This is a genomic window from Burkholderia cepacia ATCC 25416, from assembly GCF_001411495.1.
Lineage (GTDB): Bacteria > Pseudomonadota > Gammaproteobacteria > Burkholderiales > Burkholderiaceae > Burkholderia > Burkholderia cepacia.
Genome location: NZ_CP012981.1, coordinates 1,690,832 through 1,746,714, shown reverse-complemented (window position 1 = coordinate 1,746,714; position 55,883 = coordinate 1,690,832). Strand labels below are relative to the sequence as shown.

Sequence of the window (55,883 nt, the reverse complement as noted above, 5' to 3'; positions counted from 1 at the left end):
CGAGCCCCTTCGCGCCTTCGCGCATCACGACGTCGTGATTCCATCGGAACAGCGGCCGACCCAGCGGCTCCAGCCGGTTCATCCAGCGCACGTGCGTGCGGATATGCCAGTCGTAGCGCACGATCGTGCGTGCGCCGTCGGCGGCGAACGACCAGCATCCGTCGCCCTCGATCGCGCCGCTCGCGCGGCCTTCGAGCGCATGACGCGGCTCGACGCGTCGCACGCGCATGTCGAAGGTCAGCCGGTACGGCAGCGCGCCCTTCCACGTGTACCGGTGCAGCGCGCCGACGCCGCGCACGTCGCCCGGCTCGATCTCGACGGTGCGTACGGCGCCCTTCCACCAGTCGGGCCAGCGGTCGACCTGGTAGATCGCATCCCACACCGCCGCGAGCGGCGCGTCCACGCGCCAGGTCGTCGAGAACCGGTATTCCGCCATGCAGCCTCCGGCATGCCCGTCAGGGGCATGAGTCAGCGCACCGCTCAGGGCGCGAAGAAGCGTTCGGGAAACGCGACGTCGATCTCGACGTCGTCGAGCGTCACGGTTTCGAGCGGCACGTCGCCATCGTCCGCGAAGCTGACGACCTTCAGCGGAAAGCCGTCCTCCGTATCCAGCCACAGCCGGTAGCGATGCACGCCGTCGACCGCATGCGCGGGCGCGCCCGTAACCGACACGCGCAGCGCGGTCCGGCCGCCGACGGCCTCCTCGCCTTCGGTCACCGTCGAGCCGCCCTCCTGCAGCGCATGAACGTTGCGCAACAGTTCGCCGACGTCGGACCGGTCGACCCGGTGGCCGCTGCGGTCGCGCACGAGCGGATTGGACGGCGACAGCGTCAGCGCGGGCGGCGCATGCGCGCCGAACGGGCGCAGCCGCACCTTGCCGTCGCCGGGATCGTACGCGAGCACCGCGCCGTGATGCGGCGACACGAAATCCATCCGGACGAAGCCCGGTTTCAGGTATGCGTAGCGGAATTCCGTATGTTCGCCGCTGCGCGCGGACGAGCGGATCGTCGCGCGGTACGAGCGGACGTGGTCGAAATGCGCCTGCGCGACGGTCACGGGGTCGGCGGTCATGCTCGCTCCTATCAGGCTCGCGGCCAGCAACGCGGCGATCACGGCGCCGCCTCGACATCGAGCACGCCTTCCATCCCGCGCTCGCGATGGCTGCTGAAAAACAGCAGCCGATGCGTGCAATAGTAGGCGAACCGGCCCGGCTGCGCCGGCGTGAAGCGAAACGTCTTCGGCGTCGTGCCGAGTGCCGTGTGCACCGCGATGCCGGCCTGCGGCGCATCGATTTCGAAGCTGTGCGGCACCAGGCCGGGCTCGGCCGACACGGTCAGCTCGACCGGCACGTGCGCCCGCACGATCACGTGGTTCGGTCGGAAGAAATAGCTGCCGCCGACGATCGCGACCCGCTGCACGCCGTCGGCGTCGACGGGCACGCGCACGGGTACGTCGCCCTCCGCCCGGGCAAGCGCGGTGCCCGCGGCGAGTGCCGCCAGCAACGGGATCAGCACGAGCCCCTTCGTCATCGTCATCTTCATCTCGTGCTCCGTACCGGCGCCGCGCGCATCACCCCTTCCACGCGTCGGTCTGGCCGCCGAGCGCACCGCACGCTTCGATCGCGAGTTCGCGCAGGCGCCGTTCATCGCCCTGGCCGGACAACGCGTAGCCCATCCCGCGATCCGACCAGAAATACGTGTAGCGGTCGCCGGCCGACATCGCCCGCGGCGCGACGCGCCGTGCGTCGTAGGCCGTCATGTACAGCGTCACGCGCTCGCCGTCCGCGCGCTGGTACATGAGTTGCGCGGCCGGCCCCGCGTCGCCCGGGAGCAGCCGGCCGCCGAGCAGCGCGTAGCCGTATTCGTCGAGCGACGGCGCGCGCACGGGCCGCCCGAGACGCGCGGACAGCCACCCGGCGAGGCGTTCCGGGTCGCCCGCTCCGACTTCGACCGGATGTTCGCGATCGGCCACGTACGTCGCGTACGCGACATCCGCGCGCGCGGCGAACGCCGGTTCGCTGTCGAGCGCGACCCAGCCCGCGTGCAGCGCGATGCCGATCAGCAGCCCGGCCGCGAGCCCCGCGAGCGCATGGGCGATCCCGCGCCGACGCGGCGCGCGGCGCTGCACGAACAGCGCGGGCGCGGCACCCGGCAGCGGAAACAGCGCCTGCAGTGCGTCGCGCTGCGCCCGATAATGCGCGAATCGTTCGGCCTCCTCCGGATCGGCCTGCACCCGCTCGAGCATCTCGTTTCGCTCGCGCCCGGACAGCTCGCCGTCCAGCAACGCGGACAGCAGTTGCGCCGACGCATCGTCGTCCCGCTCGTCGTTCGAAGGTTTGCGCGGTTCGTCCATCATGTCTTCCCGATCACCCGTAACGCGGGCGTGCCGTGCGCCGACGGCTCGTCCGACAGCATCGCGCGCATCTGCCCGCGCGCCCGTGCGAGGCGCGACATCACCGTTCCCACCGGGACCCCGAGCACCTGTGCGGCGTCGCGATAACTCAACTCTTCGAGCGCGACCAGCAGCAACACCTCGCGCTGCTCGACCGGCAGCCGGTACAGCGCGCGCTGCACGTCGCGCAGCACCAGCCCGCCGATCTCGCCGGCCGGCGCGGCCATCGTTTGCCACGGCGCCGTCGCATCGTCGACCGCGATCTCGTGCCGCGCGCGCAACTGGTCGATGAAGCGGTGCCGCAGCAGCGTCAGCAGCCACGCGCGCAGGTTGCCGCCATCGCGCGGCGGGCGGTTCAGCGCACGCTCGAGCGTGTCCTGCACGAGATCGTCCGCCCAGGCGCGGTCGCCCGTCAGCGCGCGCGCATAGCGCGTGAGATGCGGCAGCCATACCAGCAGATCCGATTCATAGCTCATCAGGATGCCTCGCGCACCGCCATGCGGTCACGGGCGCGCAACGTGCCACATGCCGCCGATCCCGTCGCCGCCCGCGTCGCCGGGCTTGCGATCCTGCTTCCAGCGATACAGCGGGCGCCCGCGATACGCCCATTGCTTGCGGCCGTCGTCGCGCGCGACGAGACTCAGTGCACCCACGGCCTTGTCGTACGCGTCGGCGAGCGCGGGCGGCCAGTTGGCCGCGCACGCGCTGTCGCACGCGCTCTTGCCGGGCGCGTCGCGATCGAACACGTACAGCGTCATGCGATCTTCGTCGACCAGTTTGCCGTCGCCGGCACGGGGCGGTTCCGCGGCGGCCGGCCGCACGATAGCCGCCGTCAGCGCGGCGGCAACGAGTATCCGTTTCATGTCCTTTCTCCTTGGCACGGCATCGCGACACGGCGGCACCGGCCGGGACGATCGGCTTCGTCGCGACCATTATCCCGCCGGCCGGTGCTGCCGGGATTCGGTATGTAAACGGACGAAGGAGGCCGATTATTCCGCGTCGGCCGACGAACGCCGGCCGCGGCCGTTCATACGACGAAAGAAAGCGCGCCCCAAAAAGGACAACGCGGCATGACATCCCTGTCATGCCGCGTTGCGCGACCCGTTGCGCACGGCGGCCGATCTCGCGCCGCCGTGCGTGTCCGGCCGTTTACCTCGGCAGTGCGCCCGTCAGCGACTGGAGCAGCGACGACACCGGTGCGAGCGGGTTGCCCGGCGCGCTGTTGCCCGAATGCGGCGTGACCGACAGGCCCGGCGCGGAGCCGAGCGCCGTGCCCACCGTCGTGCCGACCGCGTTGACGACCGTCGCCGTCGCGTTGCCGCCCGTCGTCAGCAGCGAGCCAACCGCCCCCGCCGTGCCGCCGGCCGCGTTCGCGCCCGAGCCAAGCAGGCTGCCGCCCGCCGCTGCCGTCGAACCGGCCGCGCCCGACAGCGCGCCGGCCGCCTGCCCGAGGGCCACCGGACCGTTCGCGAGTGCGCCCGTCACCGAACCGAGCGCACCGGTCAGTGCGCCGGCCGGGTTGCTGCCGCCCGTCAGGCCGCTCACGAGGTTCGTGATCGGTGCGATCGGGTTGTTGCCCGCCGCGCCGGACAACGTGCCGACGACCTGGTTCACGACGCCTTGCACCGGCGCCAGCGGGTTCGACCCGCCGAGGTTGCCGAGCGTGCCGACCACCTGGTTCACGACGCCCTGCACCGGCGCCAGCGGGTTCGTGCCGCCGAGGTTGCCGAGTGCGCCCACGACGGAGCCGACCGCGTTACCCAGTGCGTTCGTGGCCGTGCCGACCGCATTGCTGTTGCCCAGCGTGCCGACGACCCGGTTCACGACACCCTGCACCGGGGCCAGCGGATTCGAGCCACCGAGGTTGCCGAGACTGCCGAGTGCGCCCGTCACCGAGCCGAGTGCACCGGTCAGCGCACCAGCCGCGTTGCCGCCCGTCGGCAGCGCGTTCTGCAGGCCGTTGACGAGGTTCGTGATCGGCGCGATCGGGCTGCCGCCACCGGCGCCGGACAGCGTGCCGACGACCTGGTTCACGACGCCTTGCACCGGCGCCAGCGGATTCGAGTCGCCGAGCGTGCCCGCGAGCTGCGTGACGACACCTTGCACCGGCGCCAGCGGGCTGCCCGCGCCGCCGACGTTGCCGAGCGTGCCCGTGATCGTGTTGACCGCGTTGCTGAGCGTGCCGGCCGGGTTGCCGCTGCCGAGCGTACCGGTAACCTGGTCGACGACGTTCTGGATCGGGGCCAGCGGGTTCGAACCGCCGCCGATGCCGCCCAGTGCGCCCGTCACTGTGCCGAGTGCGCCGGTCAGCGCGCCTGCCGGGTTGCCGCTGCCGAGCGCGCCCGTGACCTGGTTCACGACACCTTGCACCGGGGCCAGCGGGTTCGAGCCGCCACCGATGCCGCCCAGTGCGCCCGTCACCGTACCGAGTGCGCCGGTCAGTGCGCCTGCCGGGTTGCCGCTGCCGAGCGCACCCGTTGCGGTACCGAGTGCGTTGCTTAGCGTCCCGGTCGCCGTGTTCAGTGCGCCGGTCAGCGCACCCGCGGGATTGCCGCCGCCGATAGCGCCCAATGCGCCGAGCGCCCCCGTCACGTTGCCGATTGCACCGGTTACCGTGCCGGCCGGATTGCCAGCACCGAGCTCACCCGCCACGGTACCGAGCGCACCCGTCAATGCGCTGGCTGGGTTGCCGTTATTGAGCGCAGTCGTGACTTGATTGACGACGCCTTGAACCGCCCCCAGCGGGTACGAGCCGCCGCCGATACTGCCCAGTGCGCCCGTCACCGTGCCGAGTGCGCCGGTCAGCGCACCAGCCGGGTTGCCACCGCCGAGTGCGCCCGTTACTTGATTGACGACGCCTTGAACCGGCGCCAGCGGATTGGACCCGCCGCCGACGTTGCCCAGCGCGCCCGTCACCGTGCCGAGTGCCCCCGTCAACGCACCAGCGGGATTGCCACCGCCGAGCGCGCCCGTTACTTGATTGACGACACCTTGAACCGGCGCCAGCGGATTCGACCCGCCGCCGACGTTGCCGAGCGCACCGGTCACCGTACCGAGTGCACCCGTCAATGCACCAGCCGGGTTGCCACCGCCAAGCGCGCCCGTTACTTGATTGACGACACCTTGAACCGGCGCCAGCGGATTCGCGCCGCCACCGACGTTGCCGAGCGCACCGGTCACCGTGCCGAGTGCCCCCGTCAACGCACCAGCCGGGTTGCCACCGCCGAGTGCACCCGTCACTTGATTGACGACACCTTGAACCGGCGCCAGCGGATTCGCGCCACCACCGACATTGCCCAGCGCCCCCGTCGCCGTATTCAGCGCACCGGTCAACGCGCCGGCCGGGTTGCCGCCGCTCAGCGCACCCGTCACCGCCCCCACGGCGCCCGACAGTGCCTGGCCGGGGTCGCCAAGGGACGTCTGGATCGCGCCTGCCCCGCCCGCCGCCACGGTGACCGAACCCAGCGGCGACGTCCCCGTCGCGACCAGCCCGACCGAGACGCTGTTCGTCGGCGGGTTGACGATCACTTGCGGGATCGGCAGCCCATCAAGGGGCCCCGCCACCGCGGAACCCGAAGCCAGCACCCCGAACACCGTCGCGACCGACAGCGCTGCACCCGTCAATTTCAGATTTTGTCCCATCTTTGTTTTTCCCCATCTCGGTTGGCACAACGTTGATAAAGCATGGGGACGGATTGCACGAAGTGTGCCAATTCGAAAAACCGGATTGATTCGTCTGTCTATTAGCGATCAATAACGCTTTTTTAATCGATTTCAGACGAAAAGCATGACCCCGGCATCGCAATCATCTGATGAAAAAGGGCGTCGGAGCACGGATGTAACGTAACGTTTGCGAGCCCCGTGGTAACGTGTTCCGGTACATTCCGCGTAACACCGGAGCGCGCCGCCAGGGTGGTGCATCAGACCGTCACGAGCAGCTGCCGATTACACATTTCAGCAAAATGAAAATGCATTGATAAATCGCCGATTTGCTGATTTTCTTTATTTGGCGATCATCTTTCTTGCCGATTACGCAGATCATTTCCGATTGCGCGATTTCCGGTAATCCGGATAGCAGAATGAAACATTGTAAAGGCCGCGTCGCAACCGGCGCGCGCGAGGCTGCGCGCGCCGCCGGATCAGCCGAAGCGTGCGGGCCGGTACGGATGGGGATCGATATAGGTCGGCGCGCCCGTCATCATTTCGGCGAGCAGGCGCCCGGTCGCGGGGCCGAGCGTGAGCCCGTGGTGACAATGGCCGAACGCGAACCACAGGTGGCGATGGCGCGGCGCGGGCCCGATCACCGGGCGCATGTCGGGCGTGCACGGCCGCATCCCGAGCCACGGCTCGGGATCGAGCCGCTCGCCGATGCCGAACGCGTCGCGCGCCAGCGGCTCCGCACGCGCGAGCTGCACGCCGGTTGGCGGTGCGCCGCGCAGCGCGATCTCGACGCCGGTCGTGAGCCGCAGGCGGCCGCCTTCCATCGGCGCGACGACGAAACCTTCCTCGGTATCACACACCGGCACGTTCAACGGCGCGCGCGTCGGCCGGTAGTGCATGTGGTAGCCGCGCTTCGCGCGCAGCGGAATCCGGTAGCCGAGCGGCGCGAACACGTGATCGGACCACGGCCCGAGCGCAACCACCGCCGAGCGCGCCGAGATCGGCCCGTGTTCGGTACCGACCTGCCAGCCGTCCTCCACCTGCGCGAGCGTCTTGGCATCGCCGAGCACGAACGTGCCGCCGTCGCGCTCGAACAACCGGGCGTAGGCCTTGGTCAGCCCGCCCGGGCTCGACACGGTCTTTGGGTCCTGCCAGTGGAATGCGCCGCAGAACGCGTCGCTGACGCCGGGCTCCGCCGCGCGCAACGCACGTGCGTCGAGCACCGTCATCCGCAGCCCGTGCGCGTCGGCCACGCGCTGCTGCACGCGCGTTTCCGCATCGAACAGCGCGGGCGAACGGAACGCCTCGATCCACCCGCCGTCGTGCACGAGCGGCTGCGCATCGGTACGCGCGAGCAGCGCGTCGTGCTCGACGACGCTCGCCGCGACGAGCGGCAGCAGGTCGCGCGCGGCGGCCGCGAGCCGCTGCGGCGACGATTCGCGCCAGAAGCGCGCAAGCCAGCCCGCATACGCGGGCAGCGCGCGGTAGTCCCAGTAGAGATCGACCGAGCGGTTGCGCGCATAGCGCAGCAAAGTACCGAGCCGGCGCGGAAACGCGTACGGCACGACCGACGAGCGTTCGATCAGCCCCGCATTGCCGTGGCTCGTTTCCTCGCCGGGCGCACGCCGGTCGACGAGCGCGACGCGCAACCCGCGATCCTGCAGATGCAGCGCCGACGACACGCCGACGATGCCGGCCCCCAGAACGATGACGTCGAAATCCATGGTTCCCCGTACTGCGTCGAGATTCGATGCGGCACGCACCGGCCCGGCGGCCGGCGCGCGGCGGTCATTACTTCGCGACGATGTCGCGCTTGAAGTACTTCTGCGACAGCGCGCCGAGCGTGCCGTCCTTCTTCAGCGCGTCGAGCGCGCCGACGATCTTCGCCTGCAGCGCCTTGTCGTTCTTGCGCATCCCGAAGCCCGTGCCTTCGCCGAGCGTCGCCGGATCCTTCAGCGGCTCGCCGACGATCTGGTAGTCGCGGCCGGCCGGCTTGTCGAGGAAACCGTCCTGCGCGGTCTGCGCTTCCTGCACGGCCGCGTCGAGACGACCCGCGACGAGATCGGCGTAGATCTGGTCCTGATCCTGGTACGACACGACGGCCACGCCCGCGTTGGCCCAGTGCGCCTTCAGGAAATCCTCCTGCGACGAGCCCTGCAGCACGCCGACGTGCTTGCCGCGCAGGCTCGCGACGTCGGGCCGCAGCGGCGAGCCGTGCTTCGCGACCATCACGATCGGCACCACGTAGATCGCCGGCGTGAAGTCGATGCTCTGCTTGCGCTTCGCGGTGATGTTCATCGCCGAATTGATCGCATCGAACTTGCGCGCCTGCAGCGCCGGAATCAGGCCGTCGAACGAATTCTCGACCCACACGCACTTCATGTTCAGCTTCGCGCACACCGCGTTGCCGATGTCGACGTCGAAACCCTGCAGCTGACCGGCCGGCGTCTTGCTCTCGAACGGCGGATAGGCGGCTTCGATCCCGAAGCGCAACGTGGTCTGTTCCGCGTGGGCCGTGACGGCCGCGCAGGCGAGCGCCGCAGCGGCGCAGAGGGAGAGCTTCCAGTTCATGACGGTCCTTCCGTTCTGGATTGAGGCGATGAAGATCGGTACACGACGGCCGCGGCCGGGCGCCGGATCGGCATTCGAAGCAGGCGGTCGCCACGCGGCGGCGGGTCGTGTCCTGCACGCGAAATATAGACTCAAAGTCTACGATAGACTATAGGGGATACGAAAATCGTGCCCCGATACGCGTCATCTGAAATTCGCCCGACATCGAAAACACCCTTGATTTATCGATGTTTTTCCCGAATCTCGCGATGACACACAGTCTCGAAAAGAAAAATTCTCCCGATTTCGTTTGTCTATATTAGACTTTTCGTCCATCACGAACACTGCCGGACACGTCGATCGAGACAGTCCAGTCCGGCCCCGACCGGAGATGTCCCCATGACGCAAACCGCCCCGACCCTGCCGCTGACCGTCGACGAAGCCGCGGTGCGCGCGGCCCTGCCGTCGCTCGACGTGCTCGGCACGCTGCGCAGCATGTTCGCGTCGCTCGCCGCGACGCGCGCGGTGCAGCCGCCGCAAACGCTCACACTGTTTCCCGAGCAGGCCGGCGACTTCATCACGTATCTGGGCGCGCTCGCCGATGCGCAGGTGTTCGGCGCGAAGCTGTCGCCGTATGTCGTGACGGGCGGCAAGCCCATCGTCACCGCGTGGACCGCGCTGATGTCGATGCGCACGGGCCAGCCGCTGATGTGGTGCGACGCGGGCCTGCTGACGGTCGAGCGCACGGCCGGCACGACCGCGCTCGCGGTCGATTGTCTCGCGCCGGGCAACGCGCGCCATCTCGCGATCGTCGGCGCGGGCGCGGTCGGCCTCGCGCACCTGCGGCACACCGCGGGATTGCGCGACTGGGAGACGATCCGCGTGTACTCGCCCGCGCTCGCCGGCGACGCGTCGCAGCAGGCGGCGCTTGCGCAGCTCGACCCGCGCGCACGCGCCGCGGCGAGCGTCGAAGCCTGCGTGCGCGACGCGGACGTCGTGATGCTGTGCACGTCGTCGGGCACGCCCGTGCTCGGCGACGGGATGCTCACGCGCCCCGCGCTCGTCACGTCGATCAGCACGAACGTCGCGCGCGCGCACGAGATCCCGCCCGCCTGGCTGCCCGACATGGACGTGTACTGCGACTACCGGCACACGACGCCCGCGAGCGCCGGCGAAATGCAGATCGCGACGGCCGAGCACGGCTGGGAAGCCGCGCGGATCGCCGGCGACCTGCCCGCGCTCGTCGCCGGCACCTGTCCGGCACCGTCGTACGCGCGTCACGCATTCTTCCGCTCGATCGGCCTCGGGCTCGAGGACATCGCGATCGCGCACGCGCTGTACGCGCACCTGACGCGCGCATGAGCGGCACGCGAGCGCGGGGCCGATACAATGGCGCAACCGCCGCGGCGGCCGCGCGCGGGCGCACGGGCATGCCGGCCACCGGCACGCCGCCTCGCCGGCCCGATGGGCCGCCCGGCCCCCGCCCACCCGAGATGGCGACACCGATGCGCAAGAAGAAATCCCCCGTCAAAGACCTGCTGCTCACCCGTTATGCGCCGATCGCCGACGGTATCGCCGCGCTGTTCTTCCCGTACGCGGAAGTCGTGATCCACGATCTGCACGACCAGACCGTGCTGTATCTCGCGAACAACCTGTCGAAGCGCGAGGTCGGCGACGATTCCGCGCTGGAGGAAATCGATCATTCCGCACGCGAGCGCGTGATCGGCCCGTACGAGAAGCTGAACTGGGACGGCCGGCGGATGCGCTGCGTGAGCAACGTGCTGTTCGACGACGAAGGCCACCCGGCCGGGATGATGTGCATCAACTTCAACATCGCGGTGTTCGACGAGGTGCGCGCGACGCTCGACCTGTTCATCAAGGGTGCGGGCGTGGTCGCGCAGCCGGACGAGCTGTTCCGCGACGACTGGCAGGAGCGCATCAACACGTTCCTGCACGGCTGGCTGCGCGAGCGGCAGGTCGGGCTGAACGGGCTCACGCGCGAGCACCGGCGCGAGCTCGTCGAAGCGCTGTACGCGGAGGGCGCGTTCCGCGGCAAGAGCGCGGCGAACTACGTCGCGAATGTGCTCGGGATGGGCCGCGCGACGGTCTACAAACACCTCAAGCACCTGAAGGAAACGCAGGGCGACGCGTAAGGGAAACGCGGCGGGCTGGTTCGCCGGAACGACGAAACGCCTGTTCGTCGGAACGCGCGGCGGCGGCCCGTATCGGCCATCGCTATCGGTGCGCCGCTTCCGTGTCTATGCTTCGTGATGCGGCGGGCGCCCGTTTCACGCGCCCGCCCGGCCTGGACGAAGCGTCGAAGCACAAAGTGATATAGTCCCGGTTACATTTTTTTGCTGCCCGGAATCGCCCATGACGACCGCTCCCGCCCCGATTGCCCGCCCGACCCTGACCGTCGAAATCTGGTCCGACCTGATCTGCCCGTGGTGCTGGATCGGCAAGCGCCGCTTCGACGAGGCGCTCGCCGCGTTCGCGCACGCCGAGCGCGTCGACGTCGCGCTGCGCGCATACCGGCTGATGCCGGGCCAGCCGGTCGAGCCGGTCGAGGCGATGCTCGCCGGCAAGTACCGGATGTCGCCCGCGCAGGTCGACCAGATGCTGCGCCAGGTGACCGAGGCGGCCGCGAGCGTCGGGCTGCGTTACGACCTGCCCGGCACGCTCGTCGGCGACACGCTCGACGGCCACCGGCTCGTGAAGCTCGCGGAAGCGACAGGCCGCGCGCACGCGCTGACCGAGCGGCTGTACCGCGCGTATTTCTGCGAGCACGGTTCGCTGTTCGATCACGCCGAGCTGACCGAATTCGCGGTCGAAGCGGGGCTCGAGCGCGCGGCCGTCGAAGACGTGCTGCGCAGCGACCTGTACCGCGACGAAGTCGAAGCCGACATCGCCCGCGCCGCGCAGATCGGCGGGCGCGGCGTGCCGCTGTTCGTGTTCGGCGGCCGTTACGCGGTGTCGGGCGCGCAGCCGGCCGACGCGTTCGCGCAGGCGCTCGACCAGGCATGGCGCGACGGCATCGTCGAACTCGACGGCAGCGACGCGGCCGCATGCGGCCCCGACGGCTGCGAACTGCCGGCGCGCGCGTAACGCCCGTCGCATCCGTCACGCGCGGCCCGCCCGGACGCGCGACTACGCATCGCTCCTGCCACAAACCGGCAGGAAGCCCGCGCCGAGGGGGCCTACAATGCATCCTTTCAAATAACTATCAGAAGGCTGCAAGCCCATGACCCACGGGATCCACGGCGAAAAGCGCTGGTACGCGCTGATCGTCCTCTGCCTCGGCGTGCTGATGATCGTGCTCGACAGCACGATCGTGAACGTTGCGCTGCCATCGATCAGCACCGACCTCCATTTCACTGAGACGGCCCTCGTGTGGGTCGTCAACGCGTACCTGCTGACGTTCGGCGGCTGCCTGCTGCTCGGCGGCCGGCTCGGCGACCTGTATGGCCAGCGGCGCATGTTCCTCGCCGGCCTCGTCGTCTTCACGCTCGCGTCGCTCGCATGCGGCCTCGCCCAGTCGCAGACGATGCTGATCGCCGCGCGCGCGGTGCAGGGGCTCGGCGGCGCGGTGGTGTCGGCCGTGTCGCTGTCGCTGATCATGAATCTCTTCACCGAGCCCGGCGAACGCGCCCGCGCGATGGGCGTGTACGGCTTCGTCTGCGCGGGCGGCGGCAGCATCGGCGTGCTGCTCGGCGGGCTGCTGACGAGCTCGCTGTCGTGGCACTGGATCTTCCTCGTCAACCTGCCGATCGGCATCGCCGTCTATGCGATGTGCGTCGCGCTGCTGCCGCGCCTGCGCGCGCCGGCCGGCACCGCACGGCTCGACGTCGCGGGCGCGGTCACCGTGACCGCGTCGCTGATGCTGGCGGTCTACGGGATCGTCGGCGGCAACGAAGCCGGCTGGCTGTCGACGCAGACCGTCGTGCTGATCGGCGCGGCCGTCGCGCTGCTCGCCCTGTTCATCGCGATCGAGGCGCGCGCCGCGCATCCGCTGATGCCGCTCACGCTGTTCGCCGCGCGCAACGTCGCGCTCGCGAACGTGATCGGCGTGCTGTGGGCGGCCGCGATGTTCGCGTGGTTCTTCCTGTCCGCGCTGTACATGCAGCGTGTGCTCGGCTACGGGCCGCTGCAGGTCGGTCTCGCGTTCCTGCCGGCGAACCTGATCATGGCCGCGTTCTCGCTCGGGCTGTCCGCGCGCATCGTGATGCGCTTCGGGATCCGCGGCCCGATCGCGGCCGGCCTGCTGATCGCGGCCTGCGGCCTCGCCCTGTTTTCGCGCGCGCCGGTGGACGGCGGCTTCGCCTGGCACGTGCTGCCCGGCATGACGCTGCTCGGCATCGGCGCGGGCGTCGCGTTCAACCCGATGCTGCTCGCCGCGATGAGCGACGTCGATCCGGCCGATTCCGGGCTCGCGTCGGGGATCGTCAACACCGCGTTCATGATGGGCGGCGCGCTCGGCCTCGCCGTGCTCGCGAGCCTCGCGGCCGCCCGCACCGACGTGCTCGCGGCCGCGAACGCCGCGCCGCTCGACGCACTGAACGGCGGCTACCATGCGGCTTTCGCGTTCGGCGCGGCATTCGCTGCCGCCGCCGCGCTGATCGGGCTCGCGCTGCGCATCCGGCGGCAGGACGCCGTCGAAGGCGCCGGCCCCGCGATGCACTGACGCCGACGAGCCGCAGGCGGCGGACGAATCCGGCCGTTTGCATCGAACCTGGGGCGCGCACCGTCGCGCCCTTTTTCTTCTTCCGGGTGCCGCGCACCGCCCGTCCTGTCGTGGCTGGCCGGCACCGGCCATCACGTTGGCCCTGCCCCGTTCAAACGCCCGTTTCACCGCCGCCTGCCGCCCGCGCCTTCCCGGCCGATTTTTAACGCAGTCGTACACCGACCCGCCACATTTGCGACAATGGCGGACTTTGACCCACGCGCCGCTACCGCCGAACGCCGCATAACCGCCTCCTTCCGATGTCGCTTCCCCATATCGATCTGCTGTACTCGTTGTCCGGCCTGTTCGTCGGCATCCTCGTCGGCCTGACCGGCGTCGGCGGTGGTTCGTTGATGACGCCGATCCTCGTGCTGCTGTTCGGCGTCCACCCCGCGACGGCGGTCGGCACCGACCTGCTCTATGCGGCGGCGACCAAGGCCACCGGCACGCTCGTCCACGGCCTGAAGGGTTCGATCGACTGGCGCATCACGGGCCGGCTCGCGACAGGCAGCGTGCCGGCCGCGGCCATCACGCTGTGGTGGCTGCACACGCACGGGATGAACACGCCGGGCACCGCGCGGATGATCCAGCTCGTGCTCGGCGTCGCGCTGCTGCTCACGTCGCTCGCACTGATCTTCCGGCCGCAGCTCACCGCGTTCGCCGCGCGCAACCCGCTCGCGCCGAACCCCGCGCGCACGCTGTGGTCGACCGTGCTGACGGGCGCCGTGCTCGGCGTGCTCGTGTCGATGACGTCGGTCGGTGCCGGCGCGATCGGCGTCACCGTGCTCCTGCTGCTGTATCCGATGCTCGCGACGACCCGCATCGTCGGGTCCGACATCGCGCACGCGGTGCCGCTCACGCTGGTCGCCGGCATGGGCCACTGGCTGCTCGGCTCGGTCGACTGGTCGATGCTGCTGTCGCTGCTGCTCGGCTCGTTGCCGGGCATCGTGCTCGGCAGCCTGCTGTCGGCGCGCGCACCCGAGCGGCTGCTGCGTAACCTGCTCGCCGCGACGCTCGTCGCGGTCGGCGTAAGGCTCGTGCTCGCGTAGGCGGGCGCCGATCCCGCCCTTCACCCGCGGCTGCGCCCTTTCCCGGCCAGCGCATCCGACGCGCGGCGCCCTCCGCTGCCGATAAAAACAGCCCGACCGGCCTGCGCCGATCGGGCTGTCGTCCGTCCGGGGCGGCTCGAGCCGCCCGCCGCGCTTACTGCCCCTGCTGCTGCAGTTTCTGCTGCTTGAGCTGCTGCGTGCGCGCCTGCAGCTTCAGCACCCGCTGCAGGGCGGTGCGGTTCGCGAGGATCCCGTCGTAGAAGTTGGCGAGATCGCCCTTCAGTGCGGTCCGCGACGCGTCGTTCAGGTAGATCATGTGGCCCGACGGGTAGTTCTTGATCGTCAGGTTCTGCGCCTTGAGCGTCGGGTCGAGCGGCATCTGCGCGAGCGTCAGCTCCGTCTGGTGGAACGGCGTGACGGCGTCGAAATAGCCGTTCGCCGACAGCACCTTCAGATCCGGGTTCACGCTCATCGTCGACGCCAGGTCGCCGGCCGTGTACAGCGTGTTGCCGCCGCCCTTGTTCGCGCCGGTCGGGTCGGTGTGGCTGAAGTCCCAGTTGTTGAAGACCTGGTCGTTCAGGTCCACGAACGACGACGTCGACGTGTACTTGAGGTCGGTGTTGATGTAGCTGTTCCACAGCACCGTGTACGCGCCGCCGACGTTCGTGATCGACGGATCGTTGCTGCCCGAGTTCGGCAGGATGTACGGCGCGATGCCCTTGCCCGTGAAGTTCGCGCGACCGTCGTACTGGCCGATCTGCGTGCCCGGCACGAGCGTCAGGAAGAACGTGTACGGCGGGTTGTCGTCCGACGACGGCACATTGCCGAGCGCGGCCGGGTTGCCGAACGTCTGGATCAGCGACGTCGGGTCCGTGCCGATGTACGCGCCCATCTGCTGCGCGGTCTGCAGGTTCAGGTTCAGCCGCACGTTCACGAAGCCGCCGTCCTGCGGGTTCGGCTTCTGCGCGAGCGGCGCGAGCGTGTTGTCCGCGTAGTTGCGGGCCTGGACCATGTACGCGTCGAGATCGGTCGGCGTCGGGTTGAGCGTCGTCTTCTTCCAGTAGAACGCGTCGGCCGCGAGTGTCGGGAACGTGCCCGGCGCGGACAACGCATTCGCGTAGTCGAGGATCGACGACTGCAGCGTGATCCCGTTCAGGTCGATGCCGTCCTCGTGCAGCACCCACGACACGACCGCGCTGCGCGCGGTGCCGTACGACTCGCCGTACAGAAATTTCGGCGAATTCCAGCGCGAATACTTGGTCAGGTAGCGCTGGATGAAGCGATCGATCGAGCGGGCGTCCTGGTCGGTGCCCCAGAAGTCCTTGTTCTTCGCCGGGGCGATCGCCGTCGAATAACCGGTGCCGACCGGGTTGATGAACACGAGGTCGGTACGGTCGAGCAGGCTGTCCGGGTTGTCGAGCAGCTTGTACGGCGCGGGCGGCGTGAAGTTCGGGAACGACGACTGCAGGCGCTTCGGCCCGTACGAGCCGAGCAGCAGGTAGACCGACGACGAGCCGGGGCCGCCGTTGTAGAAGAACGTGACCGGGCGCGGCTTCGACGGGTCCGGATTGTCCTGCGTGTACGCGACGTAGAACATCTTCGCGTTCGGCGCCGACGTGACCGGGTCGATCGTCGTCAGGTGGCCCGTGGTGGCCGTGTACTTGATGGTCTTGCCGCCGATCGTGACCGAACGGTGGACGACGGCCGCCCCTTCCGTGGAATCCGTGACCGCGTCGTTCGGCCCGGTGCCGTACACGTCGTTGTCGACGTACGGCTGGTCGGCCGCCGCGGCCGTTGCGTTGGTGTTGGCCGACGTGCTGGCGCCGGCCGACGTCGCGGCCGCGGCGGCGGCCGAAGCAGCCGGGCTCGGCCCGTCGTCGCCGCCGCACCCCGTGACGAGCAGCGCCGCGGCCGCGGCTGCGGCGAGCGGCACGCTCAGTGTCGTTCCGAATAGCGCGAAACCGTCTTTCAAGGACTTCCGTGTCGTCATTATTGCCTCTCGAACAGAACGATAAATACCGCCGGTCGCAAAGGATCATTTGCGCCGGCGCTCCGCACCAGGAATGCATTCGTTATGCGACGCACTCCGAGTTTTTTACCGGATCGGCGAATACCGATCGGCACGATTTACCCCACCCATGTTTTTTTGCAACCGCACAATGGAATCAATTCCATTGCAAACGGCAATTCAATAATCCGCAGCAATACGAATTCATTGCGCGAATTTGCATGCACACAAAATCGGCGGCAAAAACACACCCCGCAAGGCCCGCCCGACAAGGGCACCTCACTTGGAACAGACGAGCGATCCCCCTCGGCGAGATACCGATTAATCGCAGAATGGCGATCAACCGCGACTCGAGCCGATTTAACAAAATCGAAAGGATCGATTAACTAAACGGAAAGGAATATCTTCGTATCTGTAATTTATTAAATTAAGTGAAAATACCGGCGCATATTAGGGTTCTGATTTACCGCCGTAAAGTAAGAATTTGTTACAGCGCTCGCCATTCGGACAAAAGCCAATCCGGGACCGATTCCATTCGCACAAAGGAAAAAGCCGGACGGCTGTCCGGCTTCGTGCGGGCGGCGCGGCGGGCGCCGTCAGAGCGGCACGTCGATCGTGCCGGCGCCGGTCGTGATCGCGTTCGCCCCCGGCGCGGCCGAGATCGGCGGCAGGTTCGCGCTCGTCAGCGCGGGCGCGGCGCCCGGCGTGCCGCCGCGCGGCACCGTGCGGATCACCTGCGACGGCGGCAGCGGCGCACCATTCTTCAGGTGCCGCCACATCAGGTTCAGCGCCTGCAGGTTGTAGTAGTGAACCGGCACGAAGCGCGTGTCGAAGCCCGGCACCGGCAGGAACGCGTCGAAGTGCTGGCCGTTCGTCACCTCGTAGAACACGAGCCGGCTGCGCCCGCCTTCGCTGACGCCGTTCTGCGCGACGTATGCGCGCGATGCGTGGTTCACGGGCACCAGCGCATCGCTGCGGCCCTGGACGATGATCGCCGGCTTGCCCTGCAGGTTCGCGTTCACGCGCACCGCATCGACGTTCGCGGGCATCCCGAGCATCCCGTTCGTCCAGAGCCGGCGCAGGCACAGCGCGCCCGCGAAGCTCGCATCGGGTGTCGCGAGCCGGTGGTCGATACCCGCGCCCGTGTTGAACACGAGGTCGATGCCGGCCGTCGGCGGCACGCCGTTGCCGACGCCGAAGACGGCCGGCATCGGCGACGTGGCCGGCGCGGCGACGGCGCCCGTCGCCGGGTTCGTCGTCGCGAAGCTGAAATTGCACAGGTTGTCGGTGACGCGCGAGCGCGTGTACGCGTTCGCATACGTGACGGCGATCGCCGGAATCGCCTGCGAATCCCACATCGGCGCTTGCAGCAGGTCGGAATCGGCAAGGTAGCCGGCCGCGTGGAGCTGTGCGAGCGCGTCGGCGGCCTGGCTTTGCGTATCGGCCCCCGACACGAGCCCGGCCGCGGCGAGCGTCGCGCAGCGCTGCGTGCGGATCGACTGCGTGGTCGCCGCCGGCAGCGCGCTCAGGTACGGCGCACCGGCAAGCGACGCCGACGCGGCCGCGCACGGCTGAAGCAGGTTCGCGAGGGTCGCGTAGTCGGCCAGCGGCCGGCCGAACGACGGCACCGGCTGGCCGCCCGAGCGCACGACCGCGTTCGGCGCCATCCGCACGTTGATTTGCGGCTCGCCGACCACGACCGCGGTGATCCAGCCGCGATTGTCCTGCTCGGCCGCCGCGAGCGACGCGCCGCCGCCGTTGCTGACCGACGCGGCGATCGTCGTGATGTCGCCCGCGCGATAGCGCACGCCGTGATGCGAGCTGTCGATCAGCGGGCCGAACTGCTCGTTGAGCGCCCAGTACGCGAACTCGACCGACTGCAGCGTCACGCGCCCCCAGTCCTGCTCGGGATTCTGCTGCGAATGCGCGTGCTTGAACGCATAGCGGTTCGGGAAGCGGGAATTGAAGGTGGCGAGATCGCCGCTCGTCACGTTCGCGGTGAACAGGCTCGCGGTGCCGGCCAGCACCGCGTTGGCGAGCGTGCCGTCGATCAGCGTGACGGTGTCCGACATGAGTTCGTGCGCGCCGTTGCCGCCGCCCTTGTCGTTGTAGGCAACCGCGCAGCCGCGCTTGAGCGCCCATTCGCCGGCCGCGGAAATCGCGCCGTACACGCCGCGCGAGCCCGACGACGTCGCGGTGACGATGCACGGCTGCGCGGGATTGAAGCTGGCGGGCACCTGCACGAGCAGCGTCACGTTCTTGCTGCCGCTGCCGTCGTCGGAGTATGCGAGATATTCGGTGCCGGGGATCTTGCCTTCGCCGAGCGTGGCGTTGCCGTCTAGATCGACGTTCGGCCCCCAGAAGCGGCCGTAGCCGCCGTTCGCGCTCATGTCGACGAGCGCGCGGTAGTTCGACCAGATCGCGAGGCGGCGCAGCTCGGCGCCCGTCGGCCGGGCGGCGTTCGCGAAGCCCGGCGCGGTGGCCGAGCCGAGGCCCGTCTTGCCGAGGCCGGCCGTCAGCAGGTCGTCGCTTGCGCCGTCATAGGCTGTCGTGCGCACGCTGCCGGACACGAAACCGGGCAACCGGTTGCGCTCGGCCGATTCGTCGCCGTTACAGGCGCCGAGTAGCGCGATCGCGGCCAGCGCCGCGCCGAAAACCATCCGCCTGCCCCACCCGAGCCTCGTCATCGCCGCCCTCTCGATATCGTTATCGGTCCGCCGCCGCTTCATGCGGCTTGCGGCCTCTCAAGCGCAAACGGGCCCCGGCATGCCGGGGCCCGCCTGGAAACGGGCGCACGCGGCGCTCGCGCGCCGCCGCCCGGCATCACTGCTGCTGAACCGTCAGCTTGTTCGTGACCGACGTCACGCCCGCCACGCCCTTGGCTGCGGCTTCGGCCTTGTCGATCTGGTCCTGGGCCGGCATCGTGCCTTCCAGCGTGATCGCGCCGCCCTTCGAACGCACGACGAGGTTCGACACGTTGACGCCCGATTCCTTCGAAATCGCCTTGCGCACCGTATAGCCGAGCTTGCGGTTCGCCTTCTTCGCGGTTTTCGCGGCGGCCTTCGGCGCGCTGGTCGCTGCCGCGGGCGCTTCCGTTGCCGCCGCATCGCTCGACTGCGCATACACGCTGCCCGACAGACAGGCCGCCACGGCGGCGACACCCAACGCTCTCAACACGATCGACTTCATGCTATCTCCTTATCACTCCGGAACGGCCGTGCACAGTACGGCCGGATACCCCCAAAAACAGCCGGCCCGCGCGCGAACGGGCGGGACAGCCGGTGTTTTCCACGGCGATACGAGAGAGGCAAGACGGGCTGGCGGACGGCGCACGCGAGAGCGGGCCGGCCGGGCCGGACAGCCGCCGGCCGGACGCGCCCGGTCTCATTGCGTGCCGGGTCGCGCGCGAATCGGGCGCGGCTGCGTCGCACAATGTAATCCAGCGCCCGCGGAAGCGCAAAGCTTTTGACGCGGCGGCCCCCGCCGCTGTCGTCGCGCCGCCGCGCCGCACTCGCGCACGCACCGCGAAACCGGGTACCATCGCCGCGAGAATCCGCATCGTCCGCGCCGACCGTCACCGATACGTCACGCCAGCGTCATCCGCCGCCCCCCATGAAGCCAGCCCGCCCCCGCCCGCCTCGCCGCATCCTCGCCCGCTTCGTCGCGGTGTCGTGGCGCGACCTCGCGCTGTCGATCGGCCCCACCGTGCTGCTCGCCGCCACGGCCGTCTGGCTCGCGGTCAAGCTGATCCAGCCGGCCCCGCCGTCCACGCTCGTGATCTCGTCCGGGCCGCCCGGCAGCACGTACTGGAACGCCGCGCAGAAATACAAGACGATCCTCGCGAAGAACGGCGTCACGCTCGACGTCCAGTCATCCGAAGGGTCCGCCCAGAACCTCGCGCGGCTGTCGAACCCGAACGCGCCGGTCGACGTGGGCTTCGTGCAGAGCGGCATCGGCCCGAAGGAGCGCGACGAACACCTCGTGTCGCTCGGCAGCATCGGCTATGTGCCGCTCGCGATCATGTACCGCGGCCCGGTCGTCGCGCGCCTGTCCGACTTCAAGGGCAAGCGGCTCGCGCTCGGCGCGGAAGGCAGCGGCGCGCGCGAACTGAGCCTCGCGCTGCTGAAGATGAACGGCATCGTGCCGGGCGGGTCGACCGAGCTGCTGCCGACCGCCGGCGAGGATGCGGCCACCGCGCTGCTCGACGGCAAGATCGACGCGGCATTCCTGTCCGGCGACTCGACGCAGATCCCGGTGATGGCGAAGCTGTTCCGCGCACCGGGCGTGCACGTGTATTCGTTCACCCAGGCCGAGGCGTACGCGCGGCGCTTCCCGTACCTGACCGCGATCACGCTGCCGATGGGCGTCTACGATCTCGGCCGCAACCTGCCGCCCGCCGACATCCACACGGTCGCGCCGACCATCGAGCTGGTCGCACGCGACTCGCTGCACCCCGCGCTGTCCGACCTGCTGATCGAGGCCGCGCGCGAGGTGCACGGCCACGCGACGATCCTGCAGCACGCGGGCGAATTCCCGTCGTCCGTCACGCGCGGCTTCCCGCTGTCCGACGACGCCGCGCGCTACTACAAATCCGGCAAGACCTTCCTGTACCGGCGGCTGCCGTTCTGGGTCGCGAGCCTCGTCGACCGGCTGCTCGTCGTGGTCGTGCCGCTGATCGTCGTGCTGATCCCCGGGCTGCGGCTCGTGCCGTCGCTGTACGGCTGGCGCGTGCGCTCGCGCATCTACCGCTGGTACGGCGCGCTGATCGCGCTCGAGCGCCGCGCGCTCGGCGAGCACACGGCCGAGGAGCGCGTGCAGCTGCTCGACGAACTCGACGACATCGAGGAAGCCGTGAACCGGATGAAGATGCCGCTCTCCTATGCGGGCCAGTTCTACGTGCTGCGGGAGCACATCGGCTTCGTGCGCGAACGGCTCACCGCGCACGACCACGACACGCCGGCCGGCCCGCCGGGCGCCGGCGGCCCGCCGCAGGCACGTGCCGACGCCGCGCCGCCGGCCGGCACGCCCCCTCGGGCGACTCCCGGTTCCGCTTGACCGGACGATCCGCGATCATTGCCGCATGCGTGCACCGCCGCGTAACATGGAGGCCGCCGCCAGACGCCGCACGCCCCATCCACTGGAGATCGACATGACAACCGGCCTCGATATCGCCCAGCCCGCCTGGTTCTTCGACTTCGTGTCGCCGTTCTCCTACCTGCTCCTCGAACAGCACGACAAGTGGCCGGACGTGCCGTTCGAACCCGTCGCCGTGTCGCTGCCCGACCTGCAGCGGCACTGGGGGCAGCGCCCCAGCGCCGACGTGCCGGCCAAGCGCGTGTTCACGTACCGTCACGCGCTGTTCCGCGCCGAGCAGCTCGGTATCCGCTTCAAGATGCCGCCCGCGCACCCGTTCGAGTCCGACAAGGTGCTGCGCCTCGCGATCGCGCTGCGCGCCGACATCGCGACCGTGCTGGAGATGTTCCGCTTCATCTGGCGCGACGGCAACGATCCGTCGACGCCGGAAGGGTTCGCGGCATTGTGCGAGCGGGTCGGCGTCGGACACGGCGACGAGCTGATCGAATTCGAGGAGACCGCCGCGCAACTGGCACGCAACAACGCCGACGCGATCGCGCTCGGGGTGTTCGGCGTGCCGACGTTCTGGATGAACCAGCAGCTGTTCTGGGGCGAGGATGCGCTGCCGATGGTGCTGTACTGCGCGCGCACGCCGAACTGGCTCGAATCGCGCGAGGTCAAGCGGATCAGCGCGCTGCCGAAGGGCCGCGCGTGATGGCCGGTATCACGCACGGCAACGCGCGATTACGGTAACGTTACGCGTCACCCGAATCACCCCCACCGATGGAAGACGACGACCGTACCGCCTCGCTCGATATCTGGCTCGTGCGTGTGCTGCGCACGCTGCTGCTCGAGCGCAGCGTCACGCAGGCCGCGCTGCGGCTGAACCAGACCCAGCCCGCGATCAGCACCGCGCTGCGCAAGCTGCGCGAGACGCTGAACGACCCGATCCTCGTGCGCGGCAAATCCGGCATGGTGCCGACCGAATACGGCGCGTCGCTGCTCGAGGCCGCGCAGCGCGCGCTGCGCGAGGTCGATTTCATCGCGACGCCGCACGGCGACTTCGATCCGTCGTCCGCACGGCGCACGTTCCGCGTCGCCGCGCCCGATTACCTGAACGATTTCTTCATGCCGACGCTGATCGAGCGCTTTCGCGACGCGGCGCCGCATGCGCACCTGGAAATCGATTCGCTGAATCCCGCGCTCGATCACGCGGGCGCGCTCGAATCCGGCGCGCTCGATCTCGTGATCGGCAACTGGCCGAAGCCCGACCCGCAGTTCGCACGCCAGGACCTGTTCTCCGACACGATCGTGTGCCTGATGCGCGATGCGCACCCGCTCGCGCGCGGGCCGCTCACGCGCGAAGCGTACGCGTCGGCCGCGCACGTCGCGCCGACGCCGTACACCGGCGACAAGCGCAACGCGATCGAGATCGGCCTTGCCCGCGCGCACCTCACGCGGCGCATCGTGACGACGCTTCCGTACTTCGGGATCGTGCCGCAGGTGCTGCTGCAATCGGACCTGATCTTCACGACGACGCGCCGCTTCGCGACGCATTACGCGCAGTTGCTGCCGCTCGTCGTCGTCACGCCGCCGGTGCCGTTTCCGCGCATCAAGAGCTACCTGCTCACGCATCCGCAACCCGACCGGCCGACCGACATCGCGTGGCTGTGCGCGCTGATGCAGAGCGTGTCCGACGAGCTGACGGTCGCCCGCGGCCGCAAGCGCTGAGCCGCAAGCGTCGAGCCGAGCTGAGCCTCGGCGCGGCCAATCAGGCCGTTCAGGTCGTACAGAAGGTTTCCTGCAGATGGGCCCAGCGCACGACGCCCGCCGCGTCGCGTTCGAACACGGCGGTCGCGCGGCGCGCGGGCAGCTCGCCCGAGGCCGCGTGCTGCGCTTCGAGATAGGTGAGCGTCGCATGCGACGCGTCGGCGGCGAGCACGCGGGTGTCCGACAGCGTGATGCGCAGCCCCGGCTTCGCGCCGGCGAGCTTCGCGAACAGCGCGCGCGTGCCGTCGTGGTCGACCTCGCGGCCGTCGGTCAGGATCATCGTGAAATCGGCGGAGAACGAAGCGAGCAGCGCGTCGAGCGCCCCGGGCGCGGTATCGACGCCGGACAGCCAGCGCTCGATGGCGACGAGGCTCGCATCGAGCGTGTCGAGATAAACCTGGTGATCGGACATGGTGCGTGCACGGTAAGGCGCGGCCCGGTGCCGCGCGTCGTCGTGCAGTGTATGCAAAAACGCGCGGCCATGCGCTGGCCGCGCGGTGCTACCGCGCGCAGGACACGTCGTCGCGCGCACGCCCCGCCGCGGCGGCCTTCACGTCCGCCACCGGCATGCCCGAGCGCGCCTGCAGCAGCTCCGCGCAGACGGCCACCGCGATCGCGCCCGGCGTCTTGTCGACGATGCCCGCGACGCCGATCGGGCACACCATCTCGACGAGTCGCGCCGGATCGACGCCGCGCGCGGCAAGCCGGCGCTCGAACTTCACGCGCTTGGTGCGCGAGCCGATCATCCCGAAGTACGCATAGTCGCGCCGCCGCATGATCTGCGCGGCGAGCGAGAAGTCGAGCGCGTGGTTGTGCGTCATCACGAGGAAATATGCGCCGGGCGGCGCCGCGTCGACGACGGCCTCCGGCGTGTCGGTCGGCTCCGGCTGCACGTTCGGCGGACATTCGTCCGGAAACAGCTCGTCGCGCGTGTCGACCCACTGCACGACGCACGGCAGCGCGCCGAGCAGCGTGACGAGCGCGTGACCGACGTGCCCGGCGCCGAACAGCACGATGTGCATCGGCGCCGGCGTGCCGCTCGCGCGGTTGCGCTGGCCGGTGCCCTGCGCGAACGCCGGGGGCGGCGCGGTGCGAAGCGAGCGTGCGGGGCCGTTCATGTCAGCCTCCGCCGGGCCGCCCCTGGGAGGCTGACCGCCCCCATCGGAAGCGGCGAACGAAGCGAGCGTGGGAGCCGTTTCATCTCAGCCTGCCTGACCGGCGCGCGCCGCACGCACCGCGCTGACCGCGCGCAGGATCGACTCGCCGGTGGCCGGCGCGTCGAGCGGCGGGTTCACCTGGTAGTCGCCGACCGCGGCCACCGCGTCGCGCACCGCGAAGAACACCGAGAACGGCAGCAGCAGCGGCGGCTCGCCGACAGCCTTCGAGCGGTGGATGCTGTCCTCGACGTTGCGGTTCTTGAACAGCTGCACGTTGAACTCGGGCGGCGTGTCGTTCACCGTCGGGATCTTGTAGGTCGACGGCGCATGCGTCATCAGCTTGCCGCCCTTGTTCCACCACAGCTCCTCGGTCGTCAGCCAGCCCATCCCCTGGATGAACGCGCCTTCGACCTGGCCGATGTCGAGCGCCGGGTTCAGCGATGCGCCCACGTCGTGCAGCGCATCGACGCGCAGCGTGCGCATCTCGCCCGTCAGCGTGTCGATCACGACTTCCGACACGGCCGCGCCGTACGAGTAGTAGTAGAACGGCCGGCCCTGCAGCTTCGACTGATCCCAGTACAGCTTCGGCGTCGCGTAGAAACCGTCGGACCACAGCTGCACGCGCGCGAGGTACGCCTTCGCGACCACGTCGCCGAACGGCACGCCGTTGCCGCCGACCCACACGAAGTCGTTGCCGAACTTCACGTCGGCCGCATCGACCTTGCCGTCGCCGAACTGCTTCGCCGCGAACACCGCGAGCCGCTCGCGCAGCTGGCGCGCCGCATCCTGCGCGGCCTTGCCGTTCAGGTCCGAGCCCGTGGAAGCGGCCGTCGCGGACGTGTTCGCGACCTTGCTGGTGTCGGTCGCCGTCACGCGGACCCGGCCGAAGCGGATGCCGAGCTCGTGCGCGACGACCTGCGCGACCTTCGTGTTGAGCCCCTGCCCCATCTCCGTGCCGCCGTGGTTCACGAGCACCGAGCCGTCGGTGTAGATGTGCACCAGCGCGCCGGCCTGGTTGAAGTGCGTGACGTTGAACGCGATACCGAACTTCACCGGCGTGAGCGCGATGCCCTTCTTCAGCACCGTGTTGCGCGCGTTGAATTCGCGCACGCCCGCGCGCCGCGCGCGGTAGTCGCTCGTCGCCTCGAGTTCGCCGAGCAGTTCCTGCAGCACGTTGTCCTCGACCGTCTGCCCGTACGGCGTCACGTTGCGTTCGGTCTTGCCGTACAGGTTCGCGTAGCGCACGTCGAGCGGATCGCGGTCGAGCGAGCGCGCGATGTCGTCGAGGATGTACTCGATCGCGAACGCGCCCTGCGGGCCGCCGAAGCCGCGGAACGCGGTGTTCGACTGCGTGTTGGTCTTGCCGCAGTAGCCGGCGATGTTCACGTCGCCGAGCCAGTACGCGTTGTCGAAATGGCATACCGCGCGCGTCATCACCGGGCCCGACAGGTCGGCCGAGAAGCCGCAGCGCGACGTCATGTCGAGCGCGACGCCGTCGATGCGGCCGTCGTCGTCGTAACCGACGTCGAAGCGGTAATGGAAGTCGTGCCGCTTGCCGGTGATCATCATGTCGTCGTCGCGATCCGGACGCAGCTTCACCGGGCACAGCAGCTTCCATGCGGCAAGCGCCGCGCAGCACGCGAACAGGCCCGACTGCGATTCCTTGCCGCCGAACCCGCCGCCCATCCGGCGGCACTCGACGAGCACGTTGTGCGACGCGACGCCGAGCACGTGCGCGACGAGGTGCTGCATCTCGCTCGGGTGCTGCGTCGAGCAGTACACGTGCATCCCGTCGTCGTCCTTCGGCACCGCGTACGCGATCTGCCCTTCGAGGTAGAACTGCTCCTGGCCGCCGAGCAGCATTTCGCCCGACTCGCGGTGCGGCGCGACGGCGAGCCGTGCGGCCGCGTCGCCGCGCGCGAGCTTCAGCGGCGGGATCACGTAGGTTTCGGCCGCGCGCGCTTCCTGCGCGGTGAGAATCGCCGGCAACTCCTCGTAGTCGACCTGTGCGCGGCGCGCGGCGAGCCGCGCGGTTTCATGCGACGTCGCGACGACGATGAACATCGGCTGGCCGACGAACTGCACGATGCCCTTCGCGAGCACCGGGTCGTCGTGGATGATCGGGCCGCAATCGTTGACGCCCGGGATGTCGTCGGCCGTAAACACGGCGACCACGCCCGGCGTCGCGCGCACCGCGTCGAAGTTCATCGACACGATCTTCGCGTGCGGCTTCGCCGACAGGCCGAGCGCCGCGTGCAGCGTGCCCGCGACGATCGGGATGTCGTCGGTGTAGGTGGCACGTCCGCTGACGTGCAGGTGCGCGGATTCGTGCGCGCGCGAGACGTGGACCTGCGCGGCGTCGGCTTGCGGATCGAGGGTGTTCAGGAACGGTTCTGCTTGCTGGTTCATGTTCGGGGTTCTCCGTCTTCAGACGCGCGCCGCGTCGGTGCCGGTTTCGGCGGCCACTTCACGCACATTCAGGGCTTGCGGCGGCAGCGGGTCGTGCGGGCGCGTCTCCAGCCAGAATCGGTACATCAGGTTCTTCGCGGTATCGAGGCGATACGTGCTCGTCGCGCGCATGTCGGACAGCGGCTGGTAGTCGCGCTCGAGCGCCTGCATCGCGGCCTGCGCGGTGGCTTCGTGCCATTGCGCGCCGTCGAGCAGGCTTTCCGTGTGCGCCGCCCGCTTCGGCGTCGCGGCCATCCCGCCGAACGCGATGCGCGGCTCGCAGATCGTGTCGCCGTCCGCGATGAACGCGAACGCCGCGCACACGGCCGAGATGTCGGAGTCGAACCGCTTCGACAGCTTGTACGTGCGGAACTGCAGCTTCTCGCGCGCGCCGGTGCGGGTCGGCACCTTCAGGCCGACGACGAATTCGTGCGGCGCCATGTCCTTCTGCTGGTAGCCCGTGTACAGCGCCTCGAGCGGCAGCTCGCGCACCGTGTCGCCGCCGCGCAGCACCACGCGCGCGCCGAGCGCGATCAGGCCCGGCATCGAATCGCCGATCGGCGAGCCGTTCGCGACGTTGCCGCCGATCGTGCCGGCATTGCGGATCGGCAGCGACGCGAAGCGCTTCCACATTTCGGTCAGCTCCGGATACGTGCCGGCCAGCGCCGCATACCCGTTCTCGACCGTCACGCCCGCACCGATCTCGATCCAGTCGTCGCCGTGCACGACGCGCTGCAGTTCGGCGATCTGGCCGACGTAGATCAGGTCGTCGAGCCGGCGCATCTGCTTCGTGACCCACAAGCCGATGTCGGTGCTGCCCGCCAGAATGCGCGCGTCGGGCCGCTCGACCTTCAGCGCGGCCAGCGCATCGAGCGTGCGCGGCGCCGCGAAGCGCGCGCCGTCGAGCGTCGTGTAGTCGAACGTGTCGTCGCGCTTGAGCGACGCGAGCGTGCGGGCCAGCGCGGCCGTGTCGACCGGTGCCGACGGCGCCGGCCCATCGAACATCTGCACGGCCGCGTCGACGATCGGCCGGTAGCCGGTGCAGCGGCACAGGTTGCCGGTCAGCGCATCGGCGATCTCGGTGCGCGTCGGTACGTCCTTCGCCTTCGCGCACGCGCTGCCGCAACCTTCGTGGCCGTGCTTCTCGTACAGTGCCCACATCGACATCACGAAGCCGGGCGTGCAAAACCCGCATTGCGAACCGTGACAGTCGACCATCGCCTGCTGCACCGGATGCAGCGCGCCGTCCGGCTGACGCAGGTCCTCGACCGTGAGCAGCGCCTTGCCGTCGAGCGTCGGCAGGAACTGGATGCATGCGTTGACGGCCTTGAACTCGACCGCGCCGGTGTCGGTCAGCTCGCCGACGACGACCGTACATGCGCCGCAGTCGCCTTCCGCGCAGCCTTCCTTGGTGCCGGTGCAATGCGCGTCCTCGCGCAGGTATTGCAGCACGGTGCGGGTGACGTCCGCGCCGCTGACTTCGCGAATCGCGTGACGATGGTAGAAGCGGATCGGCTCACTCATGTCTCGAGGGTTCTTCAAATGGGGGGCAAGGCGGCCTGCGCAGTGCGCTCGACCGACGTTTTTCTGACAGTTTGCACGCTATCACCATCAAATTTCGCAACCCATAGCCCATCACGCATGGGGCCCATATAACTGCCGCGATATGAACGCCGGGGAACGCCGGGGCCGCTCGCCGCCCTTTCCGCACGGTGCCCTGTACCCATTCCCGATGTCTTCAACACCGTCCGTCATCGTCAAAAACGGGGCGCGATTAACTAAATGGTACCTGCGTGAAAACCGGTTCCATGGGAAAATCCCGATTCCCTTTTTCGCCGTCTTCCGTTCGTTTCGTTCATTCGTTCCGACCCCATGTCAACCGATTCCGCCACACCGCCGCGCAGCGGGTTCGCGGTCACGCTGCAAATCGTGTCCGTCGTCTGCTTCACGTTCATCTGCTACCTGACCATCGGCCTGCCGCTCGCGGTGCTGCCGGGCTTCGTCCATGACGACCTCGGTTTTTCCGCGATCGTCGCGGGCGGCGCGATCAGCGTCCAGTATTTCGCGACGCTCGCATCGCGGCCGCTCGCCGGGCGCTTCGCCGATACGCTCGGGCCGAAGCAGACGGTGCTGCGCGGGCTGGTCGGCTGCGGGGTGTCGGGCGTGCTGCTGCTCGTCGCGCTGCTGCTCGCGCACTGGCCGGTCGCGAGCCTCGTGCTGCTGGTCGCGAGCCGGCTCGTGCTCGGCGTCGGCGAGAGCCTGTGCGGCACCGGCGCGATCCTGTGGGGCATCGGCCGGGTCGGCGTCACGCACAACGCGAAGGTCATCTCGTGGAACGGGATCGCCACCTACGGCGCACTCGCGCTCGGCGCGCCGGTCGGCGTCGCGATCGCGCATACGCTGAATCCGGCGCTGATCGGCGTGATCGTGATCGCGCTCGCCGCGACCGGCTTCTATCTCGCGCGCCTGATCGATTCCGTGCCGCTCGTGCACGGCGAGCGGATGTCGTATGCGAGCGTGTTCACGCGCGTGCTGCCGCACGGCCTCGGCCTCGCGCTCGGCTCGGCCGGCTTCGGCTCGATCGCCACCTTCGTCACGCTGTACTACGCCGCGCGCCACTGGCCGAACGCCGCACTGTCGCTGACCGTGTTCGGCACGCTGTTCATCGGCGCGCGCCTGCTGTTCGCGAACACGATCAAGACGTACGGCGGCTTCCGCGTCGCGATCGTGTCGTTCGCGTTCGAATGCTCGGGCCTCGTGCTGCTGTGGCTCGCGCCCGTGCCGCACGTCGCGCTCGTCGGCGCCGCGCTGACGGGCTTCGGCTTCGCGCTGATCTTCCCTGCACTCGGCGTCGAGGCCGTCGCGCTCGTGCCGCCCGCGAGCCGCGGCGCGGCGCTGTCCGCGTACTCGGTGTTCCTCGACCTGTCGCTCGGCATCACAGGCCCGCTCGCCGGCTATGTCGCGGGCGCGTTCGGTTATCCGCAGGTGTTCCTGTTCGCGGCGGTGGCCGCCGCCGCGGGCGTCGCGCTGTCGATGGTGCTGTACCAGCGGCAGGCGCGGGTTGCGGGGAGCGGCGCGGCGGCATGAGCGCCCGGGCCGCGGGATATCACGCGAGCCCTCGTTCCGACGGAAGGCCGCGCGGGGCCATTCGTCGGCGTCCGGCGAGACACGGCTTGACGTGACTTAACGCGGCAGTATGTTGAAGTCCCGCAGCACGCGGGCAGCGTCGACGTGGCGCCGGAACGGCACGGCGCGCTCGAGCATGAGCTTCGGTTCGGCACGATCGAAAAGCACGAGCGCTTCCGACGTGTTGAGATGGCGTGACATATACAGAATACCGTCGACCCGGCGGCCATGCCCGTGCACGGCGAGCGACCATTGCTGCGGGATGTCGTACGGTACGACGGTCGACAGCGCGCCGTCGCCGCCAAGGTTTTTCAGCGGTAAGCCGTGCAGGACGGCCACCGTCAGCGGAGAGCCGGTAAACGACAGCACGAAGCGCTCAAGCTCCGTCGTCACGAGCGGAAAGCCGCCAACGGCGAGATCGGCGACTTCGTCGTGCAGCACCGTCTCGGCAAACGCACAGTGCAGGTCGAAACCGAAATAGCTGGTGCCATACCGGCGCCGCTTGCGCGGGTCGTCGAAACGGTTGCCGCCCGACTTGCCGAAGTACGGCTCGCCCGTCTCGTACCTGGAAACGCGCACCAGCGCCGCCGGCGGAATCGTTCGCGTAACCAGCGTCGCATTCGCGAAGTGTTCGCTCGGCGGCCTCAACGTCAACCGCGCCTCCTAGCGTTCCGCGAACGCCGCCGCGGCACGCTCGACCTCGGCAAGCTTCCCCTGCGACAGCGCCTTCAGCGGCGTGACGTTGCCGAGGGACGCCTTGGGCGTCGTGAAGAATTGCCATTTGCTCCACCCCGGCAAACCACCCAGGCATTGCGTCACCTTTCCGAGCGTCTTGCGATCGATATCGCCCGTCAGATAAAAGGCCGGGTAGTACTGCGCCGCCCCCACGTCGACCGCGAAGATGCGCCCCGACACGACCGCCTTGCTGAGCGCCTGCCGTGTCATGCCGAGCCCCGCCCAGATCTCCGCGGCCGGCAGCAGCGCGCCCTTCGCGACGAGCGCCCGCCGTTCGGCCAGCGCGCGCTGCTCGAAATCGGCGGCCGCGGCATCCGCGCGGGCCGCCGGCCTCGCAGGCGGTTTCCTGCGAACGGGCGGTTGCCTGTCGCGGGTCGCGGCGGCAGCGATGCCGAACGTGATCGTGCCGGCCAGATCGATGACCTGGGCGATGCCGACCTTGAACAAGTGCCCCAGCTGTTCGTCCGACAGCCTGAGCAGCGCCCGGGCCCGATCGGGCCCGAGCATGGTCGCGGCGCCGACGGCGCTGCGCAGCGCCTCCTCGGTCTCGACATCGAGAACCGCAGCCACGCCTTCAAGCGCACGAGCCTGCCTGACCATCGCTACCTCCTTGCACGACCGGAAGCTCGAGACTAGGCCCGATTCGGAACCAAGTCAACCATGACAACCAAACTGACGACCGGGCAGGCGACATCGGGCCGCCCCCTCATCCGTCACGCCGTCCTCGGAAACAGCCTCCGCGTCAGGTCGAACGCGACCAGGTTGCCGGCCACCACCAGCAGCAGCCCGACCACCGCGAGCGGCGACCACTGGTAACCCTCGAACACCGTCGACACCGCCAGCGCGACGATCGGGAACAGCACCGTGCAGTACGCGGCACGCTCCGGCCCGATCCGGCCGACGAGGGTCAGGTAGGCGGTGAAACCGATCACCGAGCCCGGCACGGCCAGGTAGACGAGCGCGCCGAGATAACGCGGGCTCGTGTCGAGCGTGAACGGCAAGCCGGCCGCTGCGCTGCCGACGGTCAGGATCGCCGCGCCGATCAGCATCGCCCAGCCGTTGGTCGCGAGCGGGTGCAGCCCCATCGACTGCATCCGGCTCGACAGCAGGTTGCCGGCCGAGAAGCACATCGTGCCCGCCAGCGCGATCGCGAGCCCCGTCCAGGTCGCGTGGTCGTCGAGATGGCCGGCCATCTGCTGCCAGAACAGGCATGCGATGCCGGTCAGGCCGAGCAGCGCGCCGGCGATCGCCGACGGCCGCAACGGGCGGCCCATGAACAACCGGCCGTTGATCGAATTCAACAGCGGCGCGGTCGAGAAGATCACCGCGACGAGGCCGCTCGGTACGACCTGTTCCGCGTAGTAGAAGCACAGGAAGTTCAGGCAGAACAGCGCGAAACCCTGCGCCAGCAGGAAACGCCACGCTTCGCGCGGCGGGCGCACCGGCCGGCGCATCACGCGCAGCAGCGCGAACAGCACGGCGGCCGCGAGCCAGAAGCGCCAGGCGATCGACACGGGCGGCGGCACGGAGCCGAGCTGCCACTTGATCGCGATCCAGGTGGTGCCCCAGATCAGCACGGTGACGAAATAAAGCGACAGGTTCATGGCGGCAACGATCCAAAAAAGCGGGTGAAACGGGACTCCGACTATGCCGCCGCCCGGCGCGCGCCGATTGTCCGGAATTGCGGTCTTTTTCGGGCCGCCGCCCGCGGCGCCGCCCGCCCGCTTATACTCGGCCCATCATGAGCCTCACCCTTTCCGCGCCCCCCATCGACCACCCCGCCGCCCTGGCCGGCGGCGATCTGCCGTTCGGCCTGCAGTCGGTCTGCCGCACGCTCGCCGACGCGAACGCGACGCTCGAGCGCTTCGCGTGGCTCGGCGACCATCTCGCGATCGCCGAATGGACGCGGATCACCGACGAAAGCGAGACGATCTACGAGCAGCCGGGCCACCACACGCTGTCGTGCTACCTCGACGGCGGCTACCAGACGGAACGCCAGCGCGTGCCGCGCTACGGCGCGCCGAGCCTGCTGTGCGCGCTGCCGGGCGACCACGAATCGCGCTGGTGGGTGCGCGGCGAGATGCACTTCATCCACCTGTATTTCCTGCCCGAGCACTTCACGCAGCGCGCGATCCGCGAACTCGACCGCGAGCCGCGCGAGCTGAAGCTCGCCGACCGCACTTACTTCGAGGATGCGCGCGTCGCCTCCCTGCTGCGCTCGCTCGCGCTGGACGGCTGGGACGATGCCGACGAGCGGCTGCGCGTGAACGAGACCGCGCACGAGGTGCTGAGCCTGCTGCTGCGCGGGCAGAGCACGACCCGCACCGACACGTCGTTCCGCGGCGGGCTCGCGCCGGCCGTGCGCCGCCGCGTGCGCGACTACATCGACACGTACCTGACGCAACCGCTGACGCTCGGCGAACTCGCCGACGTCGCCGCGCTGTCCGAGTACCACTTCTCGCGGATGTTCCGGCTGTCGTTCGGCCGGGCGCCGCACGCGTGGGTGGCCGAGCAGCGGCTGGCGCGGGCGCGCGAGCTGTTGCGCACGACGGCGCTGCCGCTCGCACAGATCGCGGCCGACTGCGGCTATGCGAACGCCGGCCACTTCAGCCATCGCTTCCGCGACGCTCACGGTACGACGCCGATTACCTACCGGCGTGCGATGCAGGGCCGCTGAGCGCGGCCCCGGCGCGGCTTACGCGCCGCGTCGCGACAGTTCCTGTTCGAGCGCCGCGACGCCGGCCGGCAGGTCGACCGGCACCTTCAGGTCGACCATCGTGCGGCCGAACGCATGCAGCGTGCGGAACAGGTTGTGTTCACGGCACTGCTCGCCCATCTGTCCGATCCGCACGATCGGCAACCCGAACGAGCCCGAGATCTCGACCTGGTACTGCTTCGAGATGTGGCCGCAGACCATCCCCGGCGTCAGCCCTTCCGGCGTCTCGATCCCGACGACCGAGTTCAGCCGGCAATCCTTCGGCGCATAGAGCTTGAGCCCCATCGACTCGACGCCTGCCTGCAGCGCGAGCGAGCAGCGCAGGTGGCGCGCGAAGCGGCTTTCGAGCGTCTCCGCGCAGACGAGCCGCAGCGCTTCGTGCAGCGCGAGCACGCCCGACACGGGCGCCGTGTAGTGATAGCCCGCGTTGTGCCAGAAATTCTCCGCGAGCGCCATGTCGAGGCACCAGTGCGCGTTCGGTTCGGGGCGCTGCTTCATCCGGTTCCACGCGGCGTCGGAGAACGCGATCAGCGACACGCCCGGGATCGACGACAGCCCCTTCTGGCCGCCGGTGATCACCGCGTCGATGCCCCACGCGTCCATCTCGAGCGGCATCGTCGACAGCGTGCACACCGCGTCGACCACGACCAGCGCACCGGCCGCCTTCGCGAGCGCCGCGATGTCGCGCAGGTCGCGGTTCCACACGGTGTTCGACGTCTCGCCCTGCACGATCGTGACGATCTCGGGCCGCTCGCGCGCGATCGCGTCCGCGATCTCGTCGAGGCTCGCGACCGCGCGATCGGCCACTTCGAGCGTCGCGACGTCGGCGCCGACGCGCGTGGCCATCTCGGCCATCCGCGCGCTGAAGAAGCCATTGCGGATCGACAGCACGCGGGTACCGCGCCACGCGAGGTTCGAGATCGCCATTTCCATCGCGGCCGAACCGGGGCCCGCGACGCCGAGCACCCACTTCGTGCGGGTCTGGAACACGTAGCGCGCCATCTCCTTCACCTGCTCGATGATCTTCGCCATCGTCGCGCCGAGGTGGTTGATCACGATCGTGTTCGCCTTCGCGACGGCGGCCGGGATCGGAACCGGGCCGGCCCCCATCATCAGCAGCGGTTCTTCGGGCAGGATCGCGTCGAGCGGCACGACGACGGGACAGGGAATCGGCGAGTAATCGATGGACATGGCAGGTAAAAGGTGAGGAAAGGAAGTGCACGGACGCTCGCCGCGCAGCATGGCGAACTGATCGATCATTCCGTGTTCCGCCGCCTCGCGCAAGAGGCACGCACGGCCGGACAGCGCAACGCTGGCCCGGTCGCCGGACCGGGCCAGCCAGCCGTGCGCGTGCCGCACGCCAGCCATTCGAAATGAGAAACGATTGCGGGCCGGGTTGTGAAACGGTTCCATTCGTACGCCAGGCGCCCGATTTTCTCCGTCAATAACACAACGAATCGCCGAAACCGCCGGTTCAACGCGACTTCTGTATCAAAAAAATAGACCGAATCCGCCCTAAAAATCGCTTCACGGAATCCGGCACGCAAAACAGACGTGCGGCCCCAAAAAACATCCATTACTTCTGCATGTATTGGGGCACGCTTCCCGTCAATACCGGAACAAGCACGCCAGAATTGCATACAACTCATTGATTAAAATAGGAAATACCCGAACAACCGCGCTTACTCTAATACCCTTCCGTCTTTGAACGGCAGGCATCGATACAGCACCGCGTTTAACGCGTTACTCCCTATTTCGATTTTCCGCAACCCGCCCCTTTTCTCAGGTTGACGGATATCGCTTCTGTATTGAACAATCGTCTGCGGAATCGAAAAAAACGATTTTTCGATACGAAGGAAAACTGGGTGCCGCGCGATACGCTTTCGAGGTTGCGCGGCGAAAAGCATCAACCATAATCAATCAACCGGGCCAGAAATACGCAAGCCATGAACCAGATTCAGACCATGGGTGTATTCGTCTGCGTCGCCGAGCAGCAGAGCTTCCGGCGCGCGGCGCACCATCTCGGCGTGTCCAATGCACTCGTCACGCGTTCGATCGCGATGCTCGAGGGCCACCTGAACACACGGCTGATCCACCGCACCACGCGCAACCTGTCGCTTACCGAGGCCGGCGTGCGCTACCTCGACGGGTGCCGTGCGCTGCTCGAGGAATTCGACCACCTCGAATCGTCCGTCGCGCATGCCGTGCGCGAACCGGCCGGCACGCTGCGCGTCGTCGCGTCGGGCCTGCTGTCGCCGCTTGCACTGACGCCGCTCGTCAGCAGCTTCCGGCACCGCTACCCCGAGTTGCGCGTGCAGCTGACCGTCTCCGAGGGGCCGCTCGACGTGCTCGATTCGGGTTACGACGTCGGCATCGTCACGGGCAACCGGCTCGACGGCAACCCGACGCTGATCGGCCACGCGCTCGCGCCGAACCCGTTCGTCGCGTGCGCGGCACCGGCCTATCTCGAGCGACGCGGCGAGCCGCGCTTGCCCGACGACCTGCCGGGCCACGACTGGGTCACGCTCGCATCGCACCAGCATGCGCCCGCGTGGCAACTGGTCGGCCACGACGGCATCGCGCATTCCGTCACGGTGCGCCCGACCTGCACGGTCAACCAGCTCGCGCTCGTCCAGGCGGCCGCCGTGGCCGGGGCCGGCATCGCGGTGCTGCCCGAGCCGTGCGTCGCCGACGCGCTCGCGAACGGCACGCTCGTGCGGCTCATGGCCGGCTACCGGATCGACGATCCCGACACGCAACTGTCGCTCGTCTACCCGAACCGCCAGTACGTACCGGCCCGCACGCGCAGCTTCGTCGAGCACGCGCTCGACCACTTCAGTGCGCAGCCGGCCCGCGAACGAACCGACTACGGCTTCCTGCGGCCGCCGCGCGGGCCCGACCGCTCCGACATCGTCACGGGCCTGCAGTAAACTGCGCGCGTCAGCCTTCGGGGGTGCAGCGTGCGCGTGATCCTGTTCAGCAGCCGGCAGTACGACGACGATTCGTTCGCTGCCGCCAACCGGCAGTTCGGCTATCGGCTGCACTTCCAGCCGTCGCACCTCGACGCGGAAACCGCGATCCTCGCGCACGGTTATGAGGTCGTCTGCCCGTTCGTCAACGACACCGTCGACGCGGCCGTGCTCGAACGGCTGGCCGACGGCGGCACGCGCCTGATCGCGCTGCGCTCGGCGGGCTTCAACCATGTCGACCTGGCCGCCGCCGAGCGGCTCGGCATCACGGTCGTGCGCGTGCCCGCCTATTCGCCGCACGCGGTGGCCGAGCACGCGGTCGCGCTGATCCTCGCGCTCAACCGCCGCCTGCCGCGCGCGGTCGCGCGCACCCGCGAAGGCGACTTCTCGCTGAACGGCCTGCTCGGCTTCGACTTGCACGGCAAGACCGTCGGCGTGATCGGTACCGGCATCATCGGCAGCGTGTTCGCGAAGATCATGATGGGCTTCGGGATGCATGTGCTCGCGCACTCGGTGCCGCCGTACAACGACGAACTGATCGCGTTCGGCGCGCGTTATGTCGAGCTCGACGAGCTGCTGCACCACGCCGACATCGTCAGCCTGCACTGCCCGCTGCTGCCGTCGACGCATCACCTGATCAACGAACGGACGCTCGCGCGGATGAAGCATGGCGCGATGCTGATCAACACCGGGCGCGGCGGCCTCGTCGACGCGCAGGCGCTGGTCGATGCGCTCAAGAGCGGCCAGCTCGGCCATCTCGGGCTCGACGTGTACGAAGAGGAAAGCGGGCTCTTCTTCGAGGATCACTCCGACCTGCCGCTGCAGGACGACGTGCTCGCCCGCCTGCTGACGTTCCCCAACGTGATCGTCACGTCCCACCAGGCGTTCTTCACGCGCGAAGCGCTGGCCGAGATCGCGCACACGACGCTGCTGAACATCGAGGCGTGGCATGCGGGCACGCCGCAGAACGTCGTGACAGCGAATCGCTGACAAACCGACGAAAACGGCTCATTTGACGGTTGCTGGCGCCACCGCAATCGTTTGCTTGTGGCCATCGCCGCAAACGAAGCGCGTTTCATCAACAATTTCGCGATTTGTTTCGACTGATGTAACGATTCCGGTGCGGCGTCTGCTATCGTTGCGCCGACGTTATCCCGCCCCTCCCGCTCATGCGTTTCGACGACTCCGACATCGCCGCCGTCTACCGCGCCATTTTCGAACGGCGCGACATGCGCCACTTCACGCCGGCGCCCGTCGATCCCGCCGTGCTCGCGCGCCTGCTGCGCGCGGCGCATCATGCGCCGAGCGTCGGCTTCATGCAGCCGTGGCGCTTCATCCGCATCACCGATCCCGCGCTGCGCACCGCGATCCACGCGCTGGTCGAGGCCGAGCGCCGCGCGACCGCCGACGCACTCGGCGAGCGCCAGGACGAATTCATGCGGCTGAAAGTCGAAGGCGTGCGCGAATGCGGCGAACTGCTGGTCGTCGCGCTCGCCGACGGCCGCGAGCGTCACGTGTTCGGCCGCCGCACGCTGCCGGAAATGGATCTCGCGTCCGCCGCGTGCGCGATCCAGAACATGTGGCTCGCTGCCCGCGCCGAAGGGCTCGGAATGGGCTGGGTCTCGCTGTTCGACGTCGACGCGCTGCGCGCGCTGCTGCGCATGCCCGACGGCGCGAAGCCGATCGCCGTGCTGTGCGTCGGGCACGTCGACGCGTTCTATGCGAAGCCGATGCTCGAGCAGGAGCGTTGGGCCGCGCGGATGCCGATCGAAGCGTGCCTGTTCGAAAACGGCTGGGACGATCCGGCCCCGATCGATGCCGCCGGCGCGCCTTCGTCGCGCGCGGACACGACAGCGGACCCCGACTCGGCAAGCACACCGGGCGCGTCGACCACGGGCGTCGACGGCTCTCCCGAACACATCGCCTGACGAGCACGCGGTCGCCGGCATCATGCCGGCACCGCGGCACATTCACCGCAGCCAGCCCGGTTGAATCCCACACTGTGAGCTTCACGCGCGCAGCCTCGTCGCACGCCGGCAACATCCGTTTTGGCCCCAAGCATAGGGGTTTTCACTGAAGTAGAATCGCGGCTGTCGTTCGCCTTCCCGCCCGCCCGTCCCGCGCATCCTGCGCCAGCCCGAGCGGCGGCTTTTCCCGAGCCCACCGCGATGCCCTTACCTCTTTTCGCCCTCGCCGTCGCCGCATTTGGAATCGGTACCACCGAATTCGTGATCATGGGGCTGCTGCCCAACGTCGCGCGCGATCTCGGCGTGTCGATCCCGGCCGCCGGGATGCTCGTGTCGGGGTACGCGCTCGGCGTGACGATCGGTGCGCCGATCCTCGCGATCGTCACCGCGAAGATGCCGCGCAAGCGCGCGCTGATGGGCCTGATCGGATTGTTCATCGCGGGCAACCTGTTCTGCGCGATCGCACCGGGCTACGCGGTGCTGATGGCCGCGCGCGTCGTCACCGCGTTCTGCCACGGCGCGTTCTTCGGGATCGGCTCGGTGGTCGCGAGCAACCTCGTCGCGCCGAACCGCCGCGCACAGGCGATCGCCCTGATGTTCACCGGCCTCACGCTCGCGAACGTGCTCGGCGTGCCGCTCGGCACCGCGCTCGGCCAGGCATTCGGCTGGCGCGCGACGTTCTGGGCCGTCACCGGCATCGGCATCGCCGCGGCCGCCGCGCTCGCGGTGTGCCTGCCGAGGAACCTCGCGATGCCCGACACCAGCATCACGCGCGAATTCAGCGTGCTGAAGCACCCGCAGGTGCTGATGGTGCTCGGCATCAGCGTGCTCGCGTCGGCAAGCCTGTTCAGCGTGTTCACGTACATCACGCCGATCCTCGAGGACGTGACGGGCTTCTCCCCGCGCCAGGTCACCTACGTGCTGCTGCTGTTCGGCCTCGGGCTGACGGTGGGCGGCACGCTCGGCGGCAAGCTCGCCGACTGGCGCCGGATGCCGTCGCTGATCGCGACGCTCGCGCTGATCGGCGTGGTCCTCGCGCTGTTCGCGGGCACGATGCACCTGCCGTTCGCCGCGCTCGCGACGATCTTCGTGTGGGGCATCCTCGCGTTCGCGATCGTGCCGCCGCTGCAGATCCTGATCGTCGACCGCGCAAGCGATGCGCCGAACCTCGCATCGACGCTGAACCAGGGCGCATTCAACCTCGGCAACGCAACCGGCGCGTGGCTCGGCGGGATGGCGATCGGCTCCGGCGTGTCGCTCGTGAGCCTGCCGTGGGTCGGCGTCGCGATGGCCGTCGCCGCGCTGGCGCTCACGCTGTGGTCGGCGTCGCTCGAACGCCGCCCGGTGACCGTGCCGACCGAATACGTGTAACGCCGCCCCGCGCGCATTCGTTGCGCGCGCAACGCCAGCAACACCATCCGAACCTGATGGCCTTCATGGACCTTTCAAGGTCCGCGGTGTAGCATCCCGGCCGATGAAAGCCATTCTGAATCGCGATTTCCTCGCGCTGATCCTGAGCGTCGCGGTCGTCGGCCTCGGCACCGGCGCCACGCTGCCGCTCACCGCGCTCGCGCTGACCGAGGCCGGGCACGGCACCAACGTCGTCGGCATGCTGACCGCCGCGCAGGCCCTCGGCGGCCTCGCGATCGTCCCGTTCGTCACCGCGCTCGCACGCCACATCGGCTCGCGCCGCGCGATCGTCGTGTCGGTCGTGCTGCTCGCGGCAGCCACGGCGCTGATGCAGTTCACGTCGAACCTGATCCTGTGGGGTGCGCTGCGCGTGCTGTGCGGCGCCGCGCTGATGCTGCTGTTCACGATCGGCGAGGCGTGGGTCAACCAGCTCGCCGACGATTCGACGCGCGGCCGCGTCGTCGCGATCTATGCGACCAATTTCACGCTGTTCCAGATGGCGGGCCCCGTGCTCGTGAGCCAGATCGCCGGTGCGACGAGCATCCGCTTCGCGCTGTGCGGCGCGCTGTTCCTGCTCGCGCTGCCGACGCTCGCGACGATCCGGCGCGCGCCGCTCGCCGGCGACGACGCGCATCACGAAGCCCACGGCCGCTGGCTCGACGTGCTGCCGCGCATGCCCGCGCTGATCATCGGCACCGGTTTCTTCGCCCTGTTCGATACGCTCGCGCTGTCGCTGCTGCCGCTCTACGCGATGGATCACGGCGTCGCGAGCGCCACCGCCGTGCTGCTCGCGTCGATCATGCTGTTCGGCGATACCGCGATGCAGTTTCCGATCGGCTGGCTCGCGGACAAGCTCGGCCGCGAACGCGTGCACCTCGGTGCGGGCTGGATCGTGCTGGCCGGCCTGCCGCTGCTGCCGCTCGTCATCGCGAACCCGTGGCTGTGCTGGCCGCTGCTGTTCGTGCTCGGCGCGGCGGCCGGCAGCATCTACACGCTGTCGCTCGTCGCGTGCGGCGAACGCTTCCGCGGCGCGGCGCTCGTCACCGCGAGTTCGCTCGTGTCGGCGTCGTGGAGCGCCGCGAGCTTCGGCGGCCCGCTGGTCGCCGGCGCGTTGATGGAGCAACTGGGCAGCAACGCGCTGGTCGGCGTGCTGGTCGTCTGTGTCGCCGCGTTCGTCGCGGCCGCGCTGTGGGAGCGCCGCGCCGCGTTGCAGCGCGCGGTCTGATATCGGTGCTGTCGATGTTGCAAACGCAAACGCAAACATTGACGCTCGCACTCGGCGCCCCACACGTACGCACACGCGCCGCCCCCGGCCTGCCAAACGAAAACGGCCCGCGCAATGCGGGCCGCCCTGTCCTTCCAAACGACTTGTTGCGTGTCGCGCCGCGCCCCGTCACGCGCTCCGCGCGGGCAGGATCTTGCCGGCACACGTGCCGAAGCCGACGCGATAACCGTCGCCCTGGCACCATCCGGCGAGCGTGAGCTCGTCGCCGTCCTCGATGAATGCGCGACTGCCGCCGCCGTTCAGCGCAACCGGCTCCTTGCCGTTCCACGTCAGTTCGAGCAGGCTGCCGAACGAATCCTTCGTCGGCCCGCTGATCGTGCCCGAACCCATCAGGTCGCCCACGCGCGTGTTGCAGCCGGCCACTGTGTGATGCGCGAGCTGCTGCGCCATCGTCCAGTACATGTGCCTGAAATTCGTGCGGCAGATCGACGTCGCCTCCGCCGCCCCTTCCGCGCGCAGCGTCACTTCGAGCGCGATGTCGAACGCATGCTTGCCCGCATGCCGCAGATACGCGAGCGGCTGCGGCGACTGCTCGGGCTGCGCGACGCGGAACGGTTCGAGCGCATCGAGCGTGACGATCCACGGCGAGATCGTCGTCGCGAACGTCTTCGCGTTGAACGGGCCGAGCGGCACGTATTCCCACTGCTGGATGTCGCGCGCGCTCCAGTCGTTCAGCAGCACCATCCCGAAGATATGTGCTTCCGCGTCCTCGCACGCGATCGGCTCGCCGAGCGCATTGCCGCGGCCGACGATGAAGCCCGTCTCCAGTTCGATGTCGAGCTTGCGGCACGCGCCGAACACCGGACGCTCCTGGTCGGGCAGCTTCAGTTGCCCGTTCGGGCGCCGCACCGGCGTGCCGCTCACGACCACCGACGACGCACGGCCGTTGTAGCCGATCGGCATCTCCGACCAGTTCGGCAGCAGCGCGTTCTTCGGATCGCGGAACATCGAACCGACGTTGGTCGCATGCTCCTTCGACGAATAGAAATCGGTGTAGCCGGGAATCTCGACCGGCAGATGCAGCGTCGCGTCGCGCTGCGCGACGAGCACCTGCGCGCGCAGCGCCGCATCGTCACGCAGCCGCGGGTTGTCGCGCGAGAACAGGTCCGACAGCTGCACGCGCACGCTGCGCCATGCGTCGCGGCCGAGCGCGATGAACGGATTGAGCGTCGGCGCGGCGAACACGTCGGCGCCGGCCGGCAGCGTCACGAGGCCCGCGCGTGCGAGCGCGGCGAGATCGACGATCCGGTCGCCGAGCGCGACGCCGGCGCGGCGCGCCGTCTGCTTCGCATCGCTGAAGATCCCGAACGGCAGGTTCTGGATCGGGAAATCGCAGGCGGGATCGTTCGCCGTCTCGACCCAGCTCTTGCGGGCCGGGTCGAGCGTCGCGCGCCAGTCTTGGGTATCGCTCATCTTTGCTCCGGGTTGAAGTGTTTCCTGATGCCTTGCCAGCATTCGAAGTAGTCGGCCTGCAGCTGCGCGGTGTCGAGCGCGTAGCGCGTCGGCCGGATCAGCGTGCGGGTTTCGAACATGAACGCCATCGTCGCGTCGACCTTGTGCGGCTTGCTCGTATCGCTCGCGGACGCCTTCTCGAACGTGTCCGCGTCGGGCCCGTGGCCCGACATGCAGTTGTGCAGGCTCGCGCCGCCCGGCACGAAGCCTTCGGCCTTCGCGTCGTACGCGCCGTGCACGAGCCCCATGAACTCGCTCGCGACGTTGCGGTGGAACCAGGGCGGGCGGAACGTATCCTCGGCCGCGAGCCAGCGCGGCGGGAAGATCACGAAGTCGATCGTGTCGACGCCCGGCGTGTCGCTCTGCGACTGCAGCACCAGGAAGATCGACGGATCGGGATGGTCGTAGCTGATCGAGCCGATCGTGTTGAACAGGCGCAGGTCGTATTTGTACGGCGCGTAGTTGCCGTGCCACGCAACGACGTCGAGCGGCGAATGGCCGATGTCCGCGCGCCACAACCGGCCGTTCAGCTTCGCGATCAGCTCGAACGCGCCTTCGCGGTCTTCGTAAGCGGCCTGCGGCGTCAGGAAGTTGCGCGGGTTCGCGAGACCGTTCGAGCCGATCGGGCCGAGGTCCGGCAAACGCAGCAGCGCGCCGAAGTTTTCGCAGATGTAGCCGCGCGCATTGCCGTCCGGCAGCGCGACGGAAAAACGCACGCCGCGCGGGATCACCGCGATCTCGAACGGCTCGACGTCGAGCCGGCCGAATTCCGTCGCGATGAACAGGCGCCCCTGCTGCGGCACGATCAGCAGTTCGCCGTCCGCGCTGTAGAAAAAGCGGTCCTGCATCGAGCGGTTCGCCGCGTACAGGTGGATCGCGCAACCGTTCATCGCGGCGGCCGACCCGTTGCCGGCCATCGTCACCAGCCCTTCGACGAAATCGGTCGGCTCGACCGGCATCGGCAGCGGGTCCCAGCGCAGCTGGTTCGGCGGCGTCGGCGGCACGTCGGCCGAGTCGCCGAATTCCGACACGAGCCGCTGCGGGCCCGCGTACGGCTCGAAAGGCCGATGCACGGCCGCCGGACGGATGCGGTACAGCCACGAGCGGCGGTTGTGGCCACGCGGCGCGGTAAACGCGGTACCCGACAACTGCTCCGCATACAGCCCGTACGGCGCGCGCTGCGGCGAGTTGCGGCCGTGCGGCAGCGCGCCGGGCAGTGCCTCGGTCGCGAATTCGTTCGCGAAACCGCTCAGGTAGCCGGCGTTTGCCGGTTTCGACAGGTCAAGCGTCATCGTTTCCTTTCTCCCTCAATTCGTGGCGGCGGTCGGCGCCTGCACGCCGTTGCGCCGCGTTACGCCCGCAAGCCCGAGGACGAACAGCGCCGAGCACAGCACGGGCACCGCGGCCGCGTGGAACAGCGCGCCGTTCGACCAGTTGAGCGCAATCAGTTGCCCGCCGACGAGCGGCCCGAGCACCGAGCCGATCCGGCCGATGCCGAGGCTCCAGCCGATGCCCGTCGAGCGCAGCGACGTCGGGTAATACTGGCCCGCGAGCGCGTTCACGGCCGGCTGCCCGCCGACCACGCAGAACCCGCCCGCGAACACGACCACCAGCAGCCACGGCAGCGCATGCGCGACCGAGCCGATCAGCCCGACCGACACCGCGGCGCATGCAAAGCAGGCGAACAGCACGCGCACGAAGCCGTAGCGTTCGATGAACCAGCCGAGCGACAGCGTGCCGATCACGCCGCCCGTCTGCAGCACCGTGCCGACGATCACGGCCGTACCCGGCGAATAACCGGCATCGCGCATCACCGTCGGCAGCCAGTTCGACAGGAAATACAGGTCGATCAGGTTCATGAAGCTGATCGACCACAGCAGCAGCGTGACCGGCAGGCGGCCATGGCTGAACAGCTCGGCGACCGGCGCGCCGGTCGCGGCCCGCTCGCGCACGACGAGCCGCGTGTGCGCATCGATGCCGGCCTGCGGCGCGAAACCCGCGAGCCAGTCGCGCGCCTGCGCGACGCGCCCTTTTAGCACCAGAAACTGCAGCGATTCGGGCAGCCGCGCGACCATCGCGATCGTGAGCACGAGCGGCACCGCGCCGCCGACGAAGAACACCGAGCGCCAGCCGAGCGCCGGAATCAGCGCGGCGCTGATGAAGCCGCCGAGCGCCGCGCCGAGCGTGAAGCCGCACGACACGATCATCATCCGCTTCACGCGATGCGCGGCCGGGCTGAACTCGCCGACCAGCGCCATCGCGTTCGGCATGATGCAGCCGAGGCCGAGGCCCGTGACGAAGCGCAGCGCCATCAGCACCGGGATCGAACCCGCGAACGGCGTCGCGAGCATCGTCACCGCGAAGAACAGCGTCGAGCCGATCAGCACCGGGCGCCGCCCGATCCGGTCGGCCAGCACCGACAGCCCGAGCGCGCCGAGCAGCATCCCGAACAGGCTTGCGCTGAACACCGGCCCGAGCGCCTGTTTCGGCACGCCCCATTCGGCAATCACGCTCGGGGCGACGTAGCCCATCGCCTGCGCATCGAACCCGTCGATCACGAGGCACAGCCCGCACAGCACGAGCAGCATCCAGTGAAAGCCCGGGCGATGGGTCTCGTCGATCACGTGCTCGACTTCGAGCACGCGTGCGTCGGCCGGCGCCGCGCTCATTGCGCGACCTCGGCGGCCGGATGCACGGGCGGCGTCACGCCCTGGCGCGCGAGCGCCATCGCTTCGCGCAGCACGTCGGCGTCGCCGATCTGGTTCGCGAGCAGCAGGATCAGCTTCGCGTTGACGAGCTGGCTGTCGGCGTCGGACAGGTCGCGATGCATGTCGATCAGCGCTTCGTAGAACGCGTCCGGGTCGGCCAGGCGCGGGCGGGTGTCGAGTGAGGGCATGACGGAGTCTCCGGTGTCTTTATCGTATTCAGCGTGCGCAGGTCGCGCGCGCCAGTGCGTCGGCAAGCGCCTGACGCTCGAGCGTGCGCATGCGGGCGCAGACATGCTGGTCGGGGCGCAGCAGGTAGAACGTGCCTGGCTTCGCGTCGTAGCGTTGCGCGGCGAAACCGTCGACGTCCTCCACGACGTCGACACCCGCGACCGGCTGCGCGTGCCCGGCCGGCACGACGAGCACGGGCCGCACCGGCAGCGCGAGGCCGTCGAGCGCCTGCGCGAGCGCGCCCGCATCGCCCGGCAGCCCGAACAGCACGCCGGTGAAGCCGCTGCCCAGATGCTGGAGCAGCCAGCCCGACGCGCCCTGCGCACGCACCGGCGCATCGGCTGCCGCCGCGCCCGGGCGCATCGCGCCCGCGAATGCGTCGCCATTGCGGTCCGGCGTGTTCAGCGGCGAATCGGCCAGCACCGCCGGCACCGACAGGCGGCCGCTGTTCACGAGCTTGCGCGCGAACTCGCAGTCGCGCGCGAGCTTCAGCGTCGCGTCGCGGAATACGCGCGACACCGGGCTTTTCGGCGTGATGAAGTCCGTCGAGCGCGTCGAGTTGCGGATGTTCTCGTCGGCGGCGAACTCGCGCTCGCTCGCATACGTATCGAGCAGGCTGTCGGCCGAACGGCCGTCGAGCACGAGCTTCAGCTTCCAGGCGAGGTTGTCGGCATCCTGCACACCGCTGTTCGCGCCGCGCGCGCCGAACGGCGACACGCCGTGCGCGGAGTCGCCCGCGAACAGCACGCGGCCGTGGCGGAACGTATCCATCCGCTGGCAGCGGAACGTATAGACGCTCACCCATTCGAGCTCGAACTCGACGTCCGGCCCGAGCAGCGCGCGCACGCGCGGGATCACGCGCTCCGGCTGCTTCTCGGCGACCGGATCGGCATCCCAGCCGAGCTGGAAGTCGATGCGCCACACGTTGTCGGGCTGGCGATGCAGCAGCACCGACTGATTGGGGTGGAACGGCGGGTCGAACCAGAACCAGCGCTCGGTCGGAAACTCCGCCTTCATCTTCACGTCGGCGATCAGGAAGCGGTCCTTGAACGTGCGGCCGCGGCTTTCGAGGCCCATCATCGTGCGCATCGGGCTGCGCGAGCCGTCGGCCGCGATCACGTACTGCGCGCGCAGCGTCGCGATGCCTTCCGGCGTCTCGATCGTCAGCACCGCGTGTTCGGCCGCCTGCTCGATGCCCGTCACCTTGTGCTTCCAGCGGATATCGATGTTCGGCAGCTCGAACGCGCGGTCGGCCAGATAACCTTCGACGTAGTACTGCTGCAGATTGATGAACGCGGGGCGCGCGTGCCCTTCCTCGGGCAGCAGGTCGAATGCGTACAGCTGCTCGTCCTGCAGGAACACCTTGCCGACGTGCCAGCTGACGCCCTTGTCGACGAAGCGCTCGCCGCAGCCGAGCCGGTCGAAGATCTCGAGCGTGCGCTTCGCGAAGCAGATCGCGCGCGAGCCGGTGGACAGCGTGTCGTCGTCGTCGAGCAGCACGACGGGCACGCCCTGCTGCGCGAGGTCGATCGCCGCCGCGAGACCCACCGGGCCCGCGCCGACGACGATCACCGGGTGAACGGTCGCGTCCTGCGCACGCGGACGGTATTCGAACTTCAGCGTCTGGTAATCGATGCTCATGGTCGCCGTCCGCCCCTCAACCCTGCCGGGCGGGCGCCGGCTCGCCCGTCATCCCGCCCGTCATCCCGCCCGTCGCCTGCCGGCGCGCCGCGCCGCCGTCCCGCGTGCCATTCCTGTCAACCGCCACGTCTCGCTCCTTGCTTCCTGTTGATTCGCGAACGGCGCCGTTTCGCGGCGCCCGCCTGCCGCATTTCTTGATCGGCGACAAATTCTGGATTTACGAATAGTAAAACCAATTACGAATAGTGAAATCAACGTAAACCCTAGGCGAAGGCTCGGAGACGGGATAACCATATAAGTGAAACGCCGAGCCGACCTTGGCCGGCACTGCTAATATCAAGCTACGAGGCGGCCCGTTCGGCCGCCGTTTTTCCTTCTTACGCCGATGATTCCGCCCACCATTCCCGAGCTGGTCGCCCGTGCCGGGCAACTGCCGTACCTGCGGGATCACCTCGCGCTCGCCGATGGCGGCACCGCAAGCGCGAACCTGCCCGAGCGCACGCTCGGCAGCGCCTACGAACCGATCTACGACGTGACGATGCCGGGCGCACCACAATCGACGTCGTTCGCCGACGCCATCGAGCGCTATGGCGACGAGCTCGGCTTCCAGGCCGTGACGGTCGTCACGGGCGCGCCGCACGATCCGGTCGACTCGGCCGTCGACGACCAGACGCTCGTGGCGATCGACCGCCTGTCGCGCGCGCTGCACGCGATCAATTTCTTCGGCGCCCAGCGCCACGGGCTGTTGTTCCTGCGCGTGCACGAACGCCTGCTGAAGAGCGTGAAGTACGACCACGGCAAGCATTTCTCGTCGGTGCTGCAGCGCTTCGGGTTGCCGACCGAGCGGATCGTGATCGAGCTGCCGGCGGTCGCGGTCGCGCACAAGACCTTCCTCGGCTACCTGACACGCAGCTATCAGCATCACGGCTTCAAGGTGGCGGACAAGCTGCCCGACCCGGGCCGCATCCTCGCGGTCGAATCGGACATGGCGCGCCCCGACTACATCAAGATGGATGCGGGCATCGCGTTGCGCGACGGGATGGTCAAGGCGCTCGTCGCGTATGCGCAGCGCGTGCGGATTCCGCTGATCTTCGACGGTGTCGTCGACGAAACGCAGTGCGAGCTGCTGCGCCAGCACGACGTGCGGTTCATGCAGGGGCCGGTGTTCGCGAAGGTCGTGACGGCCTGAACGGATGAGGTAGCCGGCGCACGCGGGGAGCGGCGCGCCGGATGCGCGGCGAGGGTGTGGCGCCGCTTGAAGAAGGATGAAGCGATCGGGTGGCCGGGCGTGACCCGCGGCTCGACGCCTGCCCGTCAGGGCAGACGGTTACCGCCTACGCGCTTCCGCCATCGTCGTACTTGGGCAGATCGTCGTCGATCTCGATGCCCGGGAAACGATCCCCATACCAGACGTGCCACGCCGGACGTAGCCGCGACGGCTCATCGAGCGTGGCGTAATTGATCTCGACCGTTTTCGGCGCGTCGATCAGCCGGTATTCGAGCTGCGCGCCGCAACGGCCGCAGAAGCGCCGCTCGCCCCACGCGCTCGACGCGTAGACGGTCGGTTCGCCCTGCAGGTATTCGAACGCGTCGATCGGCACCGATGCCGATGCGACGACCGCCGCACCGGTCGTGCGCTGGCAGAGCCGGCAGTGGCAGAAGCCAGCGTCGGTCGGGACTTGGGCGATACGGTAGCGGATTGCGCCGCACGCGCATCCGCCTTCCATGGATTCCGGGTGAGACATCGCAGACCTCGTCGTCGGGAAGCTGGCGATCGATGATGAGCGCGGTTCGGGCGCGGCACAAGAGACGGCGGCAGCCGCCACCCGCCGTCACCATCCCCCTCACCTTCACCGGCGACGACGCGGTTGCGGTGCGAGGGCAACGCGCGCTGCATTTCTCAGGCCGTCTGCCCGAGCCGTTGCGCGAGCGCCTTCAGCTTCGGCCCGACCTGCGTGCGAAACACCTCCTCGTCCATCGACGATGCGGGGCCGCTGCAGCTCAGGATCAGCCAGCGCCCCTCGCGCGGCTCGCGAAACGGCACGGCCGCCGCGTTGACGTCCATGTGCCACGCCCGGAACGAATAACAGCAACCGCCCGCCGAGAACTCGGCCACCGCGTGCTGCGCGGCGGCGACGAGCGCATCGGCGTCGGCCGCGCCGCCGGCCGCGCGGTGCAGCTCCGCATAGAGCGCGCGGCGCACGTCCTCCGGCTGCACGGCCAGGTACGCGCGCCCCATCGAGCTCGTCAGCATCGACAGCCGCGAACCGGGTGCGAGCCCGAGCGTCAGCGCGGTCTCGCTGCGGATCGTCTCCAGATAGATCATGTCGAGCCCGTCGCGGCAGCCGAGCGACACGGCCGCGCCGATGTCGCGCGCGAGCGCCTGCATGTGCGGCCGCGCGAGGTCGAGCGTCCCCGAGCCGGACAGCAGCGCGTAGCCGAGCGACAGCACGCCGGCGTCGAGCGCATACTTTCCGAGCGTCTCGTCGTAGCGCAGGTAGCCGAGCACGGTCAACGTATAGGCGAGCCGGTTCACGGTCGCCTTCGGCAGCCCGGTGCGCTCCGCGAAGTCGCGGTTGCCGAGCATCGTCTCGCCGGGCCGGAATGCGCGCAGCAGGTCGAGCCCGCGCGCGAGCGCGACGACGAACTTGCGCTCGTCAATCGTGGTTTCGTCGATGGTTGAAAGTGTCATCTGGTGCTACACTGAGTTCGATTTGCAAAACATTGTTCCGCACAGCGGAACTCCAGTCAAGCGAACTTTTCGCATGGGGCCCGGCTGGAAGACCGGACCGACCGCTAAGCATGGGGCCAGAGTAAGCGCTGAAGCGCCAACTCTGCCCGACAGGAGATGAGACGATGAGTGCTGCAACTTTTCATTGGGACGATCCGCTGCTGCTCGACCAGCAACTGACCGAAGAAGAGCGGATGGTGCGCGACGCGGCGCAGGCGTATGCGCAGGACAAGCTCGCCCCGCGCGTCACCGAGGCGTTCCGCCACGAGCGCACCGACGCCGAAATCTTCCGCGAGATGGGCGAAGTCGGCCTGCTCGGCCCGACGATTCCCGAGGAATACGGCGGCCCCGGCCTCAATTACGTGAGCTACGGACTGATCGCGCGCGAAGTCGAACGCGTCGATTCGGGCTACCGGTCGATGATGTCCGTCCAGTCGTCGCTCGTGATGGTGCCGATTTACGAATTCGGCTCCGACGCGCAGAAGCAGAAATACCTGCCGAAACTCGCGACCGGTGAATGGATCGGCTGCTTCGGGCTGACCGAGCCGAACCATGGCTCCGACCCGGGCAGCATGGTCACCCGCGCGAAGAAGGTGCCCGGCGGCTACTCGCTGTCCGGCGCGAAGATGTGGATCACGAACTCGCCGATCGCCGACGTGTTCGTCGTGTGGGCGAAGCTCGAGGAGAACGGCAAGGACGCGATCCGCGGCTTCATCCTCGAGAAGGGCTGGAAGGGCCTGTCGGCGCCCGCGATCCACGGCAAGGTCGGGCTGCGCGCATCGATCACCGGCGAAATCGTCCTCGACGAGGTGTTCGTACCGGAAGAGAACCTGATGCCGAACGTGAGCGGCCTGCGCGGCCCGTTCACGTGCCTGAACTCGGCCCGCTACGGGATCGCGTGGGGCGCGCTGGGCGCCGCCGAATCGTGCTGGCACACCGCGCGCCAGTACGTGCTCGACCGCCAGCAGTTCGGCCGCCCGCTCGCCGCGAACCAGCTGATCCAGAAGAAGCTCGCGGACATGCAGACCGAAATCACGCTCGGCCTGCAAGGCGTGCTGCGCCTCGGCCGGATGAAGGACGAAGGCACGGCGGCCGTCGAAATCACGTCGATCATGAAGCGCAACTCGTGCGGCAAGGCGCTCGACATCGCCCGGCTCGCGCGCGACATGCTCGGCGGCAACGGCATCTCCGACGAATTCGGCGTCGCGCGCCACCTCGTGAACCTCGAAGTGGTCAACACGTACGAAGGCACGCACGACATCCACGCGCTGATCCTCGGCCGTGCGCAGACGGGCATCCAGGCGTTCTTCTGACCGGCCGGATGCGGCGCGCCCGGCAGCCATGCCGCGCCGCGCACGCATAAACGACACGGCCCGCCCGGCATCACTGCCGGGCGGGCCGTTTTTCATCGGAAACGCACTCCGGGCCGGCGGCCCGGTACGCGTTCACGTGCCGCAGATGCTTACTTGTTCGGCTGCGGCGTGAGGCGCAGATACGGACGCACTGCTTTGAAGCCCTTCGGGAAGCGCTTCTTCAGCTCTTCCGGATCCTGCAGCGACGGCACGATCACGACATCATCGCCATCCTTCCAGTTGCCGGGCGTCGCGACCTTGTAGTTGTCGGTCAGTTGCAGCGAATCGATCACGCGCAGCACTTCGTCGAAGTTGCGCCCCGTGCTGGCCGGATACGTGATGATGAGCCGCACCTTCTTGTTCGGGTCGATCACGAACAGCGAACGCACCGTCAGCGTTTCGTTCGCGTTCGGGTGGATCATGTCGTACAGCTGCGAAACCTTGCGGTCCGCATCGGCGATGATCGGGAAGCCGACGACCGTCGACTGCGTTTCGTTGATGTCGTTGATCCAGCCCTTGTGCGATTCGACGCCGTCGACCGACAGCGCGATCACCTTCACGTTGCGCTTCTCGAATTCGCCCTTCAGCTTCGAGGTCAGCCCGAGTTCGGTCGTGCATACCGGCGTGTAGTCGGCCGGATGGGAGAACAGGACACCCCAGCCGTCACCCAGCCACTCGTGAAACTTGATCGGGCCCAGGCTCGATTCCTGCTCGAAATCCGGTGCGATGTCGCCAAGACGCAGACTCATGATGTTCCCTCCTCGAACGATGCTGGTTGAAACCGCGCCCGGGTCGGCGCGGGAAAGTGTGTCAGCTTACGGGAAGCAATGGGGCATGCGAACGATTATTCCGTTTGATATTCATACTTTTTTGTCATTTTTGCCCGGTGTCGGTGCAGCGCGGGCAGCCCTGCGGGAAACTTTTCACCCCGTTTGCCGCTCTGTTGATCATTACAAGTCGTTTACCATGCGGTCTTGCGCTGCCGTCGTGTGTCTTCCCGGCTCGCCAGCAGGCAGGCGTTTCGCTACGATGTGAACCTGCAGCATGACAGCATGACAGCATGAAGGGAGTTGCAATGTCGGAAATCAACAAGGAGAAACTGATGTCGGATATCAAAACCGTTCTCTCGGACGCCGAAGACCTGCTCAAGCAAGCTGCGAGCAGCACGGGCGACCGTGCGGCCGAGCTGCGCGAGAAAGCCATGTCGCGCCTGAAGCAGGCCAAGGAAAAGGCAGCCGACGTCCAGGTCGTCGTGGTCGAGAAAGGCAAGAAGGCCGCACGCGCGACCGACGATTACGTGCACGAGCATCCGTGGACGTCGATCGGCGTCGCCGCCGGCGTCGGCGTGCTGATCGGCCTGCTGATCAACCGCAAGTAACGCGCCCTGCGTCGTTCCGTCCCGCGGGCCGCTTCACGCGGCCTGCGGGCGTCGAAGCCAGCCGGCGGTTTCCGCCGGCCGGCTTTGTCCTAGCTGCACACTGCACGCGCACGCACCTCACCCATGACGACAGACACCACCTCGCAGCCGTCCGGCCAAGGACCGCTGCGCCGCCTCGTCGGCTCCGCGATCGGGCTTTTGCAAACGCGCCTCGAACTGGTGGGCATCGAGCTTGCCGAGGAGAAGGAGCGCCTGATGGGCGTGCTGTTCCTCGGGCTCGCCGCGATGATGCTCGCGACGATGGCACTCATCAGCCTGACCGTACTCGTCGCGATCGCGTTCTGGGATACCTACCGCTGGCAGTCGCTCGCGGCGATCACCGCGCTCTATGCCGCAGGCGGGATCGCGTGCGCACTGAAAGCCCGTTCGGGCCTGCGCGACGCGCCGACCGTATTCGAGGCGACGCTCGCCGAACTCGAGAAAGACCGCGAACTGTTCCGCGGCAAGCCGTGAACGCAGTCGCGCTCACCCCTCCCACCTACTTCGCCGACGCGCCATGAGCCAGAACGTCACGGGCAATTCCCCCCGCTCCCATTCGTCGCGATCGAACTGGAGCGCGTCGCAGCATCGCGCGCTCCGCAAGGAACTGCTGATCCTGCGATCCGAAGTCGAGCGGCTCGAACTCGCGGAAGCCGCCGGCGAAATGCGCCAGGCCGTCACGCGCTTCAGCTGGCTCAAGGTGTTCATCCCCGGCCTGTCCAGCAACAAGTTCAGCCAGTCCGCCAAGAACCTGAACGCAAGCCTCGGCCAGCTCGTCAACCAGTATCCGATGCTGAGTTCGCTCGCATCGCTCGTGCTCGCCAAACCCGTTCGCTCGCTGCTGCGCGCGAGCGCGGGGCCCGCGCTGAAGTGGGGCACCCTCGGTTTCGCTGCATGGGAGGTCTACCGGATCTGGAAGGCGTCCCGCGACGAGCGCGGGCTCGATGCGCACGACGACTGATCGTCGCCATCCTGCGCGCCCGGCCATCCGCCGTGGCGCGCCTTTCATTCGAACTCAACGCACACCCCAGCACGCGGCGACCTGTTCGTCGACGGCATCACTTCGGACATTGCCCTTCGTGCCGTCCGAGCGCAGCGTGAATGCGCCGCATGCATCGCCGTGCATCGGGCCGGTGTCGAGCGGGATGGCTTCCAGCTCATAGCTCACGGGCGAATCGTCGCCGTCCGGCCGCCGGAGCGCCAGACGATAGACCGCGCGCCCGTCCGGCGGCGCTTGCGCGAGCGCCGTGGGCAATGCCGAAGGCGGCACCCCCTCCAGTGTTTCGAGATATTGGGCCGCCCGGTACAGCGCGGCGACTGCCGATGCGCGATGAGCGCGCGCCACATGCTCGCGATACGACGGGATGCCCCATCCGGCCAGCACCGCGACGATCGCGAGCACGATCATCAGCTCGATCAGCGTGAATCCCGCCGAGCGTCGCACGGATAGGCGACCGCTCATCGAAGCACCGTCGCGACGTGACGCCAGCGCAAGGCGACGATGTATCCGTCGCGGATCGCGACCTGATGCTGCAGCCAGACGGCGCTCGATGCATGCGCACCGACACCGCGCGCGGTGACCACGTACGCACGGGCATCGGCCGGCCCGGCCCCACGCCACGCTTCGATCAGGCATCGTGGCGGTTGCACGACCGCCGGCCATCCTGCGAACGGCGCGAACGCTTCGGCCGCCGCCAGCGCCGGCGTGCGCCGCCACGCGTCGGGCTCCGCGTGCGACTCGCCTTCGCTTACGTAGGGCGCCGAGCCCCGGCGCAATCGCGCGGTGCACGCGGCAAGCGCGGCATCGGCCGCGTGAAATGCGACCAGCCGATCGGACAACGCGCGCGTGCGGCGCGATTCCGTCAGTGCAGCTTCGAACCACGTGCCGGTCAGCGCCGCAACCGCCGCGCCGACCGCGATCACCGCAGGCAATGCAAGGCCCGCTTCGCGACGCCGATCGCAGATGGTTGACCGCAAGCGCATGTGCAACGCTCGCCGTCTCGACGCCAGGGCCTCCGCACCCGAAGCCCGCCGCAGGTCTTCGCCACTTGTCGCGACACGCTCGTGCGGGTTGCCTGCCGCGACGCATGCCGACCGCTGCGGCACGTGCCGCCCCGCTCCGTTCATCGCAGCACCTCGCGGTCATCCGTTGCATCGCGCGGTGGATCGTCGAACGCGCCCGCGACATTCCTCAATGCGACGATGCGATCGAGCGTCATGCGCGCGCGGCCGTCTTGTGCAACGACGGTGCGGCCATCGCAGTCGACGTGCCGCGCCGGCTCGCCCGACGGGTCACCGCGCGCCCGCACGCAGACATGCACGGCCACGACCTCGTGCCAGTCGTCGACGCGCATGGCATCGGCATCGACGAACTGCGTGCCGTCGCGACGAAGATAGCGCACCCGCAACTGATCGATTCCCGACACGACCGGCTGTGGCGTGCCCGGACGGCCGTTTCCTTCGCAATACAGTTCGGGCTCGCCCGTCGACGGACTAACGTGCACATCGAAGCGGTTCTCCACCGGCGCACGTTCGCCGGCCCCGCCAATACCCTGCCCGAGGCAATCCGGCACCTGGCCGCTAACGGTGGGCCACGTCGACACGGCGTCGCCGACATACCGGATCAGCAGCGCGTCCGATGCAGCGCGCACGGGCTCGCACCGTACTTCCGCGCCACTTCCCCTCACACGCGCCATCGAACAGCCGAACACCGGCGGCAACGACGACACGCCCCCTGCATCGAGCGGCCGGAATCCTGCCATCTGGATCTGCTGGCCGATCAGCATCAGTGCGGTGCCGGCCGCATCGCGCATCCGGAACCCGTCGTCCGCACGCCGCTGGGCGATGCGCTGCGCGTGGAGCAGCGCAACGGCCGCCGCGAGCACGAGCAGACCGACGGTCATCGCAATCAATACTTCAAGCAGCGTATGCGCACACATGCGGCGATCAGCGTTCATCGGCGTCAGTCTCCCGATACGGAATCCGGACGCAAGAAGGCGGCTGCGCCGGCCTGCCCGTCGCATCGCATCGCGGCCCGGTAGCCGAATGACCGCCGCGCCAGCCGACAACCGCGTAGCTGGCGCCATCCGGCCCATCGCCACGCATCATCTCGCCGCCCGGCAGCGACGCCGCGGCCCGCGCCGCGAGGCCATCGTCAGCCTGCGCGGCTACGTGCAAGCGCTCGATACGCGCATCAGCCAGCCACAGCGCGCGCTCACGCCAGATCGTCGCGCGCTGCGCACGCGCCATCGCAAGCTGGCTGCCCGCCACGGCCAGCATTACGGCCGCGAGGAGCGCGACGGCCAGCATCGCTTCGAGCA

At 68.7% G+C, this 55,883-nt stretch carries 52 protein-coding genes (2 of these 52 running past the window's edge); 20 read left to right on the top strand and 32 right to left on the bottom strand.

Annotated features, from left to right (window positions below):
- The 9 genes from APZ15_RS07920 to APZ15_RS07880 form a co-directional block, all read right to left on the bottom strand.
- Positions 1-436, bottom strand: the 5' portion of a protein-coding gene (locus APZ15_RS07920; protein WP_027788220.1) for an SRPBCC family protein. The gene continues 80 nt to the left of window position 1, outside the view; only the first 436 of its 516 coding nucleotides appear in the window; the start codon lies at positions 434-436; the stop codon falls past the left edge of the window.
- 44 nt (positions 437-480) lie between these two features.
- Entirely contained in the window at positions 481-1,113 is a 633-nt protein-coding gene (locus APZ15_RS07915; protein WP_027788221.1) for a LolA family protein, read from the bottom strand.
- The gene (locus tag APZ15_RS07910) at positions 1,110-1,529 is read right to left on the bottom strand and encodes a cupredoxin domain-containing protein (RefSeq protein WP_088611360.1); all 420 of its coding nucleotides are present in this window, start codon (positions 1,527-1,529) and stop codon (positions 1,110-1,112) included. The genes APZ15_RS07915 and APZ15_RS07910 overlap by 4 nt, the downstream gene beginning before the upstream one ends.
- Before the next feature lie 40 nt (positions 1,530-1,569).
- Entirely contained in the window at positions 1,570-2,355 is a 786-nt protein-coding gene (locus tag APZ15_RS07905) for an anti-sigma factor family protein (protein WP_027788223.1), read from the bottom strand.
- The gene (locus APZ15_RS07900) at positions 2,352-2,867 is read right to left on the bottom strand and encodes a sigma-70 family RNA polymerase sigma factor (protein WP_027788224.1); all 516 of its coding nucleotides are present in this window, start codon (positions 2,865-2,867) and stop codon (positions 2,352-2,354) included. The genes APZ15_RS07905 and APZ15_RS07900 overlap by 4 nt, the downstream gene beginning before the upstream one ends.
- Before the next feature lie 27 nt (positions 2,868-2,894).
- Positions 2,895-3,254, bottom strand: a complete 360-nt coding sequence (locus APZ15_RS07895) for a COG4315 family predicted lipoprotein (RefSeq protein WP_027788225.1) — start codon at positions 3,252-3,254, stop codon at positions 2,895-2,897.
- A gap of 286 nt (positions 3,255-3,540) precedes the next feature.
- On the bottom strand, positions 3,541-6,033 hold the full coding sequence (locus APZ15_RS07890; protein ID WP_057056453.1) for a beta strand repeat-containing protein: 2,493 nt from the start codon (positions 6,031-6,033) through the stop codon (positions 3,541-3,543).
- Positions 6,034-6,530: 497 nt separating this feature from the next.
- Positions 6,531-7,775 carry an NAD(P)/FAD-dependent oxidoreductase gene (locus tag APZ15_RS07885; RefSeq protein ID WP_027788227.1) on the bottom strand — a complete coding sequence of 415 codons (1,245 nt, stop codon included), beginning with the start codon at positions 7,773-7,775 and terminating at the stop codon, positions 6,531-6,533.
- Positions 7,776-7,842: 67 nt separating this feature from the next.
- Positions 7,843-8,622: an ABC transporter substrate-binding protein gene (locus tag APZ15_RS07880; protein WP_027788228.1), complete on the bottom strand. Its 780-nt coding sequence runs from the start codon at positions 8,620-8,622 to the stop codon at positions 7,843-7,845.
- 378 nt (positions 8,623-9,000) lie between these two features.
- Here APZ15_RS07880 and APZ15_RS07875 point away from each other — a divergent pair, with 378 nt between their 5' ends.
- The 5 genes from APZ15_RS07875 (at position 9,001) to APZ15_RS07855 (ending at position 14,370) form a co-directional block, all read left to right on the top strand.
- Positions 9,001-9,963 (top strand): ornithine cyclodeaminase family protein, encoded by a 963-nt coding sequence (locus tag APZ15_RS07875; RefSeq protein WP_027788229.1) that lies wholly within the window; start codon positions 9,001-9,003, stop codon positions 9,961-9,963.
- Positions 9,960-10,754: a helix-turn-helix transcriptional regulator gene (locus APZ15_RS07870; RefSeq protein WP_027788230.1), complete on the top strand. Its 795-nt coding sequence runs from the start codon at positions 9,960-9,962 to the stop codon at positions 10,752-10,754. The genes APZ15_RS07875 and APZ15_RS07870 overlap by 4 nt, the downstream gene beginning before the upstream one ends.
- Before the next feature lie 220 nt (positions 10,755-10,974).
- A complete protein-coding gene (locus tag APZ15_RS07865; protein WP_027788231.1) occupies positions 10,975-11,706 on the top strand; it encodes a DsbA family oxidoreductase in 732 nt (243 codons plus the stop codon).
- Between the two features lie 136 nt (positions 11,707-11,842).
- A complete protein-coding gene (locus tag APZ15_RS07860; RefSeq protein WP_027788232.1) occupies positions 11,843-13,282 on the top strand; it encodes a DHA2 family efflux MFS transporter permease subunit in 1,440 nt (479 codons plus the stop codon).
- A gap of 299 nt (positions 13,283-13,581) precedes the next feature.
- Positions 13,582-14,370, top strand: coding sequence for a sulfite exporter TauE/SafE family protein (locus APZ15_RS07855; protein ID WP_027788233.1), 789 nt, complete (start codon positions 13,582-13,584; stop codon positions 14,368-14,370).
- A 154-nt stretch (positions 14,371-14,524) separates the two neighbouring features.
- Here APZ15_RS07855 and APZ15_RS07850 read toward each other — a convergent pair whose 3' ends face one another.
- The 3 genes from APZ15_RS07850 to APZ15_RS07840 all read right to left on the bottom strand — a co-directional run bounded on the left by APZ15_RS07850 (position 14,525) and on the right by APZ15_RS07840 (position 19,567).
- A complete protein-coding gene (locus APZ15_RS07850) occupies positions 14,525-16,360 on the bottom strand; it encodes a S10 family peptidase (protein ID WP_027788234.1) in 1,836 nt (611 codons plus the stop codon).
- 614 nt (positions 16,361-16,974) lie between these two features.
- A complete protein-coding gene (locus APZ15_RS07845) occupies positions 16,975-19,065 on the bottom strand; it encodes a D-(-)-3-hydroxybutyrate oligomer hydrolase (RefSeq protein WP_027788235.1) in 2,091 nt (696 codons plus the stop codon).
- Between the two features lie 136 nt (positions 19,066-19,201).
- Entirely contained in the window at positions 19,202-19,567 is a 366-nt protein-coding gene (locus APZ15_RS07840; protein WP_021157129.1) for a BON domain-containing protein, read from the bottom strand.
- Between the two features lie 423 nt (positions 19,568-19,990).
- Between APZ15_RS07840 and APZ15_RS07835 the strand changes: the two genes are divergently transcribed.
- The 3 genes from APZ15_RS07835 to APZ15_RS07825 all read left to right on the top strand — a co-directional run bounded on the left by APZ15_RS07835 (position 19,991) and on the right by APZ15_RS07825 (position 23,182).
- Complete coding sequence (locus APZ15_RS07835; protein ID WP_027788236.1) at positions 19,991-21,433, top strand: TAXI family TRAP transporter solute-binding subunit; 1,443 nt, start codon at positions 19,991-19,993, stop codon at positions 21,431-21,433.
- Positions 21,434-21,527: 94 nt separating this feature from the next.
- Positions 21,528-22,166, top strand: coding sequence for a DsbA family protein (locus APZ15_RS07830; protein ID WP_027788237.1), 639 nt, complete (start codon positions 21,528-21,530; stop codon positions 22,164-22,166).
- Between the two features lie 68 nt (positions 22,167-22,234).
- Complete coding sequence (locus APZ15_RS07825; protein ID WP_021157131.1) at positions 22,235-23,182, top strand: LysR family transcriptional regulator; 948 nt, start codon at positions 22,235-22,237, stop codon at positions 23,180-23,182.
- 49 nt (positions 23,183-23,231) lie between these two features.
- Here APZ15_RS07825 and APZ15_RS07820 read toward each other — a convergent pair whose 3' ends face one another.
- The 4 genes from APZ15_RS07820 to xdhA all read right to left on the bottom strand — a co-directional run bounded on the left by APZ15_RS07820 (position 23,232) and on the right by xdhA (position 28,350).
- The gene (locus APZ15_RS07820; protein WP_027788238.1) at positions 23,232-23,633 is read right to left on the bottom strand and encodes a nuclear transport factor 2 family protein; all 402 of its coding nucleotides are present in this window, start codon (positions 23,631-23,633) and stop codon (positions 23,232-23,234) included.
- A gap of 88 nt (positions 23,634-23,721) precedes the next feature.
- Complete coding sequence (gene xdhC, locus APZ15_RS07815) at positions 23,722-24,339, bottom strand: xanthine dehydrogenase accessory protein XdhC (protein ID WP_027788239.1); 618 nt, start codon at positions 24,337-24,339, stop codon at positions 23,722-23,724.
- A gap of 84 nt (positions 24,340-24,423) precedes the next feature.
- A complete protein-coding gene (xdhB, locus tag APZ15_RS07810) occupies positions 24,424-26,787 on the bottom strand; it encodes a xanthine dehydrogenase molybdopterin binding subunit (RefSeq protein WP_027788240.1) in 2,364 nt (787 codons plus the stop codon).
- 18 nt (positions 26,788-26,805) lie between these two features.
- Positions 26,806-28,350, bottom strand: a complete 1,545-nt coding sequence (gene xdhA / locus APZ15_RS07805) for a xanthine dehydrogenase small subunit (RefSeq protein WP_027788241.1) — start codon at positions 28,348-28,350, stop codon at positions 26,806-26,808.
- A gap of 348 nt (positions 28,351-28,698) precedes the next feature.
- Between xdhA and APZ15_RS07800 the strand changes: the two genes are divergently transcribed.
- The gene (locus APZ15_RS07800; protein ID WP_027788242.1) at positions 28,699-29,913 is read left to right on the top strand and encodes an MFS transporter; all 1,215 of its coding nucleotides are present in this window, start codon (positions 28,699-28,701) and stop codon (positions 29,911-29,913) included.
- A 96-nt stretch (positions 29,914-30,009) separates the two neighbouring features.
- Here the strand turns inward: APZ15_RS07800 and APZ15_RS07795 are convergent, their stop codons facing one another.
- The 3 genes from APZ15_RS07795 to APZ15_RS07785 all read right to left on the bottom strand — a co-directional run bounded on the left by APZ15_RS07795 (position 30,010) and on the right by APZ15_RS07785 (position 32,291).
- Entirely contained in the window at positions 30,010-30,606 is a 597-nt protein-coding gene (locus tag APZ15_RS07795; RefSeq protein WP_027788243.1) for an RES family NAD+ phosphorylase, read from the bottom strand.
- A gap of 9 nt (positions 30,607-30,615) precedes the next feature.
- Positions 30,616-31,287, bottom strand: a complete 672-nt coding sequence (locus APZ15_RS07790; RefSeq protein ID WP_027788244.1) for a hypothetical protein — start codon at positions 31,285-31,287, stop codon at positions 30,616-30,618.
- Positions 31,288-31,400: 113 nt separating this feature from the next.
- Positions 31,401-32,291 carry a DMT family transporter gene (locus APZ15_RS07785; protein WP_027788245.1) on the bottom strand — a complete coding sequence of 297 codons (891 nt, stop codon included), beginning with the start codon at positions 32,289-32,291 and terminating at the stop codon, positions 31,401-31,403.
- 137 nt (positions 32,292-32,428) lie between these two features.
- Between APZ15_RS07785 and APZ15_RS07780 the strand changes: the two genes are divergently transcribed.
- Positions 32,429-33,364: an AraC family transcriptional regulator gene (locus APZ15_RS07780; RefSeq protein WP_027788246.1), complete on the top strand. Its 936-nt coding sequence runs from the start codon at positions 32,429-32,431 to the stop codon at positions 33,362-33,364.
- A gap of 18 nt (positions 33,365-33,382) precedes the next feature.
- On the opposite strand, the gene APZ15_RS07775 is transcribed toward APZ15_RS07780, so the two are convergent.
- Complete coding sequence (locus APZ15_RS07775) at positions 33,383-34,594, bottom strand: pyridoxal-phosphate-dependent aminotransferase family protein (RefSeq protein ID WP_027788247.1); 1,212 nt, start codon at positions 34,592-34,594, stop codon at positions 33,383-33,385.
- A 755-nt stretch (positions 34,595-35,349) separates the two neighbouring features.
- Between APZ15_RS07775 and APZ15_RS07770 the strand changes: the two genes are divergently transcribed.
- The 5 genes from APZ15_RS07770 (at position 35,350) to APZ15_RS07750 (ending at position 40,974) form a co-directional block, all read left to right on the top strand.
- Entirely contained in the window at positions 35,350-36,333 is a 984-nt protein-coding gene (locus APZ15_RS07770; RefSeq protein ID WP_027788248.1) for a LysR family transcriptional regulator, read from the top strand.
- A 30-nt stretch (positions 36,334-36,363) separates the two neighbouring features.
- Positions 36,364-37,362, top strand: coding sequence for a 2-hydroxyacid dehydrogenase (locus APZ15_RS07765; RefSeq protein WP_027788249.1), 999 nt, complete (start codon positions 36,364-36,366; stop codon positions 37,360-37,362).
- A 179-nt stretch (positions 37,363-37,541) separates the two neighbouring features.
- Positions 37,542-38,300, top strand: coding sequence for a 5,6-dimethylbenzimidazole synthase (gene bluB / locus APZ15_RS07760; RefSeq protein ID WP_034195812.1), 759 nt, complete (start codon positions 37,542-37,544; stop codon positions 38,298-38,300).
- A 240-nt stretch (positions 38,301-38,540) separates the two neighbouring features.
- A complete protein-coding gene (locus APZ15_RS07755) occupies positions 38,541-39,710 on the top strand; it encodes an MFS transporter (RefSeq protein ID WP_021157147.1) in 1,170 nt (389 codons plus the stop codon).
- Between the two features lie 103 nt (positions 39,711-39,813).
- Positions 39,814-40,974: an MFS transporter gene (locus APZ15_RS07750; RefSeq protein WP_021157148.1), complete on the top strand. Its 1,161-nt coding sequence runs from the start codon at positions 39,814-39,816 to the stop codon at positions 40,972-40,974.
- 168 nt (positions 40,975-41,142) lie between these two features.
- Here APZ15_RS07750 and fahA read toward each other — a convergent pair whose 3' ends face one another.
- Genes fahA through APZ15_RS07725 form a run of 5 tightly spaced genes read right to left on the bottom strand, consistent with a single transcriptional unit; the run spans position 41,143 to position 47,063 of the window.
- A complete protein-coding gene (fahA, locus tag APZ15_RS07745; protein WP_027788250.1) occupies positions 41,143-42,447 on the bottom strand; it encodes a fumarylacetoacetase in 1,305 nt (434 codons plus the stop codon).
- Positions 42,444-43,778 (bottom strand): homogentisate 1,2-dioxygenase, encoded by a 1,335-nt coding sequence (gene hmgA, locus APZ15_RS07740; protein WP_027788251.1) that lies wholly within the window; start codon positions 43,776-43,778, stop codon positions 42,444-42,446. Before hmgA ends, fahA begins: the two co-directional genes overlap by 4 nt.
- 15 nt (positions 43,779-43,793) lie before the next feature.
- Entirely contained in the window at positions 43,794-45,155 is a 1,362-nt protein-coding gene (locus tag APZ15_RS07735) for an MFS transporter (protein WP_027788252.1), read from the bottom strand.
- Positions 45,152-45,382 (bottom strand): DUF2783 domain-containing protein, encoded by a 231-nt coding sequence (locus tag APZ15_RS07730; protein WP_021157152.1) that lies wholly within the window; start codon positions 45,380-45,382, stop codon positions 45,152-45,154. The genes APZ15_RS07735 and APZ15_RS07730 overlap by 4 nt, the downstream gene beginning before the upstream one ends.
- Positions 45,383-45,410: 28 nt before the next feature.
- On the bottom strand, positions 45,411-47,063 hold the full coding sequence (locus APZ15_RS07725) for an FAD-dependent oxidoreductase (RefSeq protein ID WP_027788253.1): 1,653 nt from the start codon (positions 47,061-47,063) through the stop codon (positions 45,411-45,413).
- A 385-nt stretch (positions 47,064-47,448) separates the two neighbouring features.
- Here APZ15_RS07725 and APZ15_RS07720 point away from each other — a divergent pair, with 385 nt between their 5' ends.
- Positions 47,449-48,252, top strand: coding sequence for an EAL domain-containing protein (locus APZ15_RS07720; protein WP_027788254.1), 804 nt, complete (start codon positions 47,449-47,451; stop codon positions 48,250-48,252).
- Positions 48,253-48,397: 145 nt separating this feature from the next.
- On the opposite strand, the gene APZ15_RS07715 is transcribed toward APZ15_RS07720, so the two are convergent.
- Both APZ15_RS07715 and APZ15_RS07710 read right to left on the bottom strand, forming a co-directional pair.
- Positions 48,398-48,808 carry a GFA family protein gene (locus tag APZ15_RS07715; protein WP_027788255.1) on the bottom strand — a complete coding sequence of 137 codons (411 nt, stop codon included), beginning with the start codon at positions 48,806-48,808 and terminating at the stop codon, positions 48,398-48,400.
- A gap of 155 nt (positions 48,809-48,963) precedes the next feature.
- A complete protein-coding gene (locus APZ15_RS07710) occupies positions 48,964-49,755 on the bottom strand; it encodes an IclR family transcriptional regulator (protein WP_027788256.1) in 792 nt (263 codons plus the stop codon).
- 164 nt (positions 49,756-49,919) lie between these two features.
- On the opposite strand from APZ15_RS07710, the gene APZ15_RS07705 reads away from it, so the two are divergent.
- Positions 49,920-51,107, top strand: a complete 1,188-nt coding sequence (locus APZ15_RS07705) for an acyl-CoA dehydrogenase (RefSeq protein WP_021157157.1) — start codon at positions 49,920-49,922, stop codon at positions 51,105-51,107.
- A 149-nt stretch (positions 51,108-51,256) separates the two neighbouring features.
- Here APZ15_RS07705 and APZ15_RS07700 read toward each other — a convergent pair whose 3' ends face one another.
- Complete coding sequence (locus APZ15_RS07700) at positions 51,257-51,895, bottom strand: peroxiredoxin (protein WP_021157158.1); 639 nt, start codon at positions 51,893-51,895, stop codon at positions 51,257-51,259.
- A gap of 326 nt (positions 51,896-52,221) precedes the next feature.
- Here APZ15_RS07700 and APZ15_RS07695 point away from each other — a divergent pair, with 326 nt between their 5' ends.
- The 3 genes from APZ15_RS07695 to APZ15_RS07685 all read left to right on the top strand — a co-directional run bounded on the left by APZ15_RS07695 (position 52,222) and on the right by APZ15_RS07685 (position 53,524).
- Positions 52,222-52,524: an ElaB/YgaM/YqjD family protein gene (locus tag APZ15_RS07695; protein WP_006494044.1), complete on the top strand. Its 303-nt coding sequence runs from the start codon at positions 52,222-52,224 to the stop codon at positions 52,522-52,524.
- Between the two features lie 123 nt (positions 52,525-52,647).
- On the top strand, positions 52,648-53,037 hold the full coding sequence (locus APZ15_RS07690; protein ID WP_021157159.1) for a phage holin family protein: 390 nt from the start codon (positions 52,648-52,650) through the stop codon (positions 53,035-53,037).
- 43 nt (positions 53,038-53,080) lie between these two features.
- Entirely contained in the window at positions 53,081-53,524 is a 444-nt protein-coding gene (locus tag APZ15_RS07685) for a DUF3318 domain-containing protein (RefSeq protein ID WP_027788257.1), read from the top strand.
- A gap of 54 nt (positions 53,525-53,578) precedes the next feature.
- On the opposite strand, the gene APZ15_RS07680 is transcribed toward APZ15_RS07685, so the two are convergent.
- The 4 genes from APZ15_RS07680 to APZ15_RS07665 form a co-directional block, all read right to left on the bottom strand.
- The gene (locus APZ15_RS07680; RefSeq protein ID WP_027788258.1) at positions 53,579-54,025 is read right to left on the bottom strand and encodes a type IV pilin protein; all 447 of its coding nucleotides are present in this window, start codon (positions 54,023-54,025) and stop codon (positions 53,579-53,581) included.
- The gene (locus APZ15_RS07675) at positions 54,022-54,546 is read right to left on the bottom strand and encodes a hypothetical protein (protein WP_172535136.1); all 525 of its coding nucleotides are present in this window, start codon (positions 54,544-54,546) and stop codon (positions 54,022-54,024) included. The genes APZ15_RS07680 and APZ15_RS07675 overlap by 4 nt, the downstream gene beginning before the upstream one ends.
- A 140-nt stretch (positions 54,547-54,686) precedes the next feature.
- Complete coding sequence (locus APZ15_RS07670; protein ID WP_027788260.1) at positions 54,687-55,520, bottom strand: PilW family protein; 834 nt, start codon at positions 55,518-55,520, stop codon at positions 54,687-54,689.
- Positions 55,510-55,883, bottom strand: partial view of a hypothetical protein gene (locus tag APZ15_RS07665; protein WP_172535135.1) — the 3' portion only. The gene runs 16 nt beyond the window's last position; the window shows 374 of its 390 coding nt (coding positions 17-390); its start codon lies beyond the right edge, outside the window; it ends in the stop codon at positions 55,510-55,512. Before APZ15_RS07665 ends, APZ15_RS07670 begins: the two co-directional genes overlap by 11 nt.

Excerpts from the sequence above, each read along its gene's own strand:
- APZ15_RS07910 (WP_088611360.1), bottom strand. The coding sequence starts at position 1,529 with ATGACGAAGGGGCTCGTGCTGATCCCGTTGCTGGCGGCACTCGCCGCG.
- APZ15_RS07905 (WP_027788223.1), bottom strand. The coding sequence starts at position 2,355 with ATGATGGACGAACCGCGCAAACCTTCGAACGACGAGCGGGACGACGAT.
- APZ15_RS07900 (WP_027788224.1), bottom strand. The coding sequence starts at position 2,867 with ATGAGCTATGAATCGGATCTGCTGGTATGGCTGCCGCATCTCACGCGC.
- APZ15_RS07895 (WP_027788225.1), bottom strand. The coding sequence starts at position 3,254 with ATGAAACGGATACTCGTTGCCGCCGCGCTGACGGCGGCTATCGTGCGG.
- APZ15_RS07890 (WP_057056453.1), bottom strand. The coding sequence starts at position 6,033 with ATGGGACAAAATCTGAAATTGACGGGTGCAGCGCTGTCGGTCGCGACG.
- APZ15_RS07885 (WP_027788227.1), bottom strand. The coding sequence starts at position 7,775 with ATGGATTTCGACGTCATCGTTCTGGGGGCCGGCATCGTCGGCGTGTCG.
- APZ15_RS07880 (WP_027788228.1), bottom strand. The coding sequence starts at position 8,622 with ATGAACTGGAAGCTCTCCCTCTGCGCCGCTGCGGCGCTCGCCTGCGCG.
- APZ15_RS07875 (WP_027788229.1), top strand. The coding sequence starts at position 9,001 with ATGACGCAAACCGCCCCGACCCTGCCGCTGACCGTCGACGAAGCCGCG.
- APZ15_RS07870 (WP_027788230.1), top strand. The coding sequence starts at position 9,960 with ATGAGCGGCACGCGAGCGCGGGGCCGATACAATGGCGCAACCGCCGCG.
- APZ15_RS07865 (WP_027788231.1), top strand. The coding sequence starts at position 10,975 with ATGACGACCGCTCCCGCCCCGATTGCCCGCCCGACCCTGACCGTCGAA.
- APZ15_RS07860 (WP_027788232.1), top strand. The coding sequence starts at position 11,843 with ATGACCCACGGGATCCACGGCGAAAAGCGCTGGTACGCGCTGATCGTC.
- APZ15_RS07855 (WP_027788233.1), top strand. The coding sequence starts at position 13,582 with ATGTCGCTTCCCCATATCGATCTGCTGTACTCGTTGTCCGGCCTGTTC.
- APZ15_RS07850 (WP_027788234.1), bottom strand. The coding sequence starts at position 16,360 with ATGACGACACGGAAGTCCTTGAAAGACGGTTTCGCGCTATTCGGAACG.
- APZ15_RS07845 (WP_027788235.1), bottom strand. The coding sequence starts at position 19,065 with ATGACGAGGCTCGGGTGGGGCAGGCGGATGGTTTTCGGCGCGGCGCTG.
- APZ15_RS07840 (WP_021157129.1), bottom strand. The coding sequence starts at position 19,567 with ATGAAGTCGATCGTGTTGAGAGCGTTGGGTGTCGCCGCCGTGGCGGCC.
- APZ15_RS07835 (WP_027788236.1), top strand. The coding sequence starts at position 19,991 with ATGAAGCCAGCCCGCCCCCGCCCGCCTCGCCGCATCCTCGCCCGCTTC.
- APZ15_RS07830 (WP_027788237.1), top strand. The coding sequence starts at position 21,528 with ATGACAACCGGCCTCGATATCGCCCAGCCCGCCTGGTTCTTCGACTTC.
- APZ15_RS07825 (WP_021157131.1), top strand. The coding sequence starts at position 22,235 with ATGGAAGACGACGACCGTACCGCCTCGCTCGATATCTGGCTCGTGCGT.
- APZ15_RS07820 (WP_027788238.1), bottom strand. The coding sequence starts at position 23,633 with ATGTCCGATCACCAGGTTTATCTCGACACGCTCGATGCGAGCCTCGTC.
- xdhC (WP_027788239.1), bottom strand. The coding sequence starts at position 24,339 with ATGAACGGCCCCGCACGCTCGCTTCGCACCGCGCCGCCCCCGGCGTTC.
- xdhB (WP_027788240.1), bottom strand. The coding sequence starts at position 26,787 with ATGAACCAGCAAGCAGAACCGTTCCTGAACACCCTCGATCCGCAAGCC.
- xdhA (WP_027788241.1), bottom strand. The coding sequence starts at position 28,350 with ATGAGTGAGCCGATCCGCTTCTACCATCGTCACGCGATTCGCGAAGTC.
- APZ15_RS07800 (WP_027788242.1), top strand. The coding sequence starts at position 28,699 with ATGTCAACCGATTCCGCCACACCGCCGCGCAGCGGGTTCGCGGTCACG.
- APZ15_RS07790 (WP_027788244.1), bottom strand. The coding sequence starts at position 31,287 with ATGGTCAGGCAGGCTCGTGCGCTTGAAGGCGTGGCTGCGGTTCTCGAT.
- APZ15_RS07785 (WP_027788245.1), bottom strand. The coding sequence starts at position 32,291 with ATGAACCTGTCGCTTTATTTCGTCACCGTGCTGATCTGGGGCACCACC.
- APZ15_RS07780 (WP_027788246.1), top strand. The coding sequence starts at position 32,429 with ATGAGCCTCACCCTTTCCGCGCCCCCCATCGACCACCCCGCCGCCCTG.
- APZ15_RS07775 (WP_027788247.1), bottom strand. The coding sequence starts at position 34,594 with ATGTCCATCGATTACTCGCCGATTCCCTGTCCCGTCGTCGTGCCGCTC.
- APZ15_RS07770 (WP_027788248.1), top strand. The coding sequence starts at position 35,350 with ATGAACCAGATTCAGACCATGGGTGTATTCGTCTGCGTCGCCGAGCAG.
- bluB (WP_034195812.1), top strand. The coding sequence starts at position 37,542 with ATGCGTTTCGACGACTCCGACATCGCCGCCGTCTACCGCGCCATTTTC.
- APZ15_RS07755 (WP_021157147.1), top strand. The coding sequence starts at position 38,541 with ATGCCCTTACCTCTTTTCGCCCTCGCCGTCGCCGCATTTGGAATCGGT.
- APZ15_RS07750 (WP_021157148.1), top strand. The coding sequence starts at position 39,814 with ATGAAAGCCATTCTGAATCGCGATTTCCTCGCGCTGATCCTGAGCGTC.
- fahA (WP_027788250.1), bottom strand. The coding sequence starts at position 42,447 with ATGAGCGATACCCAAGACTGGCGCGCGACGCTCGACCCGGCCCGCAAG.
- hmgA (WP_027788251.1), bottom strand. The coding sequence starts at position 43,778 with ATGACGCTTGACCTGTCGAAACCGGCAAACGCCGGCTACCTGAGCGGT.
- APZ15_RS07735 (WP_027788252.1), bottom strand. The coding sequence starts at position 45,155 with ATGAGCGCGGCGCCGGCCGACGCACGCGTGCTCGAAGTCGAGCACGTG.
- APZ15_RS07730 (WP_021157152.1), bottom strand. The coding sequence starts at position 45,382 with ATGCCCTCACTCGACACCCGCCCGCGCCTGGCCGACCCGGACGCGTTC.
- APZ15_RS07725 (WP_027788253.1), bottom strand. The coding sequence starts at position 47,063 with ATGAGCATCGATTACCAGACGCTGAAGTTCGAATACCGTCCGCGTGCG.
- APZ15_RS07720 (WP_027788254.1), top strand. The coding sequence starts at position 47,449 with ATGATTCCGCCCACCATTCCCGAGCTGGTCGCCCGTGCCGGGCAACTG.
- APZ15_RS07715 (WP_027788255.1), bottom strand. The coding sequence starts at position 48,808 with ATGTCTCACCCGGAATCCATGGAAGGCGGATGCGCGTGCGGCGCAATC.
- APZ15_RS07710 (WP_027788256.1), bottom strand. The coding sequence starts at position 49,755 with ATGACACTTTCAACCATCGACGAAACCACGATTGACGAGCGCAAGTTC.
- APZ15_RS07705 (WP_021157157.1), top strand. The coding sequence starts at position 49,920 with ATGAGTGCTGCAACTTTTCATTGGGACGATCCGCTGCTGCTCGACCAG.
- APZ15_RS07700 (WP_021157158.1), bottom strand. The coding sequence starts at position 51,895 with ATGAGTCTGCGTCTTGGCGACATCGCACCGGATTTCGAGCAGGAATCG.
- APZ15_RS07695 (WP_006494044.1), top strand. The coding sequence starts at position 52,222 with ATGTCGGAAATCAACAAGGAGAAACTGATGTCGGATATCAAAACCGTT.
- APZ15_RS07690 (WP_021157159.1), top strand. The coding sequence starts at position 52,648 with ATGACGACAGACACCACCTCGCAGCCGTCCGGCCAAGGACCGCTGCGC.
- APZ15_RS07685 (WP_027788257.1), top strand. The coding sequence starts at position 53,081 with ATGAGCCAGAACGTCACGGGCAATTCCCCCCGCTCCCATTCGTCGCGA.
- APZ15_RS07680 (WP_027788258.1), bottom strand. The coding sequence starts at position 54,025 with ATGAGCGGTCGCCTATCCGTGCGACGCTCGGCGGGATTCACGCTGATC.
- APZ15_RS07675 (WP_172535136.1), bottom strand. The coding sequence starts at position 54,546 with ATGCGCTTGCGGTCAACCATCTGCGATCGGCGTCGCGAAGCGGGCCTT.
- APZ15_RS07670 (WP_027788260.1), bottom strand. The coding sequence starts at position 55,520 with ATGAACGCTGATCGCCGCATGTGTGCGCATACGCTGCTTGAAGTATTG.